The sequence below is a fragment of the Massilia sp. CCM 8734 genome, assembly GCF_011682155.1.
In the GTDB taxonomy this organism is placed as follows: Bacteria; Pseudomonadota; Gammaproteobacteria; order Burkholderiales; family Burkholderiaceae_D; genus Telluria_A; species Telluria_A rubra.
The window spans coordinates 57,672-115,342 of the sequence record NZ_WHJI01000018.1; the positions used below are offsets into that span (position 1 = coordinate 57,672).

At 65.0% G+C, this 57,671-nt stretch carries 46 protein-coding genes and 1 pseudogene (2 of these 47 cut by a window edge); 18 read left to right on the forward strand and 29 right to left on the reverse strand.

Annotation, left to right across the window (positions count from 1 at the left end):
- On the reverse strand, nt 1-182 hold the 5' portion of the coding sequence (locus tag F2P46_RS17810) for a PEP-CTERM sorting domain-containing protein (RefSeq protein ID WP_166892373.1). It extends 727 nt beyond the left edge of the window; 182 of the gene's 909 nt are visible here — the first part of the coding sequence; its start codon is at nt 180-182; the stop codon falls past the left edge of the window.
- Between the two features lie 32 nt (nt 183-214).
- Here F2P46_RS17810 and F2P46_RS17815 point away from each other — a divergent pair, with 32 nt between their 5' ends.
- Nucleotides 215-1,477: a GNAT family N-acetyltransferase gene (locus F2P46_RS17815; RefSeq protein ID WP_166892376.1), complete on the forward strand. Its 1,263-nt coding sequence runs from the start codon at nt 215-217 to the stop codon at nt 1,475-1,477.
- A 15-nt stretch (nt 1,478-1,492) separates the two neighbouring features.
- On the opposite strand, the gene F2P46_RS17820 is transcribed toward F2P46_RS17815, so the two are convergent.
- The 5 genes from F2P46_RS17820 to F2P46_RS17840 form a co-directional block, all read right to left on the reverse strand.
- The gene (locus F2P46_RS17820; RefSeq protein WP_166892379.1) at nt 1,493-2,434 is read right to left on the reverse strand and encodes a hypothetical protein; all 942 of its coding nucleotides are present in this window, start codon (nt 2,432-2,434) and stop codon (nt 1,493-1,495) included.
- A 93-nt stretch (nt 2,435-2,527) separates the two neighbouring features.
- A complete protein-coding gene (locus tag F2P46_RS17825; protein ID WP_166892382.1) occupies nt 2,528-2,875 on the reverse strand; it encodes a hypothetical protein in 348 nt (115 codons plus the stop codon).
- Nucleotides 2,876-2,883: 8 nt separating this feature from the next.
- Nucleotides 2,884-4,086, reverse strand: a complete 1,203-nt coding sequence (locus F2P46_RS17830; protein WP_208296672.1) for a ferritin-like domain-containing protein — start codon at nt 4,084-4,086, stop codon at nt 2,884-2,886.
- On the reverse strand, nt 4,064-4,918 hold the full coding sequence (locus F2P46_RS17835; RefSeq protein WP_166892388.1) for a phosphate/phosphite/phosphonate ABC transporter substrate-binding protein: 855 nt from the start codon (nt 4,916-4,918) through the stop codon (nt 4,064-4,066). The genes F2P46_RS17830 and F2P46_RS17835 overlap by 23 nt, the downstream gene beginning before the upstream one ends.
- A gap of 10 nt (nt 4,919-4,928) precedes the next feature.
- Nucleotides 4,929-6,047, reverse strand: coding sequence for an acyl-CoA dehydrogenase family protein (locus F2P46_RS17840; RefSeq protein ID WP_166892390.1), 1,119 nt, complete (start codon nt 6,045-6,047; stop codon nt 4,929-4,931).
- Between the two features lie 393 nt (nt 6,048-6,440).
- Between F2P46_RS17840 and F2P46_RS17845 the strand changes: the two genes are divergently transcribed.
- Genes F2P46_RS17845 through F2P46_RS17860 form a run of 4 tightly spaced genes read left to right on the forward strand, consistent with a single transcriptional unit; the run spans nt 6,441 to nt 8,229 of the window.
- A complete protein-coding gene (locus F2P46_RS17845) occupies nt 6,441-6,737 on the forward strand; it encodes a helix-turn-helix domain-containing protein (protein WP_166892393.1) in 297 nt (98 codons plus the stop codon).
- A gap of 9 nt (nt 6,738-6,746) precedes the next feature.
- Entirely contained in the window at nt 6,747-7,004 is a 258-nt protein-coding gene (locus F2P46_RS17850) for a hypothetical protein (RefSeq protein WP_166892396.1), read from the forward strand.
- 44 nt (nt 7,005-7,048) lie between these two features.
- The gene (locus tag F2P46_RS17855) at nt 7,049-7,792 is read left to right on the forward strand and encodes a DUF4386 domain-containing protein (RefSeq protein ID WP_166892399.1); all 744 of its coding nucleotides are present in this window, start codon (nt 7,049-7,051) and stop codon (nt 7,790-7,792) included.
- Nucleotides 7,789-8,229: a hypothetical protein gene (locus F2P46_RS17860; protein WP_166892401.1), complete on the forward strand. Its 441-nt coding sequence runs from the start codon at nt 7,789-7,791 to the stop codon at nt 8,227-8,229. The genes F2P46_RS17855 and F2P46_RS17860 overlap by 4 nt, the downstream gene beginning before the upstream one ends.
- Here the strand turns inward: F2P46_RS17860 and F2P46_RS17865 are convergent.
- The 4 genes from F2P46_RS17865 to F2P46_RS17880 form a co-directional block, all read right to left on the reverse strand.
- Nucleotides 8,201-9,082: a calcium-binding protein gene (locus tag F2P46_RS17865; protein WP_166892404.1), complete on the reverse strand. Its 882-nt coding sequence runs from the start codon at nt 9,080-9,082 to the stop codon at nt 8,201-8,203. The two genes, F2P46_RS17860 and F2P46_RS17865, sit on opposite strands and share 29 nt — an antisense overlap.
- A 145-nt stretch (nt 9,083-9,227) precedes the next feature.
- A complete protein-coding gene (locus F2P46_RS17870) occupies nt 9,228-12,557 on the reverse strand; it encodes a hypothetical protein (protein ID WP_166892407.1) in 3,330 nt (1,109 codons plus the stop codon).
- Nucleotides 12,558-12,932, reverse strand: coding sequence for a YajD family HNH nuclease (locus F2P46_RS17875; protein WP_166869897.1), 375 nt, complete (start codon nt 12,930-12,932; stop codon nt 12,558-12,560).
- Nucleotides 12,933-13,013: 81 nt separating this feature from the next.
- Nucleotides 13,014-14,027, reverse strand: a complete 1,014-nt coding sequence (locus tag F2P46_RS17880) for a DUF1963 domain-containing protein (protein WP_166892409.1) — start codon at nt 14,025-14,027, stop codon at nt 13,014-13,016.
- Between the two features lie 666 nt (nt 14,028-14,693).
- Here F2P46_RS17880 and F2P46_RS37710 point away from each other — a divergent pair.
- Complete coding sequence (locus tag F2P46_RS37710; RefSeq protein ID WP_229509337.1) at nt 14,694-16,607, forward strand: glycoside hydrolase family 64 protein; 1,914 nt, start codon at nt 14,694-14,696, stop codon at nt 16,605-16,607.
- A gap of 54 nt (nt 16,608-16,661) precedes the next feature.
- Nucleotides 16,662-17,837, forward strand: a complete 1,176-nt coding sequence (locus F2P46_RS17890) for a glycosyl hydrolase family 18 protein (RefSeq protein WP_229509338.1) — start codon at nt 16,662-16,664, stop codon at nt 17,835-17,837.
- A 17-nt stretch (nt 17,838-17,854) separates the two neighbouring features.
- On the opposite strand, the gene F2P46_RS17895 is transcribed toward F2P46_RS17890, so the two are convergent.
- Entirely contained in the window at nt 17,855-18,739 is an 885-nt protein-coding gene (locus tag F2P46_RS17895; protein WP_166892412.1) for a hypothetical protein, read from the reverse strand.
- 22 nt (nt 18,740-18,761) lie between these two features.
- The gene (locus F2P46_RS17900; RefSeq protein ID WP_166892415.1) at nt 18,762-20,825 is read right to left on the reverse strand and encodes a S9 family peptidase; all 2,064 of its coding nucleotides are present in this window, start codon (nt 20,823-20,825) and stop codon (nt 18,762-18,764) included.
- A gap of 182 nt (nt 20,826-21,007) precedes the next feature.
- On the opposite strand from F2P46_RS17900, the gene F2P46_RS37715 reads away from it, so the two are divergent.
- The gene (locus F2P46_RS37715) at nt 21,008-21,730 is read left to right on the forward strand and encodes a PEPxxWA-CTERM sorting domain-containing protein (protein WP_229509339.1); all 723 of its coding nucleotides are present in this window, start codon (nt 21,008-21,010) and stop codon (nt 21,728-21,730) included.
- Nucleotides 21,731-21,816: 86 nt separating this feature from the next.
- On the opposite strand, the gene F2P46_RS17910 is transcribed toward F2P46_RS37715, so the two are convergent.
- The 11 genes from F2P46_RS17910 to F2P46_RS17960 form a co-directional block, all read right to left on the reverse strand.
- On the reverse strand, nt 21,817-22,485 hold the full coding sequence (locus tag F2P46_RS17910; RefSeq protein ID WP_166892417.1) for a hypothetical protein: 669 nt from the start codon (nt 22,483-22,485) through the stop codon (nt 21,817-21,819).
- Nucleotides 22,486-22,610: 125 nt separating this feature from the next.
- Nucleotides 22,611-23,003, reverse strand: a complete 393-nt coding sequence (locus F2P46_RS17915; RefSeq protein WP_166892419.1) for a hypothetical protein — start codon at nt 23,001-23,003, stop codon at nt 22,611-22,613.
- Between the two features lie 164 nt (nt 23,004-23,167).
- Nucleotides 23,168-24,199, reverse strand: coding sequence for an OmpA family protein (locus tag F2P46_RS17920; protein WP_166892421.1), 1,032 nt, complete (start codon nt 24,197-24,199; stop codon nt 23,168-23,170).
- Between the two features lie 21 nt (nt 24,200-24,220).
- A complete protein-coding gene (locus F2P46_RS17925; protein WP_166892424.1) occupies nt 24,221-27,544 on the reverse strand; it encodes a hypothetical protein in 3,324 nt (1,107 codons plus the stop codon).
- A 31-nt stretch (nt 27,545-27,575) separates the two neighbouring features.
- Entirely contained in the window at nt 27,576-36,902 is a 9,327-nt protein-coding gene (locus F2P46_RS17930; RefSeq protein ID WP_166892427.1) for an SdrD B-like domain-containing protein, read from the reverse strand.
- A 611-nt stretch (nt 36,903-37,513) separates the two neighbouring features.
- A complete protein-coding gene (locus tag F2P46_RS17935; protein WP_166892430.1) occupies nt 37,514-38,176 on the reverse strand; it encodes an SCO family protein in 663 nt (220 codons plus the stop codon).
- A gap of 1 nt (nt 38,177) precedes the next feature.
- Nucleotides 38,178-39,518, reverse strand: coding sequence for a selenium-binding protein SBP56-related protein (locus tag F2P46_RS17940; protein WP_166892433.1), 1,341 nt, complete (start codon nt 39,516-39,518; stop codon nt 38,178-38,180).
- Nucleotides 39,519-39,621: 103 nt separating this feature from the next.
- Complete coding sequence (locus F2P46_RS17945) at nt 39,622-40,080, reverse strand: GNAT family N-acetyltransferase (RefSeq protein ID WP_166892436.1); 459 nt, start codon at nt 40,078-40,080, stop codon at nt 39,622-39,624.
- Between the two features lie 105 nt (nt 40,081-40,185).
- The gene (locus F2P46_RS17950) at nt 40,186-40,368 is read right to left on the reverse strand and encodes a hypothetical protein (protein ID WP_166892439.1); all 183 of its coding nucleotides are present in this window, start codon (nt 40,366-40,368) and stop codon (nt 40,186-40,188) included.
- Between the two features lie 170 nt (nt 40,369-40,538).
- Complete coding sequence (locus F2P46_RS17955) at nt 40,539-41,198, reverse strand: hypothetical protein (RefSeq protein WP_166892442.1); 660 nt, start codon at nt 41,196-41,198, stop codon at nt 40,539-40,541.
- Nucleotides 41,199-41,225: 27 nt separating this feature from the next.
- Nucleotides 41,226-43,919, reverse strand: a complete 2,694-nt coding sequence (locus F2P46_RS17960) for a phosphocholine-specific phospholipase C (protein WP_166892445.1) — start codon at nt 43,917-43,919, stop codon at nt 41,226-41,228.
- A gap of 129 nt (nt 43,920-44,048) precedes the next feature.
- Between F2P46_RS17960 and F2P46_RS17965 the strand changes: the two genes are divergently transcribed.
- On the forward strand, nt 44,049-44,315 hold the full coding sequence (locus F2P46_RS17965; RefSeq protein WP_166892267.1) for a hypothetical protein: 267 nt from the start codon (nt 44,049-44,051) through the stop codon (nt 44,313-44,315).
- A gap of 415 nt (nt 44,316-44,730) precedes the next feature.
- On the opposite strand, the gene F2P46_RS17970 is transcribed toward F2P46_RS17965, so the two are convergent.
- The gene (locus F2P46_RS17970; RefSeq protein WP_166892447.1) at nt 44,731-44,973 is read right to left on the reverse strand and encodes a hypothetical protein; all 243 of its coding nucleotides are present in this window, start codon (nt 44,971-44,973) and stop codon (nt 44,731-44,733) included.
- Nucleotides 44,974-45,047: 74 nt separating this feature from the next.
- Here F2P46_RS17970 and F2P46_RS17975 point away from each other — a divergent pair, with 74 nt between their 5' ends.
- From F2P46_RS17975 to F2P46_RS17990, 5 genes and pseudogenes are all read left to right on the forward strand, one after another.
- Nucleotides 45,048-45,377 (forward strand): hypothetical protein, encoded by a 330-nt coding sequence (locus F2P46_RS17975; protein ID WP_166892452.1) that lies wholly within the window; start codon nt 45,048-45,050, stop codon nt 45,375-45,377.
- A gap of 434 nt (nt 45,378-45,811) precedes the next feature.
- Nucleotides 45,812-46,168: a hypothetical protein gene (locus tag F2P46_RS17980; RefSeq protein ID WP_166892454.1), complete on the forward strand. Its 357-nt coding sequence runs from the start codon at nt 45,812-45,814 to the stop codon at nt 46,166-46,168.
- Nucleotides 46,169-46,171: 3 nt separating this feature from the next.
- Nucleotides 46,172-46,870, forward strand: coding sequence for a hypothetical protein (locus F2P46_RS17985; protein ID WP_166892456.1), 699 nt, complete (start codon nt 46,172-46,174; stop codon nt 46,868-46,870).
- Nucleotides 46,871-46,962: 92 nt separating this feature from the next.
- Nucleotides 46,963-47,219: pseudogene (locus F2P46_RS37720) on the forward strand (hypothetical protein); the annotation flags it as partial.
- Between the two features lie 271 nt (nt 47,220-47,490).
- On the forward strand, nt 47,491-48,114 hold the full coding sequence (locus F2P46_RS17990) for a class I SAM-dependent methyltransferase (protein ID WP_166892459.1): 624 nt from the start codon (nt 47,491-47,493) through the stop codon (nt 48,112-48,114).
- A 10-nt stretch (nt 48,115-48,124) separates the two neighbouring features.
- Here F2P46_RS17990 and F2P46_RS17995 read toward each other — a convergent pair whose 3' ends face one another.
- Entirely contained in the window at nt 48,125-48,568 is a 444-nt protein-coding gene (locus F2P46_RS17995) for a hypothetical protein (protein ID WP_166892462.1), read from the reverse strand.
- Between the two features lie 180 nt (nt 48,569-48,748).
- Between F2P46_RS17995 and F2P46_RS18000 the strand changes: the two genes are divergently transcribed.
- Nucleotides 48,749-49,009: a hypothetical protein gene (locus F2P46_RS18000; protein WP_166892465.1), complete on the forward strand. Its 261-nt coding sequence runs from the start codon at nt 48,749-48,751 to the stop codon at nt 49,007-49,009.
- An 18-nt stretch (nt 49,010-49,027) separates the two neighbouring features.
- Here F2P46_RS18000 and F2P46_RS18005 read toward each other — a convergent pair whose 3' ends face one another.
- Both F2P46_RS18005 and F2P46_RS18010 read right to left on the reverse strand, forming a co-directional pair.
- Nucleotides 49,028-50,143, reverse strand: a complete 1,116-nt coding sequence (locus F2P46_RS18005) for a PHA synthase subunit PhaC (protein ID WP_166892467.1) — start codon at nt 50,141-50,143, stop codon at nt 49,028-49,030.
- 26 nt (nt 50,144-50,169) lie between these two features.
- On the reverse strand, nt 50,170-51,657 hold the full coding sequence (locus F2P46_RS18010) for a vanadium-dependent haloperoxidase (RefSeq protein ID WP_166892470.1): 1,488 nt from the start codon (nt 51,655-51,657) through the stop codon (nt 50,170-50,172).
- A 188-nt stretch (nt 51,658-51,845) separates the two neighbouring features.
- Here F2P46_RS18010 and F2P46_RS18015 point away from each other — a divergent pair, with 188 nt between their 5' ends.
- Complete coding sequence (locus tag F2P46_RS18015; RefSeq protein WP_166892473.1) at nt 51,846-53,999, forward strand: bifunctional diguanylate cyclase/phosphodiesterase; 2,154 nt, start codon at nt 51,846-51,848, stop codon at nt 53,997-53,999.
- A gap of 4 nt (nt 54,000-54,003) precedes the next feature.
- Here F2P46_RS18015 and F2P46_RS18020 read toward each other — a convergent pair whose 3' ends face one another.
- On the reverse strand, nt 54,004-55,263 hold the full coding sequence (locus F2P46_RS18020; protein WP_166892476.1) for a hybrid sensor histidine kinase/response regulator: 1,260 nt from the start codon (nt 55,261-55,263) through the stop codon (nt 54,004-54,006).
- A 244-nt stretch (nt 55,264-55,507) separates the two neighbouring features.
- On the opposite strand from F2P46_RS18020, the gene F2P46_RS18025 reads away from it, so the two are divergent.
- Nucleotides 55,508-55,810 carry a hypothetical protein gene (locus F2P46_RS18025; protein WP_166892479.1) on the forward strand — a complete coding sequence of 101 codons (303 nt, stop codon included), beginning with the start codon at nt 55,508-55,510 and terminating at the stop codon, nt 55,808-55,810.
- A gap of 220 nt (nt 55,811-56,030) precedes the next feature.
- Nucleotides 56,031-56,501, forward strand: coding sequence for a hypothetical protein (locus tag F2P46_RS18030; RefSeq protein ID WP_166892481.1), 471 nt, complete (start codon nt 56,031-56,033; stop codon nt 56,499-56,501).
- An 821-nt stretch (nt 56,502-57,322) separates the two neighbouring features.
- On the opposite strand, the gene F2P46_RS18035 is transcribed toward F2P46_RS18030, so the two are convergent.
- Nucleotides 57,323-57,671, reverse strand: the final stretch of a protein-coding gene (locus F2P46_RS18035) for a hypothetical protein (RefSeq protein WP_166892484.1). The gene runs 818 nt beyond the window's last position; only the last 349 of its 1,167 coding nucleotides appear in the window; its start codon lies off the right edge, out of view; it ends in the stop codon at nt 57,323-57,325.

Here is a 57,671-nt window from a genome sequence, read left to right on the forward strand (position 1 = left end):
ACAAACAATTTATGAAATGACGCGTTATTCCTACGCATTCGCCATGAGGGCGATGTTCCGGCATCGAACAGACTGAACTGGCACGAAAAATACAGGCCCATCCGGGCCGGCGCACGCGGCCTCCGGATGACTGTCAGTTCCGTCATCGACAGGCGCGGGCCGTCACTGTAGACTCCGCTCAAACGATATTTCCATAAATACAATCAACAAGTCCATGAACATCCCTGAAAAACTCCGCTCGATCAAAGCCTCGCTCTCCGAACGCAGCCGCGAACGCAAGCGCCTGCGCGGCCCGGCCGACCTGAACTACGCCATCGCCGATGCCATCGAGCTGCTCGACGCCGCCGCCTGGCAGGCGCTGGCCCGGCACGCCGGCTTCTTCATGTCCTTCGACTACCTCAAGGCGCTCGAACACGTGCTGCCCCACAACCTGTCGCCGCGCTACGCCCTGATCTACAGCGGCGCCGGCCCCGAACGCATGCCGGTCGCGGCCGTGTACATGCAGATCGCCGACATCAGCCTGGCCCAGGCCCGCCCCGACAAAAGCGGCTCGGCCTCGACCCGCCCCGCTGCGCTCGACGAGCTGGCCAAGAAGACCACCCAGCGCATCCTCACCTGCGGCAACTTGCTCACCTTCGGCCAGCACGGCATCGCCATGGCGCCCGACGCCGATCCCAAGCTGGCCTGGCATGGCGTGGCCGAAGTGCTGTACCGCGTGCGCCAGGCCGACAAGCTGGTCGGCAAGACCCACTTCATCATGATCAAGGACTTGCACGCGCCCCACATCGACCACGCGGCCCACCTGGAGCACCTGAGCTACCGCTACGTGGAAACCGAGCCGAACATGGTGCTGGCCCTGCAGGACGACTGGAAGCACTACGACGACTACCTGGCCAGCCTCGCCTCCAAGTACCGCAGCGGCGTGCGCAACGCGGTGTTCAAGACGCTCGATGAAGCGGCCTGCACTGTGGAACAGTTAAGCGACCTGGACGCCGTGCGCGACCAGATCCACGGTCTCTACAAGGAAGTCCAGGTCAACGCGGGTTTCCGCCCGTTCGAGCTGCGCCCCGAGTATTTTCCGGCGCTGCAAAAGGCCGCCGGCGAGTGCTTCCGCTGCAGCGTGCTCAAGCGAGATGGGGCGATGCTGGGCTTCTTGATATCGGTGGCCGATGGCGATACATCCATCGCCTACCATATCGGCTTTAACCGCGCGGCGGCGGCCGACCTGCCGATCTATCTGCGCCTGCTGCACGCCGGCATTGCCGACGCCCTGTCGATGGGCTGCAAACAGGTTTCGTTCGGCCGCACCGCGCTGGAACCGAAGGCGGCGCTGGGCGCGAAACCGCAAACCTTCGGCATCCTGGTGCGCCACCGCCAGCCCGTGCTCAACAAGATGATCAAGCACCTGTTGCTGGGCATCGAGCACGATGACGCACCCGAGCGCAGTCCGTTCAAGAAGCCGGCCAAGGTCGCCTGAAGCCAGGCTGAACCGTCAGCGGCGCTTCGCTGTCGGGGCCGATTTGACAAGCGCATATCTGGCCCGCTTGCTGTCCCAGGTGAAGACTTGCTTCGATTTACCTTTCAGCAATCGTAACTGGAGATCCGCATAGCCGTTGCTTGTGCTCGGAAGGACGGACAGCACATTCGTGCCTTCGTACTCATCGTGGTCCCTGGTACCGTCCTTGTTCCAGTCGCCGGCGATCAGCTTGTGGAAGGAGACCGGCTCCGACAAAATATTGACCAGTTTGTTGCCGTCGATCCGGAACAGCGACAGCGCTTCAAAATCGGCGCCTCCGCCGGCATAGCCCTCGTTCCAGCCGAGACGCAGCCCGATGGCCGTTTCCGTCGGCGTGATCTTGTAGGGGGCGAAGTCGAAACGGCGATACTGTTCCGGCATCAGGCCGTTCTCCCGGCCTCCGGGCGTATCGTCGTCCTCCCCAGGACCTTCGACGTGACTAAATGCCCAGCTGGTCTTGATATCGTACGGCTTGCCGTAACTGGCGAGCAGCGTCGGCGCCGCACTGCCGGCCTGATATTCCACGACACCGAGATACACCGCCGGATCGATGGATGCGGGCGTCCCGCCGGACGGGGAAGTGCCGTCGCAGGACGGTCCCGTGCTCGACTTGCGCGACCTTTCAGCGTCCTTTTCATTGCGGCTGAAACAAGCGATCACGACGAAGCTGTTGGCGCGGTACGGCCAGGCTTTTGCGCCGACGAGCATGGCAAACGACGCGTCCCGGCCGGGCGCGACCAGGGCGATCAGCTGCTTCGCAGTCAAGCCGGCGGGAAGCACCGTCCCGAACCCGTCCGCTTTCGTTTGGACCTTGCTGTTGACAGGAGCCTGCGACTTAGCCCGATCGACCGTCTGCGCGGACGCCGGAGACGTGCATGACAGCGCCATCAGGCCGGCACAAATTACCTTGATTCGCATTTACAATCCATTCATTAACATCAGTCGACCATGCCTTCATTGCGCCGGCCGCGACGACGCTCAGCGTTTTCTACACAGGCCGCCATCATACCGTCACGTCCCGCCGGGTGGGCAAGCCAGTGTCATCGACGTGGCAACAATAAAAAATGTCAACGGATGCATGCCGGCCGAACTGTCGGCGTCGATGGCGATGACGGTGTCTTCATCATCGACGCCGACGCGCGCGCCCACTGCCAGACGTTCAGCGGCGCTGGCGACACGAAACACGGGGTGGTGGAAGACGGTCGGGCACTCGACGTAGCAGAGCCCGTGAAACGTCACCATGTGATGGGCGTAAGCGAGCGAGCTTCCCGCTGACAGGTCCAGCGCGTCGCCGTCGAACGCGCGGATGCACCAGTCCCACCCTCCGCGCCGGTTAAGTTCCTCAAGGAGCTCGTTCAAAGTCGCTCCTACATGAAATTACGCGTATGAAGCGCCGACAACTGGCGCGCCTCCGCCTTCGAAAACCCCAGCCGCTCCAGGCGCGACTGGCGCCCTTCGGCCATGTCCACCATCAGCTGCTGCACCCGCACATAGCCGGCCGCGATCGCGCTCGGGGTCAGCGCGCCCGCCGCCAGCAGGATCAGGGAATCGAACACTTCTTCGTTCAGTCCCGAGCTGGCCGCCAGCGCGTCGTTGCGCGACTGGACCGCGTTGGCCAGGCGCGTGCGAAAGGCCGGCTCGCGTTCGAGGCGCGCCGCCAGGTGCGTCATGCCGAAGGCGACATGGCGCGCTTCGTCGCGCGCGGCCAGGCGCGCGATCTGGCGCGTGACCGGGTCCGGCGCGTACGCATGCAAGAAGTGCAGCAGGCTGACGAACGTGCCCTCCCCCAGCACCGACAGCAAAAACTCGGCCACCGAAAAATCCTGCTCGTCGAGCAGCGTCTTGAGCGAGCTTTGCCCGCCCGCCGTCGACAGGCCCGGCTCCCTGCCCTTGAGCCGCACGCGCCGCGTGAACACCTCGATGTGGCGCGCTTCGTCGGCCACCTGGATCGCCAGCACCGCCTGCACTTCGCGAAAATGCGGATGCACCTGCCCCAAAAAGCGCGCCGGCACCACCAGCGCCGCCACTTCGTTTTCGATCATGTAGGTCAGCACCTGCACCACCGCGTCTTCGACCATGTCGGGCAAGCTGAAGTCGGCCTTCCAGTCGATGGCCGTCTCCGGGTCCCACTGGGCGGCGGCGGCCTGCGCGTACAGGTCGGCCGCGCGCTCGGCCCACACTTCCTCCTTCTGGTCGAGGCGAAACTGCATGGCCGGCGAGCCCGCTTCGACGGTGGCGCCGCGCGCGGCCAGGCCCCACTGGGCCTTGGCCTGGTCGGCGATGGCGCCATCGGCACGCGGGTCGGCATGGCCGCTGTGCAGCGCGGCGCGCCAGCGGCCGGCCGAGGCGCCGCCGCGCGTTACGCGCACGACCGTGCGCCCGTCCACTTCATGCGGCGCACACGGGTGCCCCTGGCTGCGGCACCAGGCGCCCAGTTGCCCGTCCCAGCCCGCGCCGCTGCCCGTGACATCGAGCTCCTCGCCCGGCGCCAGCTGCTGCAAGCCGTGCTTGACCAGCAGGTGGGCGCCGGCGTCGAAGCCGAGGTCCTCAATATCGATAGTCGGTGGCAAGGATCTTCCCTTCCGCATCGTAGAAAGCTTCGTCGTCCACCGCCCGCACCAGCGCGTCGTAGCCGCTCGTGCGTCCCGGCAGCCAGGTTTTCAGGCCTTCGAGTTCGAGCAGCGGGCGCACTTCCGGGTCGTCCCAGCTCATGGCCAGCAGCAGTTCGCCGAAGCGCGCGATTGACTCCGCCGGCGCGCCGGGGCTGACCGTGAAGTTACAGTGATCGAACGGCGCCGTGCGCGCCAGGATCGTGGTGGCGCCGGCCGGCAGCACGCCTTCGCGCGAGAAGGCCATGTGGTTACTGTCGATCATCCAGGCGGCGTCGATCTCGCCGGCGATGAGCGCCAGCGCGGCGTCGCGCTCGCCGCCGATATGGTCGCCGTGCTTGCCGCCCAAAACGTCGAAGCGGCGCGCCGTGTAATCGCGCCCGGCCAGCATGCCGTGCTGGCGCAGCAGGTCGAGCGGAATCAGGTGCGCCTGCGGCGAGTCGATGGCGCCAAAACCGATCGTCTTGCCCTTGAGTTGTTCCAGCGTGAGCAGCGGGCCGCTACGCGTGACCAGCACCGAGGTCAGGTCGCAGTCGCTGTCGCGCATGGCCAGCGCGCTCACTTCCTGGCCGCGTGCGCGCGCCATGCGGTCGGCCCGCACCCAGGCCAGCGGCGAATTCCACGCCAGCGCAATGCTGCCGTCGAACTGCGCCTGAACCTGGCGCTCGTAGTTGGAGTACAAAATGTAATCGAATTCGAAATCATGGCGGCGGAAGTACTCCTTGAAGCCTTCCCAGATCGTCACGACTTTCGGTGCGTAGGCCACGGCGCCCATCATCAATGGTGTGTTCATGGCGCGCTCCTTAACCGAACACCGGCATGCCGCAAACGGCCTTGCCGATAAAATCGAACAGCACGTCGGAGGTCGGTGCCATGACCGAGGCGGCGCGCGCGTCGCGGAAGTAACGTTCGATGCCGACATCCTTGCGGAAGGCCGCGCCGCCGCACACGCGCATGGCGGTGTCGGTCACTTCCAGCGCCGCTTCGGCCGCTGCCGCTTTGACCTGCATCACGCGCAGCATGGCGTCCGGACGGTTGGCGGCCAGCGCGGCGAGCGTATCGTCGCGCAGGGTGCGCACCATGTCGGCGTCGATGCGGGCGCGCGCCAGGTAGGCGCGGATGGTCGGCAGTTCCGACAAGGAGCTGCCCAGGTGTTCGAGTTTGCTGCCGGCCGCGTGCGCGCACGCCGCTTCCAGCACCGCCTCCATCTGGCCCAGCGAGGACGAGGCGATCAGGGTCGAGAACACCGGCAGCACCGCGCCGATCATGATGTCGAAGCCGCCGCCGTCCACGCCGAGCATGGCCGCCGGGGTGACGCGCACGCCGCTTGCGCTGATCGGCGAGGAACGGTTGCCGCGCAAGCCCATGCCGTCGAACGCTTTCGGTTCGGAGAGGCCGGCGCTCTTGCTGTCGACCAGCCACAGGGTGCTGGCGCCTTCTTTGGCCGCCGGCGCGGTCGACCAGACGTACGAATCGGCTTCGCCGGCGGCGGTGACCATCGACTTGCTGCCGTCGATGACGATGCCATCGCCATCCTGGCGCGCAGTGCCGACCGGCGCCCAGAAGTGGCTGCGCGAGCCGTTGTCGGACCAGGCCAGGGTGCTCAGGTGGCGCCCGCAAGCGACGTCGCGGCGCACGTTTTCAGTGGCGAATTTTTCCAGCACGGTGGCCGCGCACAGGTGCATGCAAACGATCATCGCGGTCGACGGGCAGGCCTTGGCCAGGCGCTCGACCAGTTGCGCAGCCTCGGGCAAACCGAGGCCCATGCCGCCCACGTCCTTGCTGCTGACAAGGCCGAGCAGGCCGGCCTGGCCCAGCGCGTCGATGGCGGCGCGCGGAAAGCGGGCCTCGCGGTCGGTGTCGGGGGCGGCTGGCAGCACGATGGTGCTGACGATAGTGTCGAGTGTGTGAAGATAAGTCATGGCATCCCTGTAAAAATGGCGGATCGATGCGACCGGCAGGTCGTCGACAGGCAAGGCAAGGACAGGGAGACTGCCGGCCGAAGCCGGGCATGGCGCGCACCTCGACAAGTTCTGCTCGACCTGCCCGGCGGCAGCGCTTGGAAACGGTACTTTGCTTGCGTGCGCACCTGGCGAGCCACACGCGGGCCGGCGGACCCGGTCCAGCATTCCATGGAAGCTGACTTCGGCGCTACGGCGGGCTGGTTCAGGGCAAACACAACAATTGCTGCAGTTTATCAGAGTCTCCCTTCCCGGCGGGACCCGCGCGGGCCAGTAATTTCGCTTGACCCGCTGTCATGTGTCAGATATTGTTTACAGGTGAAAGAAAATATACTACCAATCGACGGAGACCAGATGCTGGCGATCCTGTCGGCCCTCGCCAATCCGCACCGGCTGCGCATCATTGCAGCCCTGGCAGCGGGCGGACGCAATTACGTCAGCCAGCTTGCGCGCGACCTTGGCATCAGCCGGCCCTTGCTGCACCTGCATCTTCAAAAACTCGAACACGCCGGCCTCGTGACCAGCCGCCTCGAACTGTCGCACGACGGCAAAGCGCTTAACTACTTCGAAGCGGCCAGCTTCGCGGTGGCGCTCACGCCCGGGACGATCGCCGAGGCAGCCAGGTCACTTACCATCAACCCTGAAAAATAGAGCCCAATTATGTCCGAACACGTCTTTTTGATCACCATCGGGCTGCCGCTCGTGACCGTCCTGCTCATTTTCGGCATGAAGTATCTGGCCGCCATCGTCCAGGCCAGGGCGCGCCTGGCCAGCGACGAAGCCTACCGCCAGCTCGCGGCGCAGGCAGCAAGCGCCCAGGCGGAAACGTCGGCCGCGCTGGGCGCCATCAACGCCCATATGACGGAGGTGAAAACGCGCGTGGCCGCCGTCGAGAAAATGCTGCGCGACGTCGAGTAAGCCCGCACCGCGAATCGATTTTTGCACCTCACCAGGAGAACACCATGCCGTACCAGCAGCGGATTGAACCCGGCGGTAAAGAGGCCCTGCGCACCGCGCGCATCGCCGGCGCGCTGTACCTTGTCATCATCGTCATCGGGCTGCTGGGCGAGACACTGATCCGCAACAGCCTGGTCGTTTCCGGCAATGCCGCCGAAACCGCCCGCCGGATCCTCACCTCCGAATGGCTGTGGCGCGTCGGCGTGGCCGGCCAGCTCTTGCTGCTGCTGTGCGCGGTCGCGCTGTCGCTGGCCTGGTACGTGCTGCTGCGGCCCGTGAACAAGCACCTGACCCTGCTGGCCATGTTCTTCGCGCTGGTGTCGCTGGCGGTCGAAAGCGTCAGCGCCCTGCAACTGCAAGGCGCGCTCTCGACGCTGCTGGCCGCCGCGCGCCTCGGCATTGACCCGGGACAGGCGCAGGCCATGGCCTACCTGGCCATCGTCGGCCATTCGCATGCGTTCGCGGTGGCACTGATGTTCTTCGGGGTCGAATGCGTCATCGTCGGCCACCTGCTGCGCAGGTCCGGCTATTTTCCGGCGCCGCTCGGGGTGCTGATGCAGCTCGCCGGCCTGTGCTACCTGCTCAACACCTTCATCATGGTGCTCTCGCCCGCCCTGCATGAAGCGGTTTTTCCGGCGATCCTGGCGCCGTCGTTTATCGGCGAAAGCGCATTCTGCCTGTACCTGCTGTTCAAGGGCATCAACATCCCGGCTTGGGATCAACTGACTATTGAAGGAGTCGCATCATGAACCAGATCAGCACAGTAAGACTGTCCCTGTTACGCGCCATGTACCTGCTGCTGGTGGTGGGACTGGGCCTGACCATGTGGCCGATGATCATCGCGCCGCCCGGCGTGACGGCCAACGCCGGCACCGTGGTGCGCTCGCTGCTCGGCGCCTTGTGCCTGCTGTCGGTGCTGGGATTGCGCTATCCGCTGCGCATGCTGCCGCTGCTGCTCTTCGAGCTGGCCTGGAAGATCATCTGGGTCCTCGCCTTCGCCCTGCCGATGTGGATGGGACCGGGCCTCGACGCGTATGCCGCCGAAACCCTGTTCGCCTGCGCGATCGGCATCGTGCTGGTGCCGCTGGTGCTGCCGTGGCGGCACATCGCGCGCCAATACTGGCGCGCGCCCGGCACGCCGTGGACGGTGCCGGCGGCTACAACAGCAGGCCCAGGCCCGCGATGAAGCCGAAAGCGTCGGTCCACACGGCGGCGCTGGCGCCGGTGATCTCGATGCCGGCGGCGCTGGTGGCATAGACCACCGTCAGTTCGCCGCCGGCCGGGGCGGCGCCGTCCATGTCGGGCTGGCCGAGCCGCGCGCCCTGCTGGTCGTTGACGCCGGCGATCAGCGCCATCAGGTCGTAGAGCTGGACACCGCCCTCCCCGATCACTTGCACGCTGAGCGCTTCGGGCGCGGGGTTGTCGTACCAGCCGCTCAGCGCCATGCCTTCGGCGGCGCCGGTGTGCACGAGCAGGTCGCCGCCATTCCTGCTGACGAGCACATTCGCCGCAACGATGCCCAGGCCGAGCGAGATGGTGGCCGGGCCGAGCGCGCACAACACGACCGTGTCGAAGCCGTCGCCGGCGTTGAAGGCGAGCGTGAAGTCGGCGCCCCAGGCGGTGATGGTGTCGTCGCCGGCGCCGCCGATGTACAGGCTGCGGCCCGCGCCTTCGATGATATCGTCGCCGGCGCCGCCGTCGAACAGGTTATTGCCGCGTACGTCCTGCAGGATATCGTCGCCTTCGAGCCCGAACAGCAGGTCGGCGCCTTCGCGCCCGTGCAGGATGTCGGCGGCGTCGCTGCCGCTCACCACAGCCTCGCGCGCGCTGTCGTCGGCTACGTCGTACGGCAACGCGAACCAGTAAGGCGTGCCGCCATCATCGCCACTCAGGATCATCGCTTCGATGTCATACAACGGGAGCGCGGGCGCCCAGCCGGCGATGGCGGCGCTCGCATCCGGGTCCGTCCAGAGGGGCAGCGCGTCCGGTTCAGCGGCGAACGGGGTGTCGGACAGGCTCACTGCGATGTCGGTCGTCATAAAGTCTCCAGGAAAAGCGGTGGTGGATGCCGGGTTGGCATCCACTTACTCTATATTTACCAGTGGAAACTTTGTGAGGGCAGCGCAGGAGATGCGCGCGGTCTTATTGATTTGCGGCAAGTAATTACGTTTGCACCGCCAGGCGCTACGCTGTGGCGGCTTCGAGCAGCGCGCTGACGGTGGCACGACCTTCCTTGAACGGGGAGATCACGTCATCGTCTTCATCCTCGTAGAACAGGGCGAGCGCCTTGTCGATCAGTTTCAGGTCGGCCTTCAGGTCGTCGGCCGAACGAGCGGCGTCGGCATGCATGGTCCCCAGCCTGAAGTAGGCCGAGCGCAGGGCGGCGCGCAAGGGTTCCATGAACGCCCCGAACAGCCACAGGTCTTCATGCTGCAGGCGTTCGATGGCCTGGTGGCAGGCCGCTTCGTTCAGGTCCCATTCACCGAGCTCGCCGGCCACGAAGCGCTTCTTGTCGAGCACCTGCGCCCAGAAACAGGCGTCGCGCGAACCGGCGTCGGCCAGCATGCGCTCGCCCGCGTCCACGGCGTCCAGCGCGCGCCGGTAGTCGCCCGCCTGCGTCAGGCGGTCCAGGTCGCGCATGATGACGTCGAAGCGGCCCTTGTTGAAATCGACCGGTTCGCCCGGCTCGGTGAAGCGCACTTCCTCGTAGGCCGGCCATTCGCCGCCCGGATGCAGCCTGGCTGCCTTGGCCGACTCGCCGCGCAGGTAGTGGCCGTAGCCTTGCAGGTAGCGCGCTGTTTGCTTGTCGTCGCGCGTGAAGCCGCTGCCCGCCTTGACCGCGCGCACGGTGGCGCAATCGGTCATGGCGGCGTCGATTTCGGGCACGCCGCGGCAGAGGGCGCGTTCGGCACGCGTCAGGTACAGAAAGCCAGGCGGGAACTCGCCCGCGTGCTGCGCGATCAGGCGGTCGAACACGGCGCGGTGCACCGCTGACGGCACCGACGGCTCGACTTCCTCGCTCGCCAGCAGCGCCTCGACGCACAGGCTGGCGCTGCGCAGCGCCAGCGGCACGAGGGCCAGGTTGGCGGGGTCTTTGTTGACGGCGGCGGCGCAGATGGCTGCGCTGCGGTAAGCCACCGGAACGTGATCGAGCATGCGCGGATACATGTCGCTGAAGGCGTCGCACATGGCCTGGTGCACGAAGCGCAGCGGGATCTTGTCGAGATGGATGCGGTCGCGCTGCGCGCAGGCGTCGGCGATGGCCTGGGTGAAGCAGGCGTCCGGGATCTGCCAGGGCGACAGCCCCGACGAAGCCTGCGCAACCTGGCCGAGAATGAACGCCTCGTCCCAGAACACGCTCCAGCACACCTCGGCGCAGCCGGTGTAGGAGGCGACCTTGTAGGTCGCCGGCGCATGGCGCGCCACGATCCGGTCCCAGTCGGCGTCCTGGCCGTAGCAGTGGCGGGCGTGCTCGTACAACCCGGGACCGAAGCGGCTGCCGCTGATGGCGTCGAGCGCACACTTGTGGCGCGAGATCGCGTGTTCGAGCAGGGGCGCGCCGAGGTACATGGCCGGCATCTTGTTCTCCAGGTGCCAGGGCGTGCCGAATGCAATCGATGCCGCGATCAGGTCGTCGTCGATGAGCGCGCCCGGCACATCGTCGAGCGCTGTCGGCGTGGTCTCGATCGCGGCCAGGCACAGGGCCTTGTCGACCAGCGCCGGCGGCACCCTGGCGATCGACTCGCCGCACGCCACGGCGCGCAGGCACACCTCGTAGTCGATGATCGCCTCGGGCACGTGCGCCAGGCTGAAGCCGACCAAGCCGGGGCGCGCCTGCAGGCAGACGGCCTTGTCGACCAGCGCGCGCGGCACCCATGCGAGGTTGTACGGCGAGCGCGCCACCACTGCCCGCGCCAGCGCCGGCGTAAAGGCGCTGGCCGGAAACGACGCCAGGAAGCGCAGCCAGTCGCCCTGGCGGCCGTTCTCGTCTTCCCCGGTGCGCGCCTCGAGCATGTCTTGCAGCAGCGCCGCCGTGCGCAAGCGCGGCGGCACGCGCCTGATCTTGATGGTCTCGTTGCAGGCCATGAAATGGCGCCAGTACGCTTCGTCCTTGAGCGGCATGCTCACCGCACCGGGCTCGATCTGGTCCCAGTCGACCCGGCATGGCTCGCCGGCCAGGAAATCGGTGTCGGTTTCCTCGTCGTAGTCGACCGCCAGGTCCGGATCGATCAGGACCGCGTCGGCGTGGAACCGGCGCGATTCGGCGTGCTCGCCGCGCAGGAAGTGCACCAGTCCCATCAGCCACAGCGACACCTCGTCGGCGCGGTCGTCTTCCAGCGCCAGCGCCAGGTCGGCCTGGGCGGCATCGAGGTCGCCATCGAGCAGGTGCGCCTCTGCGCGCACGCGACAGGCGAACGCCGTGCCGCTCACCGTGACCCAGTTGCCATCGACATGGTCGAGCGCGCGCGTGGCCATCTCCCTGGCCAGCGGCAGGCGGCGCAGGAGCAGCGCGCAGCGCGCCGCCATGACGCAGGCGTCGTTCATCAGGCCGCTCTCGTCCTGCGGAAAGGTGTCGCTGGCCATGGTGTAGGCATACAGCGCCTGTTCGATGGCGCCCTCGTACCACAGGGCCTCTCCCATGCCGTTCCAGGCCGGCGAGTAGGCCGGCGAGATGGCCGCCGACTGCTTGTACAGCAGATAGGCCAGGCGCGCGTCGTCGACGCTGAGCGCTTCGTCGGCGGCGCGCTGGAGCGGGTAGCACGCCATGTCGAAGCCGGCACGGTAAATCGATTCTCCCTTGCGCAGGGCCGCTTCGATCCGATTGAAGTCCCAGCTCGCCTGATCGGAGTCGGCGGCGATGACTTCCGCCGTGAACCGCGTGGCCAGCACGTGGACGGTGTCGTGCCAGGCGACCAGCGGATTGGGCCGCTCAAGGTTGTGCGATTCGTCCCAGTCGGCCAGGATGAAGATCACCGCGTCGTCGTTCAGCTCGACCCGGTCGATCTCGTAGAACCAGCAGAACAGGAAGCGCGTCTCGATGCGGCATGCCGGGGCGATGCGCCGGGCGCCCCGGTCGTCCGAGCTGATGCAGACGCAATCGCTGGCCAGGATGCGCCCGCGCACGACGTCGGCGCGCCATTTCCACGACATCAGCACCGAATCGCAATGCAGGTCGCCGCTGACGAAGAACACCCCGCTCACCCTGCCCTCCACCTGCAAATGGCCGTCGACGGCGACGCGGCGGCTGGGATGCCGCAAGATGGCGAGGTATTGTTTTTGCGTCAGGCGCAGGTTGCCGGTGATGAGGATGACTTGCGCCGCGTCGTCATCGCCATGCGCGTCGCTGCCGCCGGCCTCGTCGCCGGCGATGGCAGGAAAACGGGCACGGAAGGCTTGCATGCTCAGGCGCGGGTAGCTGGCCCAGGCGGACAAGCGGGTAAATAGCGGCGTCATGCCATCCTTGTGATTGTGTGAGGTCGACAGCATGCGCAGCAGCGGCGTTGCCGCCTGCAATCAGTCCTTTTTCTTCATCAGCCCGGCCAGCGCCGCGAACGGGTTGTGGGTGGCGGGCGCCACCTCGGCCGACAGCAAGCCGGCGCCACGGTCCGCTTCCAGGTAACGCGAGTGCTCGTTGTCGTGGCAGTACAGGCACAACAGCTCCCAGTTGCTGCCGTCGGGCGGATTGTTGTCGTGGTTGTGGTCGCGGTGGTGCACGGTCAGCTGCGACACGTTGGCGTTGGTGAACTCGCGCATGCAGCGTCCGCAAATCCACGGGTACATCTTGAGGGACCGTGCGCGGTAACCGCTTTCGCGCGTTTCGGCCGCCTTGCGCGCCTCGGCCACGATTTTATCGAGGCGGGCGGCGTCGGGTTTTTTGCCAGGGATCATGGTGTAGCGCTTTCAATTCGTGTCTGTAGGGCGAAGGATACAGGATCGCCAGGGGCGCGGCCAGCCACGCCACGTACGCCGTCAGTGGTTGTCCCACGAGTAGACCACGTTCGAAAAATCGCGCCGCGCCAGGTCCTTGCGGCGAATGTAGAACACGGCCATGCCGCTATCGCCCCATTCGCTGTCGAAGCCGCCCTTGACGCCGCCGCCTTGCAGCTCGAACAGCACCAGCCAGTCGCCGTCGGGCTGGGCGGTCCGCACGTCGGTTTGGGTCGGATTGCTGTAACCGCCCACCTTGGCGATCGTGTATTTTTGCGAAAACGTCTCGTAGTTTTCGGAAACCGCATCCCGCTTGGCGCCGAACTGCTTGAACAGCTCCCAGGGCGGCTGGCCCAGGAAGCGCGCGAAACGATAGTCCTGCATCAACACCGGTTCGGTCCGGATCTCGAAGCTGAGCGCGGAGCTGCCCGCCATTGGCAGATTGTCGCTCTCGATGACGGTCGTGAGCTGGAGTTGCTTGCGATTCTGTATGACTTTGGGGTGATACAGCACGCGGAACCAGCGCTGCCTGTTGAGCGAGAGGAATGCACGTTCGGCATTGTACGGCTCGGTGCTCTCGCTCGATGCGCCGTAAACATGCCCCTTCGATTTACTACCGGAAATATAGAACTGCAGCATGCCGCCCGTGGGATAGCCCTCCAGCGCCGGCATCTCGGAAAAATTGAACTGCGCCAGCAAGGTCAGCGGGACGCCATCGGGGCCGGCGGGATATTCCTGTCCCTTGGGCAGGTAAGCCGCGCCACCCAGGCTGCTGTTCCACGGCGCCAGCTTGTCCGGCTGGTGCAAGTCGATGTGGATATACGGCAGCCGCGAACGGTCGATGCCCTCGGCATAGCGCGCCAGCTCCGGCGGCAGCTGGCCGTAGACGACGGGCGGCAATGTCTGTTGCGCCGGCGCGCCCTTGGCGGGCCCCGGCGCCGGCTTTTCCGGCGCGCAGGCCGCCAGCGCCAGGGCTGCAAGCATCAGGGCCGCCGCCGGCAGCAAGCGCGCATCGCGCGGCCGGAAATGCGAATCGTTCAAGTCACGGGGTGGCAATCGGGTTCCAGTCTGGTAAAGGTGTTCGCCCTGCCGCGTGCGGGCGCGCTGACAGAATGCCACGTTTGTGGCGGCGGGGAGAAATAATTTCATCTATTCAGATAGGTGCCGGCAGCATCCATCCCGGTCCAAAGCGCCATCAACGCACGCGAATTTGCCGCCAATGTCGCGCCAATGACGATCATCCCCGTGGTTAAGCGCGAATCAAGTGGTATGGGAGCAAGCCCATCGTGCCGGACCGGTCATCGCCGTGGACGAAAAATCCACGTCGCCAAGTGGTCTTGTCCGGATCTGTCACCAGGGCAATTTTACAGTGCGTCGCGGGCCACGCGCGGCAGCGCCAACAAGCGATACCGGCACGCCATTCCTCCTTTCTTTTACCCAATTTACATTACGTTTCGCCTCTGTTGACCTCGCTTTAATAGGCGGTGATACTGCGACCACTTGAGCGGCGTCTTCACCGAATCGATGCGCCGGACGAGAATCGTGCCCTCAATGCTGATCCGGGGGCCGAAAAACAGCGCATTTTGGAAGCGCTACCACCACACGCGATCGTCAGTCTCCGCGTGCCCGGCAGCGCCGACCCGTGCGCATCCAACCACAAAGGCCGCCATCGCTGCACCAGCGAGCGCAGACAACGGCCACGTTCGACAAGGTGACCGTCCCATGAAAAAACTGCTGCATTACCTCTCCCTCGGCGTGCTCGGCATTAGTTTGCTGAACGGCTGCGGCGGCTCGTCCTCGGGCGGCGATTCCGCACCGGCGCCGACCATGTCCGCCACCACCACTGTCCGCTCGGCCAACATCGGCACGCCGGACGCCATGCTGGCAACGGCCGCACGCGCCGCCAGTTCGGCTCCCTCGACCACGGAATGGACTTTCTGCGCCGACGAGAACGGCGAGTGCATCTTCACCGGCAACCAGACCGTGCGCTACGGGGCCGGTTCCAGCTTCACCAGCAAGAAGTTCGACTGGGCGGCCGGCTGCAACAACGCCACCTTCGGCAGCGATCCGGCGCCGGGCGTGGCCAAGCATTGCGAAATCACCAGCAGCTTTTCCTTCTGCGCCAACGAGAACGGCCAGTGCGGCTTCGGCGACACGCAGACCGTGCGTTTCGGCGCCGGCAGCACCTACGTAAGCCAGACCGTGACCGGCGGCGCGGCCTGCACCACCGGCGTGTTCGGCGACCCGCTGCCCGGCAGCGCCAAGCATTGCGACCGCGCTCCCACCACCTGGACCCGCTGCGCCCTTGAAAACGGCCGCTGCAATTTCAGCGGCACGCAGGTGCTGCTGTACGGCGCCAACGGCAACTTCTTCACCAAGACCCTGAGCGGCGGCGCCGACTGCAACAGCGCCGTCTTCGGCGACCCGATCGCCGGCGTGGCCAAGCGCTGCTACCTGCCGGGCGTGCCGATGCCGTCCACCGCCACCCCGCCCCCGCTTGACCCCGGCACCTGGAACCAGCTGACCACCTTCAAGATGGTCAACGGCACGCGCGGGCAATATCCCGACAGCCAGGTCTACTGGGCCATCATCGGCAAGGACTGGAGCACCGGCAAATACGTCCACGTCGATGCCGGCGGGCGCTTCATTCCCATGGCGCTGGGCGACAACGGTGCGCTCAACAAGAACGGCAAGCCGTACACCAACTACTTCCACAACCTGGCCCAGCTCAAGTCGATCACCATCGCGCCGCTCAATTCGGCGCGCCTGTTCCTGAGCGTGGGCAGTCCGATGTACCTGCAGGTCAATGCCGACGTCAACGGCAACCTCGGCTACGCCGGCGCGAATATCGAAAATCCGTCCGATCCGAACATCGACGTCTACTTCGACTTCATCGAAATGTCGATCGGGGCCAAGGACGGCTTCTTCGGCAATACGACCCGGGTCGACCACTTCGGTTTCCCCCTGACCCTGCGCCTGCAGGGCCTGGGCGGCTACGACCAGACCGTGGGCGAGACCGAAACGCGCGCCTCGCTGATCTCGCAATTCGTCGCCAGCGTGCCGGCCCAGTTCAAGGGCCTGGCCCAGGCGCCGTACGCGCCCTACCGCATCATCGCCCCGGCCCACGCCAGCTTCCAGGGCAACGGCGCCAACGCCACCTACCTGGACGGCTACATCAACCATATCTGGAACAAGTACAGCAGCCAGAAACTGGTCTTCACCAACGCGCAAGGCACGTTTTCCGGCCAGGTGGTGGGCGGCGTGTTCCAGTTCACCGACGGCGCCGGCACCTACAAGGTGCGCAAACCGACCACCGCCATGGCGCTGCTCGGCAACGGCGCGCTGGACGACCCGAGCGGCACCGTCGGCGGCACGCCCGCCTACCACAAGCAGTTGCAGATCCAGGCGCAACTGTGCGCGGCCCTGAACCGCCATGTGGTGGAAGACCCGGCGCGCTGGAGCGACGCGGCCTGGTTTTACCCGGCCGGCCAGCCGGCCAACTGGTACGCCAAATTCTGGCATGACCACAGCATCAACAAGCTGGCCTACGGCTTCGCCTACGACGACGTGTGGAATTACAGCTCGTCGGTACACTCCACCGCGCCGACCACGGCCACGGTGACCATCGGCTGGTAGGGCCGCCCGGACCGCCACTGGCGGTCCCTTCTCATTTTTCCAACCGGAGTCGATATGAAGAAACTACTGAAATACCTGGGCATGGCGGCCATCGGCGGCGCCATCCTGAGCGGCTGCGGGGGTGCATCGTCCGGTGACGCGCCGCCTGCCGTCTCGGCGGCGCCGCTGGCGGCGGCCGTCGCGCCGGGCGCTGGCAAGGGCGCAATCGAGGGAGTCGGCACGGATGCGGGATCATCGGCCGCGCTGGCGCCTTGCGCCGCCGTCACCTGGCAAGCCGGCGTCAATTACCCGCTCGGGACGGTGGTGCTGTATGCGCCGAACGGCCTTTACTACAAGGTGGTGCAGGTCGCCGGCAACGGCAGCGACGGCACCACCCCGACCATCAGCACCTGGTACTGGGCGCAGACCACCTGCGCCACGCCGGCGGCGAAAAAGATCGTGGGCGGCTACTATCCGAACTGGACGCCATCCCCGATACGCATCCGCGACATCCATCCGCGCTACAACCTGATCTACCTGTTCCACGCGGTTCCCGTGGGCGGCTCGCCCGGCACCACCGGCGCGGTCACCTTCAGCGCGCCGGGCGACGGGCGCGGCGCGGCGACCAACCTGAAAGCCGACATCGCATATGCGCGCACGACGCAAGGCCGCAAGATCATCCTGTCGGTGGGCGGCGCCGGCAATGGCATGAGTTTTCCGAACCGGACCAAATCGCAGGCGTTTGTCAACAGCATTGCCGCCATCCACACGCAGTTGGGCGGGATCGACGGCATGGACTGGAATACCTTCGAGGCGGACCAGAAGCCCGATACCGCTGAAATGATCTGGATCAGCCTGGAACTGAAAAAACGCTACCCAGGCTTCATCATCTCCGCGCCGCCGGCGCCGTGGAACGCCATCGACAAGGAGTTCTGCCGCGCGATGGTGGCCGCCGGGGCGATGGATTACGCCGCGCCGCAGTACTACGACGGGCCGGGCCTGAACGATCCGGCGTATGTGGCCGACAATGTCAGGCAGTGGGTCAATTTGCTGGGGGCGAACCGGGTGGTGGTGGGCTTCGGGATCAGTAACGCGGCCAATTACATGAGCCGCGAGCAGGCGGTGAGCGCGTGGAACCAGGTCAAGGCCAACCATCCGGATATCCGCGGCGGCTTTAACTGGCAGATCCACACCGATGAAGAACAGGGCTGGGTGTTCGCCAACAGCGTGGGGCCGCTGATTAATCCGTAACAGGCAAGCCTGCCGGCCTAGCGTTGACGGACCGGTGGGCGCCGCATATCGACACGCGTCAGCCACCACAAGCCGCCCTGGAAGGTGTAGTCGAACGGGCCGCTGCGTATCACGCTGCCCTCGCCCGGCGCCTTGCCTGCCCGCTTCGCGCGCGCGGGTACGCCGGGTGCTACGGTGCCCTTATCGAAATAACTGAGGCTGAGAAGCCTCACCAGGGCTGGCAGGCGCGCGTCGTTCCGCTGGTACGACAGGCAAACGCCCTTGGTCTCGCACACGGCCAGCGGAAACGCGGCAAAGCGCGCAAACGATTCCACCGCCTCGCTTTGGATAAAACCGTTCACCCAAAGCGCCGTCTCGGCCACGTCGAGCGCGCTGGCGTTGGCCTGCCTGTTTTCGTCCGCAATATGGCGGCGCAAGCCGTTGCGGGGCGAATACGCGCCCTTCTCTTCATCGATCACATCGTCGACGCGCCACTGGCCGTTTTCGCGCACCAGCACATAGCGCAGCGCGCGCTCGTACTGCGGATCGTCCGGAAACACCCGAAAGCGCACGTCCACCGCATTGACGCCGGCCGGCTTGGCCGCGAAGCCGGACGAGGCCAGGGTCAGCGCCGGATCGCTCTCCTGCGTGTGCAGGAATTCGTCGCCGTCGACATCCCAGCCGCATTTGCTGTCCTGGCGTTCGGTCCTGGCGCAGGCGGCGCGGTTGGCGGCCATCAGCGCACGCAGGCCGCTCGAATAGAACGCCCCGCTGTCCACATGGCGCTTCCTGGCCGCTGCCGGATCGGCAAAATAATCGCGGTAGAACGCGCCGATGAAGGCCGCCGGCGTGCCGGCCTGCGCCCGCACGACCGGCGCGGCGGCGCATGGCGCGAGCGCGGCGCCCAGCACAGCCATCAACATCAAACCGTACCGGGCGCCCATCTCAGCGCGCCAGGTGACGGTCGAGCCAATCCTTGACCGTGTGATGCCACAGCACCGAATTGGCCGGTTTCAGGACCCAGTGATTCTCGTCCGGGAACACCAGCAGCTTGCTTTCCACGCCCTGGCGCTGCAGCGCGGTGAAGGTGCCGAGCGCCTGCGAGGTCGGAATGCGGAAGTCCAGGTCGCCCTGCACCACCAGCATCGGCGTCTTCCAGTTCTTGACGAAATGGACCGGGTTGAACTTTTCGTACAGCGCCGCGTTGTCCACGTAGGTGCCCTTGTTTTCCCACTCGGTGAACCAGAGTTCCTCGGTGGCGTAGGCCATGCCGCGCGCGTCGAACACGCCGTCGTGGTTGACCAGGCAGCGGAAGCCCTCCGGCCAGTTACCGGCGATCCAGTTCATCATGTAGCCGCCGTACGACGCGCCCAGCGCGCAGCTGCGCTCGCGGTCGAGCCACGCATATTTTTTGACGGCTGCGTCCAGGCCCTTTTTCAGGTCTTCCAGCGGTGCGCCGCCCCAGTCGCCGCTGATCGAATCGGTGAAGCCCTGGCCGTAGCCGGTCGAGCCGTGGAAGTCGATGAACACGGTCGCGTAACCGGCGCCGGCGTAGGTCTGCGGATTCCAGCGGTAGCTCCACGCGTTGCCGAAGCTGCCCTGCGGGCCGCCGTGCACCAGAAACGCCACCGGATACTTCACGCCCGGCTTGGCGTCCCACGGTTTCATCACGTGGCCGTAGACGGTTTCGCCCTTGGCGCCGGTGAAGGAAAACTGTTCGGACTCGCCGAAGCGCACGTCCGCCAGCAGTTCGCTGTTCAACTGGGTCAGCTGGACCGGGGCGCCGCCGTTGACGCTCTTGAACAGCTGCGCGCCCGATTGCAGGTTGGCCTGGGCCATGACCACGGTCTTGCCGCGCGCATCGAAGGCGCTGACGTAGCCCTTCTCGCTCAGCGGCGCGACCTTGCCGCTGGCGGCGTCGATCGAGAACAGGCGGTGCTGGCCCAGGTCGTCGGCGGTGGCGAGCAGGGATTTACCGTCGTCGCGCCATTTGTAGTCGGCGATCGAGCGGTCCCAGCTTTCTGCCACGACGCGCTTCTTGCCGCTGGCGACATCCATCAGCACCAGGCGGAAGCGGTCGGCCTCGAAGCCGGGGCGGCTCATGGCCAGCCAGGCCAGCGTTTTTCCATCCGGCGAAAAGGCTGGTTTGCTGTCCCAGGCCGGATTGTCGGCGGTCAGGTTGCGCGGCGCGCCGCCGGTGGCAGCGGTTTGATAAATATCGAAATTGGTCGACCAGGCTTCAGTCTTGCCGGCCACGCGCACGTTGAACACGACGCTCTTGCCGTCCGGGCTGAAGCGGTATTCCTCACGGTCGCCGAACGGTTTCGAGGGCACGTCGCCGTCGATGCTGCCCGACAGGCTGCTTGGTGCGGCAGTGACCCTGCCGGCGGGGTCGAGCGGCGCCGAGTACAGCACGTTGTTGCGGCCGTCCGACCAGGTATCCCAGTGGCGCACGAACAGGCGGTCGTAGACCTTGCCGCTCGCTTTGTTTTTGGTCTTCTCGTCGAGGCGCGTCCTGGTGCAGGCCAGGTCGGTGCAATCGCGGAACACGGCCAGGCTCAGGGCAAGGCGGTCGCCGGCAGGCGAGAGGCGAAAGTTATCGACGTCGAGCGGCAGGTCGGTGACCTTGACGGCCTCGCCACCCGTGCCGCTGCTTGAGACCGGCTGGCGCCACACCTGCGACGAGCCCGAGCGGGCCGACAGGAAATAGATGGCGTCGCCCTTGGGCGACCATTCGGGATCGGTGCTGTTCGACTCGCCCTCGGTCAGCCTGACCGGGGTCGGCTTGGCGCTGCGCAGGTCGATCATCCACAGCTGGGTGTTGCCGCGGTTCTTTTCCATATTGGTGCTGCGCACCGTGTAGACCACGCGCGAGGCGTCGGGCGAGAGCGCCGGCGAACCGACCCGCTCCATCTTCACCAGGTCTTCGATGGTGAAACCACGCGGCGCGGCCAGCGCGCTACCGGCGGCCAGCGTGGCCGCTCCCAATATGAACAAACGTCCCATCATTGCAATGTCCCCAAGAGTCATGAAAGTGCCATCGGATACAGAATGGCCCCGGCATCATACCAAGTTCGTATCGCGAGAGCAGCCGAAAGATGGGGCTTGGGATATGTAGCAAGGCCAATGCCTGTATTGATTGCAAAAATGAAATGTACTATAGTGCAACAATAAATGACTATTGGAATACTATGAAATACATCGCAGCGGCATTTTCGGTATGGGCATTGACCACCCCGGCGCAAGCCGAGATTCAGGTTTACGAGTTTTCCGCGACGATCGGATCGCTGGTCAGCAGCGAGGGCGCCTCCTACACCACGACCGAAGGCGCTGCCGCCGGTAGCGTGATTTCCTTGTATGACCGCGTGGTCGGTCGATTCTCCTACGATACCGAGCTCGCGGCGCTGCCCAATGCTGCCGAGCCGGTCGGCACGCCAGCCAGTTCCACGGCGCCAGGTTATCAACAATACGGCTCGCGCATGAAGAACGCCAACGAGTTCGCGTTCACCATATTGCCAAGTGGACAGCAGATGGTGGTGGCTGCGGATCAGTGGAAGTCGGTCACTGTCACCAATTACCTGCCGGACGGCATGTTCAGCGGGCCGGACAGGCTGGCCATTTACACCGGTGAGAGCCTGAGCACGACTGGAACCATCGAATTCACCGACTGGACAGCGAACTGGCTGTCGAATCGCCAGCTGCCGGGCAGCCTGCCGTCGCTCTCCTCGGGCATTTCGGCAACGGTGTCCCAATACTGGTTCCTGCCAGCGGAAGGCTCCTTCAGGAAGATGACGGCGTACATGGATACATTGACGCGCGTCGATGTCTCGCCGGTTCCTGAGCCAGGCACCTGGGCCATGCTGCTGGCCGGCCTGGGCATCCTGGGCTTGAGCTCCCGCCGCAAGCGCGCTTGAGAGGCCCTGACAAAACCGCTCGACTTACTTCCGACAGATGAGTGAGCAGGCGACCGGCCCGCGCGGCAGGTCGCTCGTCAATTGGCTCACCAAAATTTCCACCACGGAGCTTGCCCCGAGGCCGCGAGTGCCGCTTCTGCGGTCGCAATGGACAATGTGGCCTCCAACTGCGCCATCCGGTGGCGCACTTTGGAGAGCGGATGATCCGGGAACATCTGGTCATATTGGCTGTTGTCGGAGGGGAATACCTGCAGCGGCTGCGCGCGCATATGGGCAAACATGTCTTCGACGCTGTCCATCAGCACGGGCTCGCTTGGCGACGCACTAGTCGGGCTTTCCCCTGTCATCACGCACACAGTCGCTTCACGCACGCCAGTTGTGCCTTGCTCGACGGACTCAACATTGATTTGTGCCGTCGCATTGCCCAGACGAATCCACAGAATGCTTACGAACATCATTCCCATACTGTCCGGAAGCGGCGAGCGGTACTTGAACAACCCGCGCAGCGCGGTATGACCACCGGCGCTGACGACGTCCATTTCCAGTAATGCGCCGCCGTTGCTGGCGCTCTGTTGAGAAAAATAGCGCGTGGCGGCGTCGATGTCGTGCGGGTCAAAGGACCAATTCGTCGGATTCTTCGGTACACGTAACACGATATAGACGCCGTTCGCGTTACTCCAGCCGAAATGATCTTCGGACTGCTCCCGCAGCGTGCAATCGGCAACGTCGAACTTCACTGAGATGTTGTTGGACATCGGATTCCTTGTAGCCTGAAAATGGGGTGTCAGTTGTCGGAAAATATTGCGACTTGTGTTCGAGCGCCGATGGCATTCGCCATGCCGGCGGGGCCGAATGCGGTGCCAGGATGCCGGGCGTCCCTTTATTGACTGTCTGGAGAAGGTCGCTTCATGCCCCGGAATGATTTCCTCACCGCTTCAATATCATCCCTTTCCTTCTGAATCGCCTCGATCGTCAACCTCGTGTCAAAATTTCCGATATTCCAACAGCCTTTCACCGCTTGACGAATTGTCTCGTCCTTGCTGACATTGTTCGCGTAATCATTCACGCAGTTAATCAAAAACCTGAGGTCGGATCGCCGGGGCGCAATATTGCCATCTTTGTTGATGCTTTTTGCAATGGATTCGATCACAGCGACGCGCTCTTCTGGCGAAGCCTGGCCCCAGTGCGCAAGGGGATCGTCCTCGACAATCGCGAACGCCAGTGGTGCAATCACGAGCGTCGACATAACTAAAAGCACTTTAAGAGTTTTCATGGAATATCCAAAAAGGCGATCCACCGAAGGCAGCGGACAACCGGGGTCAGAGCTTTAATTAGCAACAAAAATGTTGCTAATTAAAGCTCTGACCCCGGTTGTAGGTGGTTTCTGATTTTGATGGCTCAATCAAGCGCCATCGCAAACATGACTCCGTTTCGCTGTTACCGCTTGATGCCGGTCACTTCGACTTCGACCCGGCGGTTCGGTTGCAGGCAGCCGATCAGCGCGGCGCGTGGCGCAACGCCCGTGCAGGCTTCGACCTGGTCCGCTTCGCCCTTGCCTTCGCTGACGATCTCGCCCGCAAAACCTTTGCTCACCAGGTAAGCGCGCACCGTCGCCGCGCGCTTTTCCGACAGCGGCTGGTTGTACGCTTCCGTGCCCAGGCGATCGGTGTAGCCGGTCAGCTTGATGCTGGAGACCTGCGCAAACACGCCGTCGAGCTTGATCATCATGCTGTCGATGCGCGCGCGGCCCGCAGGCAGCAGGTCCGCCACGCCCGATTTGTCGAAGCGGAACAGCGCATCGGCCGCCAGGGTCAGCTTCTCGACAGACACCACCGGCGCCGCACCCGGCAATGGCGTTACCGCAGCCGCCACCGGCGCGCCGCCGCACGCCGCCGCCGAGGCTTGCGCCGCCTGCAACTGGTCTTCGGCGATCTGGATGTACGGATTCGCATGGCGCCAGCCCTGCTGCTTGAATTCATTCCCGGCATGCACCAGCTCGACTTCACCGCAAGCGACCTTCTGCGCCGCGCAGGCAAAGCCCGCGCCAGCCTTGACGCCGCCGAAGCGTGCCCACAGGTCGTCGCGCAGCTTGGCCGCATCGTTCACCAGCGGCGTCTGGTCGCCCGGATTGGGCGTGGCGCCCGTCTCCAGCGCGCCGACAATCGCCGCACCCTGCTCCAGGGCCTGCTGCGGGAACGCCGAGCGGTCGTTGCGCGTGTACTCGTGCAGCGACACGTCGAGCCAGCATTGCGCCTTCGACAGGTAGTAATTATTCACCGGTACGCCCTTGTCGTTGAGCGCTTTCACGCGCTGCTGCAAGGCCTTGTAGCCAGCCTGGTCGGCCACGATCGCCTGGTCGGAGATGCGCTGCGCCGGCGCGCTCAAGGTTTGCGCAAAGGCGCCTTGCACGGCCACGGCCATCGCGGCAAACAGCACTGCGCGCGGGCGGGAAATAATGGTTGGTTTCATCGTCATTCTCATTTCAGGAAATTAGCGGGCCAGCGTGCGGTTCGTTTCTGGGTCCTTGCCTTTGAATACATTCTCGTCAAACTTGAAGCGCAGGCGCACGAACCATCCCTTGGAGGTGTAGTCCGCGCTGCTTAAGTCGCGCTCACGGAAGCCGCTGACGTTGAAGCCCGCCGACAACCACAGGTTCTGCTTGACCAGGTAGCCCACTTCGACCCCGCGCGCATATTGGCTGCTGCCTTTGTTCTGCGGGCTGTGCAGGTAGGCGGCGAGCACGCCGACGTCCCAGTTTTCGGTAATGTCGTACACCACGCGGCCCGACGCCATCCACGCGCTGTAGGTCTGCTGGCCCTGCGGCAGGTTGCGCTCGCGGCTGGTCTTGGCGGCCAGGCGGCCGGTGCTCCACCACGGACGGCTCGGGTGGTAGTCCAGGTGCGTCGAGACGATGTGCGCGGCGTAATTGTCGCCATCGGCGCGCGCACCATCGCGCACGTTCTTGTACTCGTAGCGCGCCAGGCCGTTGAACTGGTTATGGTCCACCGGACGCCAGGCAAAGCCGAGCTGCGCGCGTTCTTGCAGGCTGTTGGCCAGGGGCTTGCCGCTGATGTCGTCGTTGTTGCGCGTCAGCAGGGCGTAGTTGCGGGCCAGCACGGTCCAGTCGCGGTCGAGCTTGCGCACGAAGGACAAGGTATTTAACCATTGGTCCTGCGACTGGTTGCCGATCTCGCCCGGGCTGTCGAACAGGCGACGCCATTCGAGCTTGGCCGAGGCTTTCCACAGCGGATTGGCGGTGTAGTCGAGCGCCGTGGCCAGGGCCACGCCCTTTTGCTGGCGGCCGTCGAACACGTGCAGGTATTCGGCGTTGGTGCTGAGCGCCAGGCCTTCCGAGACGTTCCAGGTATTGCGCGCGCCGCTGGCCAGTTGCAGGTCGCGCCCGTCGGCCAGTTCGGCGTCGAGCGCATCGCGCAGGCGGTATTCGGAGAAAATGCTGGCGCCCGGCAGGTAGGTCGATTCGACCCCGGCCACGAAGGCGTTGCTCTTCTCGGCCGGATTCAAGGCGTAGCGCGAGGCCAGGCCGGTCTGGTTTTCATAGCGGGCATACGCACGGCTGCGCTCGGACAATTGATACTGCGCACCGAGTTCGTAGCGCTTCTGGTTACCATCCGACACGCCATGTTCGACCACCGCCGTCAGGCTGAGCAAGTCGGTGGCCTTGTACTGGGCGCCGATGGCGACCGTATTGGCGTCCAGGGTGCCGCGCGTGCCCGGCGTGGTGGTCGCGCCCACCGGGGCGAAGGTGGTGATGGCGCCGCCGTTGACCGGGCTGATCGCGCTGTTGGTGTTGCCGAAGCCGAAGAAGCCGCCGCTCGGATTGAGTCCGTTGGCGTTCGAGACCACGCCGGTATTGCTGGCCATGCCGACCTGGTTGCGCAGCTCGCCTTCTTCCTTCATGTGTTGCAGGGAGAAGTCGAGCGTCAGGCGCGGATCGGCTTTCCACAGCATGCCGACGCGCACGGCGTCGCGCTGGGCGACCACTTGCTGGTCGCGGCTTTGCAGCGCGCTGGCGTAGGCGGTGGTGGTGGACGTGAACCTGGCGCTGACATTGACGCCGGCGTCGCTGTGACCGGGGCTGATGCCGGCCGCGGTGTTGTTGAATTCGTCGTCGGCACGCTGCCACCAGGCCCGCGCCTCGACCGTCTCGCCCTTGTGCGACAGGGCCACGCGCGCGGCCTGGCCCGTCGCCGAACTCGACAACTCGCCCGCCTGCCCGCTCGGCGTGGTAAACACCTGGCCGTTGGCGCTGTAGGTGGTCGATTCGCTCTGGGCGAATTCGGCCACGAAACTGGTGCCTGGCGCCAGTTTTACGGTCGCGTTTACGCTGTGCAGGCGGTACGGCGACTGCGGATTCTTGTCGTCGACCGAGGCCATGCCGACGCTGATGCTGTCGTTCAGGCGATACTCGCCGTCGATGCCCATCACCCAGAAATCGTCGCCGCCCTGCTCCACCTCGTAGGTCACGCGGATCGATTGCGGATCGCCTTCGGGCGTGACCGACGGGACGGCCTGCTTGAACAGGATGCGGCCCGAAAACGGCTCGAAGCTGTAGTCTTCCAGGCGGCGCATGGGCGTGACTTGCTTGACCAGGTCGGTCTGGTTCTTGTCGCGCACGATCAGTTCGACGCGCTCGGAATTGGTCAGCGCGCCATTGTTGCGCACGGCGAAAGGACCGGAGCTGCCATTGGCGCGGTATTCTTCGATCACTTGCTTGGCGTTGTCGTGGAAGGCAAAGCCGCCCAGCTTGCCGCGTGCGCCATCCCAGTTGCCGCGTAGGCCGGTGGCGGTGCGCTGGTACTGGCCGAGCTTACGCGCTTCCATGCCGACGTTCGGACCCGGCACCGACGACATGCTGCCTTCGCTGGTCGAAAAGTCGCCGTACAGCACGTAGCTTTTCTTGTCGTCCACGCGCACGTACAGGCGGCCGGCCGAGCGCGCGTCGAACGCGGTCGTGGCGCTGTCGCCGTAGACCGGGTAGAACTCGTTCGGGTTGATGTCGCGTTGAAGCTTTTCGCGGGTCTGCTGGTCCGAATCGTAGGCGGCCGTCAACAGCTTGCTGCCGAGGATGGTGCCTTTGACAAAGAACGCGGAACGGGCGCTGGCATTCGCCTTGCCGCTGTTGAACTGGCGGCTCCAGCGCGTGATGTCTTGTTCGAAGCCATCGTTAAAGCGTGCCGGTGCGAGGTCGCCGGCGTTCAGCTTACGCTTGGAAATCACGCCTTCGATCAGGCCCACGGCCAGCATCTGGCGCAGTTCCGGAACAAAGCTGATTACACCCTGGGTGCTGATCTTGCCACCGTCTACGCGCAGCAAGACTTCCTGCGCGGCGGCCGGGGCCAGCAGGCGGAACTGCGCCTTGCCGCCCTTCACGCGCAGCTGCATGCCGGGCGTTACCTTGTTGGCGTCGCCGTTTTGCGGCCCCAGGGCGTCGGTGGCGGCGCCGTCGAGCAAGATGCGGCCGGCCGACGCTTCCAGGGTCAGCAGCACGTCATCCTTGAGCGGCTGGCCGTCTTCGCCCAGCACCTGCACGCTCACGCGCACTGGCGATTGGCCATCGGCTGGCACGCCGTCGCGGTCGGTTTCGACCAGGATGCGCGCCACCTTGGCGCTGGCATCCAGACGCCCGCTCCAGAGTTGCGGCGCCGCCATCTGGGCGCGCAGGCCGGCATCGGCCGGGGCCGATGGCAGCACTTGGGCGCCGGCGTTCGGGAAAGCGCAGGCGACTGCCAGCGCGCCCGCCAGCAGGCGACCGGTGCCGCTGCGTTGAATTAGAAGAAGTTTTTTGTTCGTCATGATGTTCATCTGTGCCAGGCGGGATGGTTGCTTATTGCGCACGGGCTTCTCCCGCGCCGGCAGGGATTGCTCCCTGGCGTGGCTTGACCAGTTCCTGGTTGGCGCTGTCGGTCGCCTGCCGCGGCGCGGCAGGGGCTTTGCTGTCGAACTTCAGGCCCGGCAGGCGCGCAGCTTCCGTTTCCGGGGCTCGCGTTCCACCCTGGCTGCGACGGGCTTTCAACTGCTCGATGACCGGCGCCGAGCACGAACCTTCGGCAAAGTCGGCGCGCAGCAGCTCGCCATTCTTCGCGTCCAGCCAGATGCTGTTGGCGTCGCCCAGGTTGCGGTTGCTGGTCGTCGTCAAACGGCTGCCGCGTGGCAAGGTCAGGCTGTCGGCCTTGATCACGTGCGATTTCGGGCTCAAGCCGCAGAAGCTGTACTTGCCTTCCACATCGGTGGTGAACGAGGTGCCGTCTTCCATGTACAAACGCACGCCTGGAATGCCCAGCTCTTCGCTGTCCTGCACCGAGTTACCGTTGCAGTCCACAAATACCTTGCCGGCAACGCAAGCCTGTTCGGTGAACACACCACCGGTCAGGCGCACCTTGTACTCGGCGCGGTTGGACGGGTAAGCGCTTGGTACCGGCTGGTACGAGCCCGGCGTGACGCAGCCGCTGGCCACGTTGCAGGCATACGCAATCGCGCGGTTGATGCCGTCGCCCTGCAGGCTGCCGACGCCGGCGCGCAGGCGGTAGGTCAGTACCGCTTGCTTGTTGCTGGCCAAAGGACCCAGATTGAAGGCCAGTACGGGACCCGCCACCACGGCCGGATCGGCCACCGGCTTGCCATCGACCTTGACGGTGCCAGGCACCAGCGAGAAGCCGGCCGGCAGGCTGTCGCGCACCGTTGCCTGTGCTACCGCGGTGCCGCTGGTCTGGCGCACGGTCAGGGTGTAGAGCAGGCTTTCGCCGAACTCGAGTTGCTGCTTGTCGCCGGTTTTGGTCAGCGCCAGGCCAGCCGCTTCGACCTTGTCGATCGGCAGGTGGTTGTTGACCACCGGTGCGCCGTTCGGACCAACCGTGAACGTGTAGTAATACTGGGTCGTGTCCGCCCCGCCCGGCACCAGGCCAACGCAGGCGCCCGGTTTGTGCAGGTTGACACCGGTTGCCGGAGCACCGTTGGACTTCTGGACCAGCGCCACATTGGCATTGGCCGCGACCGACAGCGCACCCTGGCACGACGCAATCTTCGCCGATTCGGCCGGCACGTAGCCAATCGGATAGGTGCTGATCGCCAGCTTGTAGGTACCGGCCGGCGCGCCGTTTTGCAGGAAGAACTGGTACACGCCATCGCTACCGGTGGTCTGGTTGACTGCCGCCAGGCCGCCCAGCAAGTGACGCGCCGGATCGAAGCCGGCCGGACCGATGACGGTCACGACCGCGCCACGCACCGGTTGACGGGTGACGCTGTCGTACACCACGCCCGACGGGTTCAGCGGCAAGTTCTGCTCGGTAATGTCGCTGTTGTCGGTCAAGGTGATGTCGCGGATCACGCCAGCGGCCGGCTTGCCTGCGTTACCGGCCGAAGTCGGAACGTTCGGCATGCCGTTGCCATCCTTGGTGAAGCTGATGTCGAAGCCGGGACCGGTCGGCAGGCCCGTGCCTTCGTAGCCAGGGCAACGCAGGTTGTCGAACTGGTAGAAACCGTTCGCATCGCTCTTGACCGTGCAGATCGGTTTGCCGTTCTGGGTCAGGGTCACGGTCCAATCCTTCACGCCTTCATGGTCGTTCGGACGGGTGCGGGTATGGCCGCGGTCCATCCAGACATAGCCGCTGATGATCGGGGCCTTGACTTCAGGACCCGGACGCACGCGCTCGCCGAACAGGTTGCCACCGATCACGCCGTTGTTGGCCGCCAGCTTGTCGCTGGTGACGTCGATCTGCGCGATCGTGTTTTGCGACGGCGCGGTGCCGAAGCTGCTGTTGTCCACCGTGCCGCCTGCGACGCCGGCGGTTTCCTTGCCATCCATGTACTTCGAGGTCGGCAGGTCGGTTTGCGACTCGACCAGGGTGTAGCGGCCGGGAACCAGGTTCTCGAACACATACTTGCCGTCGGCGCCGGTGACTGCCACGCATCCTTGCGCGCAGTTCTCGCCGCCCGTCATGGTCACATGTACGCCCGGCAACGGGGTTTCGCCCGCGTCCATCTGGCCGTTGTTGTTGGCGTCCACATACACATAGCCTTCCAGGCGTGCGCGGCGTTCGCCGAACAGGTAATCCACGCCGTTTTGCGCCACGCCGAGCTTGATGGCGCCGATGGTGTTCTTCGGCGCGCTCGCGTCGAAGCCGCTGTTGTCGACCGTGCCTGCAACGGCGCCGTCGATCTTGCCGGCGGTTTCCTTGCCGTCGATATAGGCGGCCGGATGGGTTTCCACCAGGCTGTAGGTGTCCGCTGGCAAGCCAACGATCACGAAGCGGCCATCGTCGCCGGTGGTGGCGCGCCCTGCTTCGCCCTTGCTGCCAACGGCGCTGACCGGCACGCCGGCAATGCCAGGCTCGCCCGCGTCTTGCACGCCATTATGGTTGTCGTCGCGATACACCACGCCCGCCAGGCTGGCGCCCACTTCGCGGAAATTGTAGTCTTGCGCATCGGTGCCGCTGGCGATCACGATGGCCGTGGTCTTGTTCGGACCCGCGTCCAGGGTGCCTCCGGCGGTGCCGATGGCGCTGCCGGTGTTGGTCGGGAATTCGCCATAAGCGGCTGGCTGGGTTTCGACCACGGTGTAAGTGCCCGGAACCAGGTTCTCGAACAGATAGCTGCCGTCGGCGCCCGTCTGGGTGGTGCGTGCGGGAATCGGCACGCCTTTGGCGTCGACACCGGTCAGGGTGACGGTCACGCCGGCCAGGGCTTCGCCCGGCTCGCGCTTGGCATTCTTGTTGCCATCGACGTACACATGACCGCCGAGCTTGGCCGGACCGACGACCACGTTCGGATCGAACTCGCGGAAGTCGTAACCGGTTGCCGCGCCGCCGGCGGCGGGAATCAGGATCGCGGTGACTGCGTTCAAGCCGGCCGCGCCGCCGCCCAAGGTACCGATTTTGGTGCCGGTGGCGGCCTCGAAGTCGGACCACTTGGCTGGCTGGGTTTCGACCAGGTTGTAGTTGCCAGGGATCAGGAACGGGAACAGGTAGTTACCGTTGCTGTCCGTCTGCGCGGTCAAGGTGACCGGGGCGCCTTTGGCATCGACGCCGGTGAGGGTCAGGGTGACGCCGGCCAGCAATTGCTCGCCGCTGTCGCGCTTGCCATCCTTATTGGCGTCCACATACACGGTACCGGCCAGCGAACCGTTGGCGCCAGGCGCATTGCGTTCGCCAAACAGATAGTTCACGCCTGCCGCGCCTGGCGTCAGATTAATGCCGCCGATGCTGTTTTTCGGGGCGTTGATGGTGCCGCCGAGCGAGCCGGCCGTATCGCGGCCATCGTCCACGCCGTTCGGCTGGGTTTCGACGATGCTGTAGTTGCCCGCCATCAGGCCGGTGAACAGGAAGCTGCCATCGGCGCCGGTGACCACGGTACGCGGGGTCGGGCCGACCAGGCGCACGGTGACGCCAGGGAATGGCGGCTCACCGCTGTCGCGCACGCCGTTGTTGTTGACGTCGAAGTACACCGCGCCGGCAATGCTGGCGCCGATTTCGCGGAAGTTATAGTTCACGGCGGCGTCGCCCTGCACCAGTTGCAAGCCACTGATGCTGTTCGGTACGGCTACGCCGGCCGCGACGGCGCCAATGGTGCCCGGCAGCGAGCCGGTATTGCCTGGAAAATCGTTAAAGCCGGCCGGATGGGTTTCGGTGACGGTGTAACCGGCGCCGCTGCTCGGACGCAGCTTGTCGAAACGGTAGCTGCCATCGGCCGCGGTGGTCGTGGTCAGGCTGACGGCCGCGCCGCGGTCGTCAAGGCCGGTCAGGGTGACGGTCACGCCGGCAATCTGTTCGTCCTTGTCGAGCGACGCATTCTGGTTGCTGTCCGCGTAGACAACACCGCTCACGCTGGCCGGCAGCAGTTCGCCGAAGTTAAAGTCGCTGTGGGTCTTTTCCACCGCATAGGCGATGGTGCCGATCACGTTGGCCACATTGTCGACGCAAGCCGCGCACGGCGCGGCGCCGACCTTACCCTTGCGGGTGATGCCGTCCAGGTAAGCGACAGGCTGGGTTTCGGTGACGGTGTAACCGGCGCCGTTGGCGTTGCGCAGGAAGCTGAAGGCGTACGAACCGTCGGGGTTGGTGGTGGCCGTGCAGGTCGGCGCGCCGCAGGCGTTGCCGCCGCTGGCCGCCGTGCCGGTCAGGGCCAGGGACACGCCGCCGATGCCGGTTTCGCCGGCGTCCATGACGCCGTTGTTGTTCTTGTCGGCATACACAAAGCCGCTCAGTTTGCCGGTGGCTTCACCAAACAGGTAGTTGATGCCCTTCTGGCCGGCGGTGAGCACCACGCCATTGAAGGCGCTGTCGCCAATCACGCCCAGGCTGCCGGGCACGGCGGCGCCGGTGCCGAGCGTATTGGTCGCGTCAATGAAGTCGACCGGCTGGGTTTCGACGACGGTATAGCCGGCGCCATTGCTGGCTGGCAGGCCGGTGAAGCTGTAGTTACCGTTGGCGTCGGTCTTGCCGACGCAGGTGCTGATGATGGTGCAGACATTCGCACCGGTCGCGGTGGTGCCCGACAGGGTCACAGTGACGTTCGGCAACGGGGTGTCGGCGCCATTGAAGGTGTCGCTGCGGTCGGCGTCCAGATAGACCTTGCCCGACAGGGCGGCCGTCGATTCGCCGAAGTTGTAGTTGCTGCCGAACTGGCCGGTGCCGATCACGATGCCGCTGAACTTGTCATTCGTCATGCTGCCGCGCGGCATGCCATTGACGGTGCCGACCGCGTCGATGCCGTCGGCGTAGTTCGACAGTGGCGCCGTTGCCTGGCTTTGCTCGGCCAGCACGTAGCCGGTGGCGTCGCTCGATGGCAGGCCGGTGAAGCTGTAGCTGCCGTTGCTGTCGGTGACGATGGTGCACGGGTTCGGCGAAATCGCCACGCACACGCTGGTGCCGGTCGAGGTATTGCCCGACAGGGTCACTTGCACGCCCGGAATGCCGGGTTCGCCCGCATCCTTGACGCCATTGTTGTTCAGGTCGGCATATACGGCGCCGCCCAGGCCCTGGCCGGTTTCACCGAAGTTGTTGTTGATCGCATTGTCGCCCGAAGCGAGCAGCACGTTGCCGATGGTGCGCTTGGTCAGGCCGAGTACCGGGGTATTCGCGGCCAGCACGGTGGCGCCGTCGTTGCCGCCCTTGCTGCCGATGGTCATGCCGGTGTGGGTCACGCCCGACAGGGTTTGCTGCACCACCTGGTAGGTACCCGGGCGCAGGTTGGCGAAGCTGTACGAACCGTTGGCGCCGGTCTGCACGATGGCGTTCACCGGGCCGAAGTCGTCGTTGCCCGAGAGGGTCATGGTCACGCTGGTCACGCCGGCGCTCTCATCGGTTGCCGGAACGCCGGTCACGTCGCGCACGGCGTCTTTGTCGAGGTCGACGAAGACGAAGCCCGACAGAGACGCCGGTTTCAGTTCGCCGAACAGGTAGCCGGTGGCGTTGGTGCTGGCCGGCAGCACGATGTTGCTGATCTCGTCGGCCGTGGCGTCGCTGGCGGTACCAGCGGCGGTGCCGGCGGCATCCTTGCCGTCGAGGTAGGTCGCCGGCTGGACTTCGGTGACCTTGTAGGTACCTGGCGAGAGGTTATTGAATACATAAGCGCCGCCGGCGGTGGTGATGGTGGTGACGTTGGCCACGGCATTGCCGTAGATATCGGTACCGTCCAGGCGCAGGGTGGCGCCGGCAATGCCGGTTTCGCCCGCTGCCTTGGCGGCGTCGTTGTTGTTGTCTTCGTACACGAAGCCGGCGATCGAAGAAGGCTGCACGGCCACCGTGGCGCAGCCGCGGTTGTCGACGGCGGTGCGTTCGACGTCACTGGTGGTGGCGGTGCCGCAGTTTTCCAGCGCCGGGTTGGCGACGGTGGCAATCACCGGAATGCGCACGGTGGCCGACTTGTTCGCTTCGAGCAAGCCGAGGTTGCAGTTGATCGTGGCGCCGGCGCCAGCGCAGGTGCCGCTGGTCGGCGCTGCGTTGTTGGTGCTCCAGGTCAGGCCCGCGTTGTATGGCGCCGCGTTGTACGGCGCGGCCGCGCCGCCGGTGTAGACCGTCAGGCCGGCCGGCAGCACGTCATTGATCACGGTGCCGTTGCTGTTGCCCGGACCGGTATTGTTCAGGGTCAAAACCCAGAAGAATGGCTGGCGCAGCTGCACTGCCGTGGCGCTCACGTTGGCGGCGCCGTTCCAGGCGAAGGCGGCCTTGGACATCTTCAGGTCGACCCGCATCTTGATGGTGGTGCTCTGGTCGGCCGAGTTGTTCGGCGTCAGCGCTTCCGGTTCGCGCGAGGAGACCGTGACCGTCGACTGGTAAGTGTCGCCCGAGCCGGTCGGCTGGCTGTCGACGCGGAAGTCGAGGTACAGGTCGGTGCTGGCATTGTTGCCCATCAGGATATCGGAAGTCGGGAAATTACACGTCACCGTCATCTGCGCCGGTCCCGTTACCTGGGTGTTCACCTGGTTACAGTAATTGGTATACGCCTGTCCATCCGGCAGCAGTTTGCCGCCCAGGAAGGTCATGGTCTTGCCGGCAGGCGGCTTCATGACATAGCTCAGCTTGAGGTGGGTGGCGACCGACGGACCGCGGTTGGTGATGGCGTTGCGGTAGGTGACCACGTTGTCCGGGAAGACAGCGGCGCCAGGCACGAAGCCCATCGGATCGACGTTGTCGGTATTGTTGACCAGCAGGTCGAGCGTGGCCGGGGTGACTGCCAGCGTGTTCGACGAGGTGTTGTTGCCCATGTCGCTGTCGTTGCTGCTCGTTGCGACCGTGGCGGTGCTGCCGATGGTGCGCGGATTCGGCTGGTTGTCCATGTAGTCGGGACGCGTCACGACCGTGATGGTGCGGGTCGCGCCGGAGTCCATGTTGCCCATGGCGCAGCTGATGGTCCGGGTGGCCGGATCGTAAGGCTGGCATACGCCGCCGTTGCTGGCACTGACCGACAGCACGGTCATCGAGCCTTCGGGGATCGTGAACACATCGGTGACGGTCACGCCGTTCGCGCTCGATGGGCCGTTGTTATTGATCGTCATCACATAGGTGGCGTTGGTGCCGGCCGGTACCGAGCCAGGAGTCACGGTGTTGACGACGCTCACGTCGGCGACCGGGTCGACTTGCACGTCGGCGGTAGCGACGTTATTCGCCGGGACCGGGTCGCCCTGCGCGTTGGAACGTACGCTGGCCGCGTTCACCCATTTGTTGCCGGGCTGGCCACTACTGTCGAGCAGGGGACGCGTGACCGTCACGGTGATTTCCACGTTGGAGCCGACCGCCATCGTGCCGCTGCTGAGGAAACAGGTCACCATCGCACCCGGGGTGCAGGTGAAGCCCGCCGGACTGGTGCCGCCGCTCTTGGCTGCGTTCACCACGGTTTTGTTGGGAATGTAGCCAGGAATCGGGTCGGACAGCACCACGTTGGTCGATTCGCCCGGACCGGCATTGGTGATGGTCAGCGTGTAGGTAATGGTCGGCGCGTTCCAGTTGAGGGTGCCCGGGGCGGCCGCCTTGCCCAGTTGCAAATCGGCGGCGTTGGGGGTCTGGGTCGATTGCGAGGTCGCGCTGACGCAGTTGTTCGCCACGATCGGGTCGATCTTAGCGCCGTTGCTGTCGGTGTAGGCCGCGCAGGCGGTATTGGTCAGGGTGCCGGCGAGGGTCGCGGTGGTGGTCAGGACCAGGTTCGAGGTCTGCGCATTGAGTGCCAGCGGCAGGTTGTAGGTACAGGTGATGTCCTGGCCGGCTTGCGGCGCGCAGGTCCAGTTGGCGCCGCTGGCGCCGACGAAGGTTTCGCCCACCGGCAAGGTGTCGACGATCTTGACTTCACCGGCAAGCGCCGCGCCCGGACCCTGGTTGGTCACGCGCATGGTGCTGACCATACTGCCGCCCTGGGCAACCGGGTTCGGGGTCTTGGTCTTGGTGATCGACAGGTCGATGCCGTCCGGCACGATGCTGACATTGACCGAGCCGCTGTTGTTGCTGGTGTCGCCATCCGGCGTGTCGCTGCCGATGGTAGTGGTATTGGTGGCGTTGGTTTGCGCCTGCACGCTCGGCGCGGTGGCGCTGATGACGATGTCCTGTGCGGCGCCGACGGCATAGGTCGGGCGGGTGCAGCTGACGTTCTGGCCGTTCACGGTGCAGGTCCAGCCGGTGCCGGTGGCGCCGATCACGACAAAGCCGGCGGGCACGCTGTCGCTGACCACCACGTTCGTGGCCAGCATCGGGCCCAGGTTGCGTGGCGCCAGGGTGAAGCTGACTGGCTGGCCGCTGCCGACCAGGCCTTGCGAAACGGTCTTGGTCACTGCCAGGTCGGTGCCGACGGTGATGATGGTGTTGACCGAGGACGCGTCGTTGCTGTTATTGAAGTCGGTCGCGCTGCCGCTGATGGTGACCACGCCGGTGGTGGTGATGGTGCCGGTGGTGGTGCCGGTCGCCTTGGTGTTGATGGTAATGAGCGGCAAGGCGCCCTTGACCGCGCCCGGCGTGGTACACGTCACCACCTGCCCCGCCGCGCCGCACGACCAGCCGGAACCGGCCGCGCTCTGGTAAGTCAGGTTCGGGCTCAGGGTGAAGGTGGCCTTGGTGGCGCCGGCCGTATCCGGACCGTTATTGGTCAGGTTGGCGGTGTACACCAGGGTGCCGCTGGCCATCAGGCTGCCGGGCGAGCCACTCAGGACCAGCGCCAGGTCGGCGCCGTTGTCGATGGTGGTCAGCTGCGACAGCGAATTGTTGCCGGCGTTGCTGTCCGGATCGGTCGTGCTCACCGCCGCCAGCATGCTGACCGTCTGGCCGGCGCCGGCCAGGGTGCGCACGGTCAGGTCGATCTCCTTGAGGTCGGCGGTTCCCGCGCCGGCGCCATCGCCCGCCACCGTGGCGTAACTACAGGTGACCTTGTTGGTCCCGGCAGCGTACACGCAGGCGTTATCGCTCACCGACACGAAGCTGGTCTGCGCATCGAGCGTGAATACGATCTTGACGTCGTTGGCGATGTCGCTGGTGTTGTTGGTCACCGAGGCGGAATACACAATCGTGCCGCCGCGCACGGCCGGATCGGGCGTGTCGGTCAGGCGCGACACCAGCATATCGACCGCGGCGGCCTGCAATGGCAGGCCGAGCAAGGCAATCGCCGCCAGCCGGAGCAGGCCGGCAAACACGGACGATGATCGGGACTTCAACATGGGCAAGGCACTTTTAAACATGATTGGCTTCATCAATTGAGAATGCGGGCAATAAATCGCCCGCAATGCACGCGGCATCGCTGACTGCGATTGGGAATCGAACGGGAACTACTGCGCGGTGGGAAAGGCGGACTGTGGAGCGACGACATGGATGCAAAGACAACACTTTTCTTGCGCGACGACATTATATTCATACAAACAACATCTTACAAAGTGCTTAATGGAAATGAGACAAAAATGCAACACCGACAAGTCCGTGCGCATAGAGTCAACATTCTAGATATTTCTACATGGAAATTTGTGCGGGGATGCGGCTTGCTCACATGAGTATCAGCACGGTGCCGGCCTACCCACCCTGCATGCGCGACGACGTGGGTTGCGCTATGAGAGCCCATCTCTGGCGTCGGTCCCTTGCAGGGATAACAAGAGAGGGCGGCGTATTGGAATTTCCTATTGAAAACTAGGCGACATGCGAAATTCGGTGCTTTTCATCATCTTCCATGTGTTTTTGGAAATTGACAAAGCGTCCTGATTGTCATATGTAAGCACAGTGCCAAAGCTTGAGCGGCCTGCCAGTCGCCGCTCATCGATGCGCGGCTCGCGGCGCCCATCGATGCCCGATCCGGCCAGGGTCAAGGCTTGCTTTTGCTTTCAAGCAGCAGCGTACGGATGTCGTTCAGCACCACGCCGGGCTGAAGAAAGGAAGTGGAATAGATTTCGCGCACGGTGCCGCTGGCATCGATCAGATACACCTTGAGCAGGTGCGACAGGGTCGGCGCGCGCTGCCCGGGCGCGCGCTCGGCGGCCACCGACACATCCTGGCCGAAGCCGTCCAGGATCGGCGCCAGCTCGGCGTTCGAGCGGCTGGTCAGAAAGCGCCAGTCGACCCCGCCGCGCTCGCGCGCATCAAGCCCGCCATAGCTGCGCATGGCCGGCGGCGTATCGTAGGTGGGATCGAAACTCATGCTCACAAAGCGCACCTTGTCGCGCGTGCGCGGGTCCTGGCCCAGGGTTTTCTTCAGGCTGTGCAAGGTTTCGTACGCCAGCGGGCAACCCTTGGCGTCGGTGCAGTAGGTATAGATCAGGGAAAACAGCGTGACTTTACCGGTGGTAAATTCCGACAGCCGATGGCGGCTGCCATCGCTGTCGAGCACGATGCCATCGGGCGCCTTGTGGATGCGTTCGAGCTTGTAGGCGCCCGGCGCCGGCAGCGCGAACTGCGCCGGCGCCGCGCTGGCCAACGGCGTCAGCGGCGTGAGCGCCGCCAGCGCCAGCGCCCATGCCGGCAGGCCCAAGTCAGCGGCCCGCCACGCGCACGACGGGCTGCGACGCGCCCTGCCCCGCATCGGCGCTGCTGCGGCCGGGAGCGGCGCCGAACTTCATGTGGTGCGCGCGGCCCAGTTTCAGCTTGGCGAAGTCGACCTTGAAGGTTTCTTTCAGTTCCTTGCCATCCCAGGCGAACAGCTTGACGAACTGCTCGTCGTCGGCGCCCTTCTTGTCCCAGTTGGCCAGCAGCGAACTGCTGATGTACAGGCGCTTGCCGTCCCAGCTTTGCGACACCATGTTCACCTGCGAACCGGTGCGCTTGGAATAGGTTTCTTTCGGGGCTTCCGGATTGCTGATGTCAAAATAGTGCGTGGTGCCATCCATGAAGGTGTTGACCCACAAGCCCTTGCCATCGGCCGTGATCGACAGGTCGACCGGCAACGGCACCTTGGCCGGGTCGCCGATCGTGGCCACTTCCTTGGCCTGCCAGGCGCCGGCCGCATCTTTCTTGACCAGCCAGATCTTCGAGGTCAGCGCGGTGGCGGTGATGGCCCACTCATCGCCTTCCTTGAGCGACCAGCGGATTTCGAGCGGCGCGCCGGGTACGTTGAGCACCTTTTCGGGCTGCATCGATTTCAGGTTCCACATCACCATGGTGTTGCCGAACTGCTTCATCGCCGCCGGATCCTTGATCAGCTTGCCGAGATCGGTCATGTAATTGACCGCGCCCGTGAAACTCGAGCTCAGCATCACGTTCTTGCCCGGGCTGATCGCGATATCGTAGCCGTAGCCATCGCCGCCGTTCGTGGTCGGCATGGCGTGCCTGGCGATGAAGTCGCCCTTGCTGTTATAGACCGCCATGCCGGTCACGCCGCCACGGTCCTTGTCGTTCGACAGTGCGCCGATCAGCATGCGGCCCGGCAGCGCGTAGAACGTGTGCGGGCCGACATAGCCCGAGCGCTTGGCGAAGTCGTCGATCGTTTTCACCAGCTTCGGCTTGGCCGGATCGGTGTGCACGTCGAACACGTAGATCTTGCTGTCGTCCAGCCCGCCCGCCCAGAGAAAGCGACGGTCATCCGTAAAGCCCATGTGATGGGCCTCGCCGCGCTTGCCGACGGATACCTGGGCGATCACCTGGCCGAATTTTTTCGAGGCTGGATTGACGTCCATGGTGACCATCTTGTCGAAACCGTCGCCCACGCCCTTCACGCCCAGGGTCCAGACGTACAGATAATCTTCCTGCCCCTTGATCAGGCCCGACATGTAGGGCGAATTGCAGGTTTCGTCGGCGCGCGCCGCCACGGGAACGGCGGCCACGCCGAGGGCGACAGCGGCGAGCAAACTCAAACGTAAAAATTTACTGGAACCCATTGCTGATCTCCTGATCAAGCTTATGAAGACGCTAATGTACGCCTGTTTGACCTTGCTCCGCAATGGGTGAAAAATTGTTCGCCTGACCTTGTGCCAGATCAAACTACGCAGCCAGGGTTTTGCTGTATGCGTAGAAGATATCGTCGCGTTTCCAGCCGAGCCCGCTGTACAGGCCCTGGGCCGCCAGGTTGGTCTTGGCGGTGGTCAGGTCGAGCCGCACGGCGCCGTTGCGCAGGGCGTGCGCTTCGGCGGCCAGCATCAGGGCGCGGCCGGCGCCGAGATGGCGCGCCTCGGGCAGCACGAACAGGTCGTACAGCGCGTAGATGGGCGCGGCGGCCAGCGAACAGAAAGTCGGGTACATCTGGCAAAAGCCGGCGGCCGTGCCCGTTTCATCTTCGGCGATGAGCAGCACCGATTCGTTGCCCAGCATGCGGTCGAGGATGAAATGGCGCGCCAGGGCCGGGTCCGGGGCCAGCGCATAAAACTGGCGGTAAGCGTCGAACAAAGTGGCGAGCGAGTCGATGTCGTCCAGCGTCGCCAGCCGGGTGGTGATTTTTTTCATTTGTTGGTCTTGTTAAGGGTTGATGCGAAGTTGGAGCAACGCTCCGCCGCCATCATACCCACCAACGCGCCGGCCGTGTTTTTGTTGACACCTCTCCTCGCCGCCTCAGTCCAGCGCGCGCAGGCGCCAGCCCGCCGCGCTCCACGCCAGGCTGTGCGTGAGCCCCAGGACATCATCGAGCAACAGGCGCTCGGGCGAGAACGCAAGCGAGACGCGCCGCAGGGAAATGGAAGCGGCAATGGAAACGGAAATGGAAACGGCGCACGCCGCATTGGAATGCATGGCCAAAATGAAGCTCCTGCCAGTATCCATGTGACGCAACACCAAGCCGGCGCGCGAAGGCTGCCAGGGCGGGTGCTGCGAACGAAGACGAAGGAACTTACCTGGTCATTTGGGGGAGGTGCTCCAGGTGGACTGGTTTGAAAAGCATGGCCGCGTACCGCTGCGGCCCTGCGGGTTTAATGGAAAAGCGGCGTGCCTGTAAAGCCGCGCACCCTTCCCAGCAGCAGACCCAGCCCGATCAGCAGCAAGCCCATGGCGCCCGGTTCCGGCAGCGCCGTGCGCGCGTCGCCCAGCGCCACGTTGGTGATGCCGGCCAGGTAGCCCTCGCCCATGCTGCGCAGCGCGAAGCCGGTAAAATACTCGCCCCCGGTGGCCTGGAAACCGAGGAAGTCCAGCCCCGCCAGCCCGTCTTGCAGCAGGAGGCCGTCGAACAGGTAGCTGCCCAGATTGGTCGCCACGATGACGTCGACGCTGCCGCCCGTCACCGCCGCGTCGAAGCCGAACAGGGTGTAAGGTACGTCGCCGCCGATGCTGCCTTCGATCGGTGACCAGTATTCGTTCGACATCACCGGCCGCGACTGGCCGATGGAAAACCCGGTGCCGCCGCCCACGACCAGGTTTTCAGCCGAGTTGTAGCGCACCCCGCCGCGCGTGAAAGCGCTGCCGGGGAAGTGATAGCCGGCCCCGAAGTCGTCAAAATTGCTGGACTGCAGAATCTGGCCGGCCTGCGCCAGTGCGCCGCGCTGCTCGAGCCGCAGCACGCCCGCCGTGGCGCCGGCGGTGCAGGCGGCCAGCAAGGCGACGGCCAGGGCCGTCTGTTTGAATCGCTTGAACATGGTTGCTCTTCCGGTGAAGTAAATAGATCAGGCGACGTTGATCGTCAGCGGCCCGCCCAGCGCGGCGTAGCCGTCGTTGTACAGCAGCCAGGCGCTGTAGGCGCCCGGCGTGAGGCTGTTGCTGTCGAAGGTGACGCTGGCGCCGGCCTGCGCGGCGTACTGCCAGATGGCCGAGCTGCCCGCCCCCGGCGAGGTGCCGGCGCGGTAGATGCCGATCCAGTTCCTGGCGGCGACCCGGCTGGCGGGAATGGCGAACGTGAACCCGATCGGCGCGCCGCGTTTGATGGCCGGCGTGCTCGTGGCAAACTGGGTCACGCTCAGCGTGAGCGCCTCGCCCAGCGCCACGTAGCCGCCCTGATGGAAATACCAGACCATGTAGTCGCCCACCGCCAGCCTGGCCGTATCGAAGGCATGCGTGCCGTTCGCCGCCGCCACAGTCGCCCATTGCAGTGCAGGCTGGCCGGTGCCCGGCGTGGCGTTGGCCGGATACAGTCCGATCCAGTTTTTCGGATCGCGCTTGCCGGCCGGCGCGGCGTAGGTCACGCTCACGCTGGCCCCGCGCGCCACCACCGAGGCGCTGGCCGTCAGCACCACGCGGCGGCGGTTGGCGCCGATGGCCGGATCGGTGCGGCCCGGCGCGCCGTTGTCCACGTGGCCGGCCACGCGGCGCAGATACTCCGGATCGGCATCGCAGCCGATGCTGTAGTCGTACCAGCCGAAGCTGCCGGCCAGCAGGCACTGCACCAATTGCTGCCGCCCGGCCGCCACCACGTAGGTCGAGACGGCGGCGCCGTAGGCGTTGTCGGTCATGGTGAAGGTGCAGGCGGCCGCGCCGCCCACGTTCGACAGCAGCAGGTGCACATTGGCGCCGGCCAGGTCGTAGTTGACCTGCACTTCCGGCCTGGCCGCGCCCGGCGCCGTGCCGCCGGCCAGTTCGCGCAGGAAGCCGTTCGGGCCGGTCACGCTCAGGTGATAGCGCGCCCCGCTCCAGTTCCACGTTTCCCGGTCGATGCGCTTGCCCGCTTCGACCGTGTAGTACCACGGTCCGTCGCCGCGCGCGTTCGAGTACACGATGAAGGCCGCCCCGGCCTTGCCGCTGTTGACGAACGACAGTTCGACCTGCTTGCCGGCGCCCGCCGTCGCGTGCGCGCCCAGCACATACGGCAGCGCGCAGGCATGGCGCGTGCCGGTGACGGTCTTGCAGGGTTCCTGCAGCGGCAGGGTTTGCCGGGCCGGCGGGGCCGGGTACGGCTTGCCGGACACCAGCGCATACGCGGTCGACTTGGGCACGCTGGCCGGCCAGGCGCTGTTGGGCGACTTGAAATCGAAGGCCGACGTCAGGTCGCCGCACACCACGCGCCGCCACGGCGAAATATTTTCCAGCGTAACGCCGGCGCGGTTCTTCTTCAGCCCGAGCGTGAGCCACTCTTCCAGGAAGCGCAGCTTGGACGTGTGGTCGAACACTTGCGAGCAAACGCGCCCGCCACGGCTCCACGGCGAAATGACCAGCATCGGCACGCGCGGCCCGAGGCCCACCGGCACGCCAGCCAGGTTTTCGTCGGCGCCGACGTCAGCGAGCGTGGTGCGGCCCATGCTCGGGTCGAGCGGCGGAATGTTCGGTGGCACGTGGTCGAAGAAACCGTCGTTTTCATCGTACGTGAGCAGGAACACGGTCTTGGACCACACCACCGGATTGGCCACCAGCGCCGCCAGCAGGCGCGCCGTCAGGTTTTCGCCGGCGTTGGGCGAGTTCGGCGAGTGCTCGGTGTAGTCGTTGGGCGCGACGATCCACGAGACCTTGGGCAGGCGGTTGTAGCGCACGTCGGCGGCGAAGTCGGCCACCATCGAGTCGCCCTTGGTGCCGCGCGCATTGGCTTCGGTCGAACCGGGCGCGAGCGTGCGGCCCTTTTGGTACAGGGCGCTGTCGGGCGACAGGCGGCTGCCGTCGGGGTTGACCCGGAACTGCCTGAAGTACGCCAGGTAGTTGTCGCCGTAATTATCCCATTCCTGGTACACCTTCCAGCTGACGTCGTTCGCTTCGAGCACCTCGGCGTAGGTGCGCCAGGTCGGCGCGCTGGCCGTGGTGGCGGCCGACACGTTGTCGTAGCGGGGATCGTTGTTGTAGTAGCCGGCCGCGTTGACGTTGTACAGGCTGCCCAGGGAACTCATGCGCCCACGGCTGGTGCCCGACAGCGAATAGAAGCGGTTCGGATCGGTGGGGCCGAAAATCGAACAGTGGTAGGCGTCGCAGATGCTGAAGGCGTCCGCCAGCGCGTAGTAGAACGGCAGGTCGCCGCGATCGAAGTAACCCATGCTCTGCGGCGACTTTTTCTTGACCCAGGCGTCCCAGCCCTGCCAGGTGGCTTGCGCGCCCTTCCACGAATGGTCGGTGCCGAGCGAGAGCGCGCTGGTGTTTTTGGCGTCGAAGTGGAACGGCAGCACGTGGCTGCCGGCCGCGTCCGGCTGGTACCACACCGGTTTGCCGCTCGGCAGCGTGATGGCGCGCGGATCGTCGAAGCCGCGCACGCCCGGAAAGCTGCCGAAATAGTGATCGAAGGACCGGTTTTCCTGCATGAAGATGACCACGTGCTCGACGTCGGCGATGGTGCCGGTGACGTTATTGGCCGGCACGGCCAGCGCCTCGCGGATCAGGTCGGGGAACAAGGTACTGGCGGCGCCGGCCGAAGCCAGGCTGAGAAAGGTGCGTCTGCTGGTGGACATGCGTGGCTCCGTGGATGCGCTGGAAAGTTGTCGATCATATATGTCGAATATGACCGCAGCATGTCGGCAAGGCGGCATGAAATCGTTGTCATCGGCTTGTCATGCTGAGCGGCTATTTCCCCGGCTCCGATGCAAGCTGACCGACCCGACCATGCTTGTTCACACCGCCCTGCACCGCCGCCTCCCCTCGCCATCGCCATCGGAACGGCGCTCGCCCTGGGCGCATGCGGCAGCCACGACGACCACGAAAGCCAAGCCGAGGCGCCGCTGGCGATCCCGGCCGCGCCGCCCGACCAGGGCGCGCCCGACAGCGTGCCGCTGCCGGACGCGCTTGCCATTGTCGACACGGCCGCCACCAACCAGCGCGGCGACGCCCGCCGCTACTTTTCGGAATAGATGCGATGTTCTGGTAATTGCTGCGACAACGAAGCCCAGCCGCGCACACCCGCACCGCTCTGCTGATACGCCGCCGCCTCGGCGGACAGGATGCCAGGCGCGCGCGGCTCGCCGGCAGCAATGCCTGGCGTGAGTGTGTCATGTCTCGATTGGAAAATCCAAGGACGACATTGATACTCGTTGTGACGATGATGGATCGCTGCGTGAATCTTTTATATGCGGAAATTGACTTGAAACAGGGACGGAAAATATGGTTCGCGCTCCGATTGCAAGCGCCACATCACGGGGGTATAAAAGTCTTGACCGGGCGCATGGCCAGTTCGCGTGCGACCAGCTATTTCATCAATTTCTGGAGAAGATAATGCTACGTAATAAAAAGAATCTACTTGGTGTTTGTCTATCGTGTATCGCCACGCTAGGCTTCGCCGCCAGCACGCTGACCCCCAATGAATTTCTTGTGCGCGGCCAGTACCTCCAGTCGCCGCAGGGGGCCTATACGCTCAACATGCAGTCCGACGGTAGCCTGGTGATGTACCGCAATGATGGATTGGTACGCTATCGCATGAGCAAGAACGGGGAGTTCGCCGTGATGCAAGGCGATGGCAATTTCGTCGAATACAGCAAGTTCGCCGTACCGCTGTGGAATACCGGCACCCATGGCAATCCGGGCGAGTGGCTTAGCGTCCAGGACGACGGCAACCTGGTGGTCTATAGCCGCCTCAACACCCCACTGTGGACATCGGCGTCGATAATGGCGAGAATGACCCGCGTCAAAAGGGCGATGTGGTCGGGCGCGAACTCGACACCCACAGCGTTCCGCTCTTCTTCATCGGCCATATCGGCCTGTGGAACGGCGACCAGGTCGTCGAGGACAGCGAGGGCGGAACAAACGCGATCAAGCTTGTCAACCTCACTGATTTCAAGAGCATCGCGCGCTATTGGGGAACGGCCAGACCGAATATACCCGACGGCGTGATCGAGCCGACCTGCTACGACACCGATTGCCCGACCAACGGCGAAAAGCATATCTCGCTACTGGCACGGGAAGCCATCGTCCGCTAGCAGCCTGTCGGACTTGGGGAGTCGAAGCGAAAAAATAGCTGGGCGACGCCAGATTTTGACGATTTCGCAGTGCCAATAGCGAGCTATTGGCCGAGAAAGCGGCGAAATATGGACCGTCCCAGGTATTTTTGCAGCCGACGATCCCAAGTCCGACAGGCTGCTAGGCCAAACAGCAGCAACTGATCGGCGTCGACTACACGCTCCTGCCGGATTACCGGACCGCCCAGTTTTCCGACAAATACCACGACGCCAAGCGCGGCTCGTTTCGCTGCGACACGTTCGTCAGCGTCATGTTGAGGCAGGGAACGCGATACGTCCAGCCGTGGACGAGGGCGCAATCGTTGTGGAGCGATCGCGTCGATACGCTGTTCAAGCCGCCAGTCCTGCCCACGACCATGTTTGACAGATTAAAGTCGTTTAACTAGGAGCCTCGCATGAAAACATCTTCATTGATATTGCTCGCATCCATGGCGTTATTCTCGGATGCGGTGAACGCGCAAGGCGGGCCGCCAAGTGCGCCGCAACGCGCATTCCAGGGTGCGCAAGGCGGGCAAGGTGCCCAGGTTGGCCAGGGCGCTCAGAGTGCCCAGGCCGCGCTGCAGGCGTATGCCGCAGCCGGGAGCGCGGCGGCGCGCACAAACGCAATCGAACGGTTACGTATAACGCCGCCAGCCCCCACCGCGGCCAACATCGCCCTGCTACGCGCCGGGCTCGGCGGGCCCGCGCCGGTCGAGGAAAAAGTGGGCTTGATACGCGTTCTGGGTGGGCTGTACGCGGACACACGCGACTAAGGCATGCGCGACAAGATTGGCGCCGACCTGAAAAAGCAGGCCTTTTCTCCCCAGCGCGACATCGCGCTGGCGGCCATCTATGCCGTCTCGCGCGGCCCCAGCACGTTAGAGGACTTGCAGGCCGTGCTTGAGCATGGGCGCAAGACCGACGTGCTGGACGCCGATGCCTACGTCGGTGAGCTGGCGCACAATCTGCGCTCCGTGCCGCAGGATCGTCAGGCCGGGTTCATTAAACTGATCGTCGGACAAAAATCCGCCTACGGGGCGGAGGTGCTGGCCATGGTCCTGGGCGACCGGGAAATGGTGAGTAAAATGAGTCCCGACAGCGTCGCAGCGTTACAGTCGTACCTGCGGACTACCGAACCGCAGTTTCCTATGGCGATCGGCAGGTTCGGCTATGGGGACGCGATTGAATACGAGTCATGGCTTCATGCTTACGCCAATTTGCATGAGCGCCTGCGTGCCGGGGGCTATCGTGCAACCATCTTCGAGCAATTGAACGCGCAGAACACCGACCCGCGCAAAATTATCGCCTTCCTCTCCTCGCCAAAAGGGCAGGCTTTCATGCAAGCAGTCGGTCAGCGCGCGCCCTTTGAAAAATCCTTTGCTCGCGCAACAACCTATGCCGAGTCCTTTCCGGGCAACATGAACATCACGCCCATGTATGGTGTGGCGGCCGCCTCGCTGGCAGCACTGAAGTAGGTCGAAGCGCCGCGATGCACCTTGCATCGCGGCCCACCCACACCAGGCTGTAACCACGCTCGCGGATCATCGTGCCGAACGACGGCGGGCCAGACGGCGTCGTGCGCAACGCCGCCATCCACAACGCCAACATCAACGACGTGATGCAGGCGACGTTGAAGCGCGCGCCGGCGCAGGCGCTGGCGCGCCTACCTGGACGACCGCCTCGGCAAGGGCTACAGCATGACCGAGGGCTTGGGGGCGCGCAGCGGCGCGCCAGGGCACCAGCATCACCGGCATCGCCCCCGATGCCACCACGGTCGCGTACAACGACAGCGGCAACAACCGGGGCGTGGGCGGCAGCGCCAATCCGGCCTCCGGCTACCCGGTGATGGACGATCCGGAAGGCTGGGCCGCCTGAACCTGTTCGACGCCGCCGACGGTTACGGCGCCTTGAGCGGCAGTTCAGCACCATCACCGTGGACGGCATGACAGCCACGCCGACCTACACCGGGTCCGCGCTGGCGCTGCGCGTCGGCTGACCGCCTTGCTGTATTTTTTGCAATATTTCAGGCTGACCAACGCAGCGGCGCGGAAAGATGGGATAATTTCCTGATTATCAACCAGTCGGGATTGTCAATATGAACACGGCAATGCAAGCACTGCTGCGCGAGATCGAACACTTCGGGCAAGCCAACGACGCCGCCCACGACGAGCGCGCTCGGCGCATGCTCAACATCACGCGCGGCACCGGCCAATTCCTGGCCCACGTCATCGACTCGCTGGGCGCGCGCGCGATCCTCGAAGTGGGCACCTCGAACGGCTATTCGACGCTCTGGCTGGCCGACGCCGTGGCCGCCAGGGGCGGCAAGGTCACCACCATCGAAATGGCGCCCGACAAGCTGGCCATGGCGCGCAAGAATTTTGTCGCCTCGGGCCTGGACGCCGCCATCACCCAGCGCGAAGGCGAAGCCGGCCAGGTGCTGGCGGAAGCGCCCGACAGCGCCTACGACCTGGTGTTCCTCGATTCGGAGCGTGCCGCTTATCCGGGCTGGTGGGCCGACCTCAAGCGCGTCCTGCGCCCGCACGGCCTGCTCATCGTCGACAACGCCACCTCGCACGAAGCCGAGATGGCGCCCTTCGTCCAGGTCATCAAGGCCGACGCCGCCTTCAGCACCAGCCTGGTCCAGGTCGGCACGGGCGAACTGGTCGCCGGGCGCGACGCGGACCTGGCGCGTCACTGGGCAAGCTGGCGCGAAAGCTGAGCCGGACCGTTTACTGGTGTGAACCGTGCTTGCCGGAGCGCAGGCCCGCGCTGCGGTGATTGCGCAGGAACGCGTCGACGATCTGGCGCACGATCTGCTGGGTCGACTCCGGCAGGAACACGATATCCTTGAGCAGGGCCAGATCGGCGGTCGAGAGCAACGCCTCCGGAATCGTGGACAAGGACTGGTCGGCGTTTTCGGCGTCGCCGTAGCGCAGCCAGGCGGCATGCACGCCCAGCCAGCTGGCCAGGATCAGGATTCGTTCATGGGTGGGAAGGGATTCTCCGGCGAGCCATTTGCGCGCCGCATGGATCGTCACGGCGGCACCATCGGCGCGCAGGTTGAAGGCGCGCACGAACGCCGCAGGCTTGAGCGGCAGGCCGGCGGCCAGCAAGGCCGTCTTGAGCCGGTCGCTGAAGTTAATGCGTTCCTCATCCGCTATTTTCGAGTCCATTTCCGCATCATACCGATCATGTTCCCGGACAGGGCGCACGGTTCGCCCTGCGGCACATCGCGGGAACACGGAAAGCGCGGCACGGTCCAACGTGATAAGGTCATCGTCATGGGATGGTGGCCCGGCTTGCATTGCCGACGATGATCCAGAACCGCTGTCGACCCGGCCCGGGGGGCTACCATGACACCAGTGCCGCCGCACCTGCCGCGCCTTTACAGCTATGCGGCAATCACCACCCATTGCGCGACCCAGATTGCGCAATTCATGGCCGAGGCGCGGCGCAAGAGCGGGGCCGAGGCTTGCTACCGGCGCGAGCGTGCCTATGGCGTCTACATCGGCTGGCGCGCCCTGGTCGGCGGTCATGCCGACCAGGCCATGTTCCACCGCGACGACCTGCGTCTCGAAGCCTTGCTGAGCGACCCACTGACGCCCTCGCCGTAGACAGTGGGCCAGCCCACGCTACACCAGCATGGGCAAGCCGCCCAGCGCTGGCGGACGGGTGCCCTCGCTCACCGCCGCCGTCCCGCCAGGCCGGTCGAGCCAGTCGAATACGCGTGGCCACACCAGCTGGTGCGCGCCGGCGCCCACCAGCGCGCCGACATCCTGCAGCGCCACCCCCACATCGCCCAGGTAGGGCAGCAGCACCTTGTGGGCGCTGCCGGCGGCCTCGTGAAAGCCGAGCACGGTCCCGGGCGGCGCCAGCGCGCTCAGCGGCCGATACAAACTGAGCAGCGGCGCGCGCACCTGGCCCCGATCGAGCCGCTTCCCGTGCAATACCAGGTCGCCATGCATGAAGCTGTTGTGCGCGAACAGCAGCGCGAGCGCGGCGTCGAACAGCGCGCGCGAAATCGACAGTTCATCGAGCGTCCAGCGCCGCACGCGCAGGTGGGTCGCGAGCAGGTCGGGAAACGGCGCGCTGGCCAGGAAATCGATGGCCGGGCCGGCGTAGAACGCGGCGGGCGCGGCGTTGGCGAAGATCGCGCTCAGGAGCGACCCGGGCAGCGGGCGGCCGCGGTCGGACGGCAAGCTGGCCAGCAAGGCCGTGCCGGTGACGAGCCGCACGAGCGGCGCCAGGCCATCGAAGTTGATGGGCGCCTCGAACAGGGCCAGCGCCGCCACGTGCCCGGGCCGCCAGGCGCTGTGCAGCGCGGCCAGGATGCCGCCCAGCGAATGGCCGAACAGCGCCACCTGCACGCAGGCGTTGCGCCGCTGGATGACCTTGACGCAGGCGTCGATCAGCGGCCCGGCGTAATCGGCCAGCCCGGGCATGCCGGCGCCGGCGGGGAGCTCGGTCCATTCGATCAGGTACACCCCGAAGCCGCGCGCGAGCGCCTGGCGCACCACGCTGTGCCCAGGCGCCAGGTCCCAGACATACCAGCGCTTGATCGGCGCCGGCACGATCAGCAGCGGCGGGTGGCGCCGCGTGCCGGTACCGTAGCAGCGCAACCGCAGGCCGGGCGCGCTGAACACGATGCGCGAGGGCGTCTCGCGCGGGCCGAAGCCGAGCAGTTCCAGAGCCTTGCCCTGGCGCCGGCGCAGGCGGTCGATGCGCTCGAACAGGTCCAGGGTCGTCATGGGCGCCCTCCTTTCCGGCAAGCGCGTCACGGCGCCGGACGCATCAGGCCGCGTTCGAAGACGTAGTCGGCCACGCGGCGCCCGACCTGCTGCCCGGCGCGGCGATCAAAATCCCAGTGCACGCCGAGGTAGATGCGGCTGCGGCCGTTGTCGTATTCGGCCTGCGAGAGCGACCCGAAGCCGCGCACCAGGCGCGGACGCACGCGGTCGTCGTTGTCGCGCGTAACACCGTTGAACTCGTCGGAAACGAAGGAAAACGCGATCGCATCGGTCCCATAAAAGCGCCGCAGGATCTGGAACAGCGCGCTGCCGAAGCTGGCGTGGCCTGACGGATAGGAGGGAAACGGCGGCGTAAAGTCCGGCTCGCTGGTGTTGCTGGCCTGCGCGCCCAGCGGGGTCCAGGACGGATCGGCGTGGGTGGCGGGGTTGCCGTCGCCCAGGCCGGTCGGGCTGGTGCCGGGCGAGGCTTCGCGAATGCCCGTCACCGGGCGCCAGAATTGCTCGGCGTATTTGGTTTTCCACACCACCAGGCAGGTGTCGGCCATCGCCACGTTGACCAGCGCCAGCATGCGCGCCATCTGCATGCCGGATAGATTGCGGCGCGAACCGATGTGCAGCGCGATCTGGTTGTACAGGCGCGGCGCGGCGCCGATCAGCGGCGTGCCCTCGTACGACCAGTAAATGCCCGACACGGTCTGGGACGGCGTGCGCACGGTGGGCGTGCGCACGCCGTCGCCGCCGAGCCGGCGCACTTCCTCGAAGGCGGCGGCATAGGCCGCGCTGGCGAGGGCCGGCGGAGGCGGCGGGCGGAACGGGTAAACCGAGGGCAGCACGAACGGCGTCGCATCTTGCCACAATGCACCGAGCGCGCGCGGATCGCGGCTCACTGGATCGGGTCGCCATTTACCCGGTGCATTGCTCGGGAAAAAGCTGACGCCGACCACGAGGTCGTCCGGGCCAGCGCGCGGGCCGTGCATGGCCAGCACGGCGGCGGCGGCGCGGCGGCCCGTCTCGACGCCGTTATCGCGGGCGCGGCCGGGACCGACCCGCAGCATGTCGCGCTGGTAGGTTTGCTCGATGGCGCGCGCTTGCCCGGGATACAGCGCTTGCAGCGTGGCGCGCGCCGCCGTGGCCAGCGCGGCGTCGGGCGAGCTGTCCGAGGGCGCCTGCGCCATGCCGGTGTAGCTGGGATAGCTGCGCAGCACGGCGTTGAGCGCTTCGAACAGGGCCAGGTGGTGGATCGCCAGCGCGCGGCTGGAACGGGCCGGCCCGAACTGCTCGTGATAGGGGCGCGCCGAACCGGGCGGCGGTGGAGTATGGTCGAGCGCGTTGGCGCGCAAGGCCGCTTCGCTCCAGTAGCGCACGGCGAGCATCAGGCTGGCCGGCGCGCGCGCCACCGCTTGCGCGGGCGGCGTCGCGGCCAGCGCGGCGGTCTGGGCCTGTGCGGGCAGGAAATGGCAGCCGAGCACGCTTGCGAGCAATGCCAACCGGGCCTTCTTGATCAGCGGATTCATGTTTTTCTCCTCGGGATCGGGCGCGCCGGACAGCGCCACGATTCCGACGATAGCGCCGCACGGCCGGTCCGTCCCACGATCCCGTCAATGGGATGAGATCGCCATTCCCATCGAAATTATTACGTTTTCGCGGAACTTTTTTGCAGCCTGCCCGTCAAAACCGGAAGGATTAACGTGCGACCGAAACCATGAACCAGCCACCTGAGAATGACAATGACACGGCGCGCATCGCGCGTTTTATCCGCAACAACTTGCCTGCCATCCTGCAGCACTGGGATGAGTTTGCGCGCGGCATTCCGGCGGCGCGCCATATGTCGGCCGACCGCCTGCGCGACCATGCGGCCGGCATGCTGGCCGCCATCGCGGCCGACCTCGACCAGCCGCAGACGCCGTCCGAACAGGCCGACAAGGCGCGCGGGCGCGCGCCGCCCCATGCCGCCGACACCCAGGCCGAGCTGCACGGCTCCGGCCGCATGAGCGCCGGCTTCACCGTCAGCGACACGGTGGCCGAATTCCGCGCCCTGCGCGCCAGCGTGATGCGCTTGTGGGCCGACCACGACGGCGACGGCAACGACCTGGCCAACGACGACCTGATCCGCTTCAACGAAGCCGTGGACCAGGCGCTGACGGAGTCGCTGGAAGCGTATTTCGTCGAAAAAGATGAAGTCACGCACCGTTTCGACACCCTGCTCTCGGCCACCCCCGACCTGCACTACATTGTCGACACCGACGGCCACATACTGTACGCCAACCGGGCGCTGGCGCGCCTGTTCGGCACGCCCGGCAAAAGTCCCTGCGAGCACCGGCTGACCGATTTCTGCCCCGCCTTCGCCGCCCAGATCGAGCGCGACCTGCGCGCCGTGGGCCAGACGCGCGCCATCGGGCGCGGCGAGCTGCAATGCACGGCGGGCGATGGCGCCGCGCACACCTACCGCTATGTCCTGATGCCGGTGATTAACAAGGACGGCGAGGTCGATTCGATTACCGGCACCGCGCGCAATATTTCCGAACTCAAGGCGTCGGAAGCGAAGATCTTGCGCAACGCCTATTACGACAGCCTGACCAGCCTGCCGAACCGCACCCTGTTCCGCGAGCGCCTCGAGCACGACGTGCGGCACGCCGCGCGCACGGGCTTCGCGCTGGCCCTGCTGTTCATCGACCTGGACGGCTTCAAGGAAGTGAACGACCGCTTTGGCCACGATGCCGGCGACCAGCTGCTGCAACACTGCGCCCAGCGCCTGCAGGGCTGCGTGCGCGCCACCGACACCGTGGCGCGCATCGGCGGCGACGAATTCACGATCATCCTCAACGAAGTGAGCAAGCTGGCCTTTGTCGAGGTGCTGGTGGGCGAAATCCTGACCGAACTGGCGCGCCCGTTTTCCATCGGCGGCAAGCTGGTGCATGTCTCGGGCAGCATCGGCATCAGCTTGTTCCCGCAAGATGCGCGGCAACCCGACGACCTGCTGCGCAACGCCGACCAGGCCATGTTCGTGGCCAAGCACGGCGGGCGCAACCGCTTCAGCTATTTCACGCCCGACATCCGCGATTCGGCCTGGGCGCGCCTGAAAGTGATCGACGAATTGCGCCAGGCGCTGGCGCGCTGCGAACTGCTGGTGTATTACCAGCCCATCGTCGAGCTGGCCACCGAAGCCATCGTCAAGGCCGAGGCGCTGGTGCGCTGGCGCCATCCGGACGGCTCGCTGGTGCTGCCGGAGCGCTTCATCGGCATCGCCGAGGAAGCCGGCCTGATCGGCGAGATCGACGCCTGGGTACTGTCGCAGGCGGTGCCGTGCGCGGTGCGCCTGGCCGAGCTGACCGGCACGCCGTTCCAGATCAGCGTGAACAAGTCGCCGGTCGAATTCATGAGCCGGCTCGTAAAAAATACCTGGGATGACGACCTGGCCCTGCTGGGCCGCGCCGGGCCGCGCATCGCGGTCGAAATCACCGAAGGCGTGCTGCTCGACGATTCCCCCGGCGTACGCGACAAGCTGGCCCGGCTGCAACAGGCGGGCGTGCAGCTGACCATCGACGACTTCGGCATCGGTTACTCGTCGATGGCTTACCTGAACAAATTCAAGGTCGACTTCCTGAAAATCGACCAGTCATTTGTCAAAGACATGCTCACCACCAACCCGAACAGCCAGATCTTCGCCGAGACCATCATTGCGATGGCGCACAAGCTGGGCTTGAAAGTGATCGCCGAGGGGGTCGAAACGGCGGCGCAGCGCGACTGGCTGCGCCAGGCCGGCTGCGACTACGCCCAGGGCTTCCTGTTTTCGCAAGCGACCAGCGAGGAATGCTTCGCGCAGTTGCTACGCGCGGCGCCTGGATGCCGCGCCTGAGCTGTTAGCGGGTATTGCCGGCGGCGGCGATAAAGCGCGTGACCGCCTCCGACGCCACCAGTGCCAGCAAGGCGTCGATGTCGATCGGCTTGACCACGTACTGGCCAAAGCCGGCGCCGATGGCGCGCGTGCTCTCTTCCGGCCGGCCATAGCCCGAGATGGCGATGGCGAACGGAATGTGCGCACCGGCCGTGCGCCGCAGTTGGGTGATCAGCTCGTAGCCGTTCAAACCAGGCAGGTTGATGTCGCAGATCAGCACGTCGAACACTTGGGTGCGCGCCAGCGCCAGCCCGGCGATGCCGTCGTAGGCGGCCGTGACGCTGTGGCCTTCGCCCAGCAGCAATTGGCCGAGGGTGTCGTTGGCGTCCAGATTGTCTTCGACCAGCAGGATGCGCCGGCTTGGCGGCATGGCGCCCGGCGCCAGCGCGGCGTGGGCGCTGTCGCTGGCCAGCAGCGGCAGCGAGACGGTGAACACGCTGCCACGGCCGGGGCCGTCGCTGGCGCCGATCACCTTGCCGTCATGCAGCTCGACGATATTGCGCACCACGTTCAGACCCACCCCCAGCCCGCCTTCGACCCGGACCGCGGCACGGGCGCCGCGCGTGAACAGGTCGAACATGCCGGCCAGTTCAGCCTGGTCCATGCCGGCGCCGTTGTCGGCCATCGTGACCACCGCCATCCCCTCATGGGCGCGCGCCGCCACCCGGATGACGCCGCCGTCGCCGGTGTACCGGGAAGCGTTGATCAGCAGGTTGGCGAACACCTGCGCCAGGCGTTGCGGGTCGCCATGCACCTGCAGCTCTTCCGGCAGGTCCATGTGCAGTTGCTGGTGACGCTCCAGGATGCGCACCTGCACCGTCTGCAGGGCGCGGCGCAACACGGCGCCCAGTTCCAGCGGCGCGCGCGCGAGCACCAGCTTGCCGCTGTCGATGCTGGCCGCGTCGAGCAGTTCGTCGAGCAGGCGGGTCAGGTGCTGGAGCTGGCGATGGATGACGGAGTGCAGGTTGAGCAGTCCGGACGAGGGCTCGGGCAGCTTGGCCAGCATGGTGTTGGCCAGGCTGATCGGCGCCAGCGGATTGCGCAGTTCGTGCGCCAGCATGCCGAGGAAGTCGCTGCGGCGCTCCTTGACCTGTCCCGCTTCGACGCGCAGGCGCGCCAGTTCGGCGTCGCGCTCGGCCAGCAAGAGGCGCAGGCCGGCCACCTCGCCGGCAAGGTCGTGGTCGGTGGGTGGGGACGATCCTGTGTTGCTGTCCTGGTTCGCCATGGCGTCCTTTCGTCGGGCCGAAGCTGGCTCCCCGAAGTATGGCGGCAAAACGCCATGTGTGTTGACTTAATTCAACAGAAAACCGTCATGCGGATCGACTATCCGGTGAAAATGTGGTGTGCAGCACGAAGGCGTAGCGCTCCGGGCGGATGTAAAACACCGAACAATTGCAGCAGCGTCCGCCGGGAAAACTGGCGCGGCGTATGGTATAAGGAGCGCACACAAAAACGGACAAGGAACCCACATGGGATGGGCGGCACATTACATTGCAGCACTCAAGAGCGGCCAGAGCGTGCAATTCCGGCCGCGCGGGGCCTCGATGGTCGGGCGCATCGCGTCGGGCCAGCTGGTCGCCGTCGAACCGCTGGGCGCGGTGCCGCCGGTGAAGGACGAGATCGTCCTGTGCAAGGTCAACGGCAACGAATACCTGCATCTGGTCAAGGCGGTCAACGGCAATCGCTTTCAGATCGGTAACAACCGCGGCGGCATCAACGGCTGGACCACCCTGGTGCAGGTGTTCGGGCGCTGCGTCAAGGTCGAGCTGTAAGCGCGGCATCAGCGAGCCATCAGCGCCTCGGCACGCCTGACAAAACCTCTCGACCTACCGCCAACAGTCGAGTGGGCAAGCGCCTGTCGGGAATGCCCATGTAGCGGACGATGAGTCTAAGGTTCCAAGCGCCCGACAACAAAGCGAATCGAGCAAAGAATGCCTGGACGCTTCCGGCCGAAGGTGCCCAAGGGGCCGGTTTCGGGCCAAAAGCGGACGAATGGAGATCCAAGCAACGTGGCGGGCAATGCTAATTTATGACAATGGCGGCAACATGAAATGTCTCAACTGCGGGAATTCCAGCTTTGATAGACCGGTGGACAAATCGAGCCTGGAAATTTGGCACTGCAAAGAGTGTGGAAATGAGTGCGCCGTACACTGCAACTACATCCCGGATCTGTCGGGGATGCAAATAAGTGATCTCTTCATTGGAACAGCTTCTATCGGTTCTGGACCTGACGCATTGAAGTCTCTGATGAAGTTAAAGAGGGTCCTTGCGTTTGCCGAGCGATTTGAGCCTGCTCAACTCGAGGCCCAGTACAGGGCAGGCAAGCATGAATGGGATCTGGGCTACTTCTTGGGTTTCGAGGTCGAGCAAGCGTCCGTGATGTGCCAGGGTGCCGGCATTTCAGTAAGGTTTGAAATCGTTCGCACACCACCGTATGCGCCTTCTGCTGGCCAAGTGCAATGATCAGTCGTCTGAGATTGTACGCGAGGACGTGCAGGCTCATCTCGGTCTTCACGCGCTCGATTCACATGTTCTCATCGAGCCCACGAAGACAGCACCTGGGCTATTGACGGCGCGAAGACGACCTGAAGAAATTATTGCATACCCAGTTGCGCGAGCTAAAACAGCGCGATAGCCGGGCAGCAGCGAAAATGACTGCGGCTTAACCGGACCTCGACGAAAGTGGCCGTGAAAAAGCATTGCCATTGACCGTGGGCGGTGGCGAGGCCCTATGGTCCCAAAGCCAGTAAAGGAATCGGGAAATCGAGGATGTCCCTTACCAACATACTTCACACCGACGCGCCGTTGAAAAAGCGTTTGCAATGCGTACGACTGAGAATCTTCGCGCCAGATACGAGGATCCTCAAATGACTTTTTGCTGACAAGCAGCCAGATTCCGAAACGCCTATGCTGCATATATACTCCCTTTGTGGCGAAGTTGTGACCGTGCGGAAGCTCATAAGACGGCGCAGGCGCGGTCAGACGAACGTGCGTGGCAAAAGTGTCTTCCAGCTTGAAATACACCGGGCCTTTGTCCCAACCGACGGCTTCTGGCCGACTGCCGCCCACTACATATCAACCTGACTGCTGTTCGATTGCGCTGCTTCTTTCATTATCCCGGGCACTTCCGAGGTTGATCAGTGCGCCGATGTTGACGAGCCGCCAGGCGGCTATCGTGCCGTGGCATGGACTGGCACCATCAAGATACCACGGCGCATGGTACGCATTCAGGCGCAGCCGCCATAAGGCAGGATGGCGCACTCAGGAGTGGGCAATGCCCGGCCTTAGTAGCAGATGGCCGCCCCTCGGATCTCGCAGAAATTGTGCGCCTCATCAAAATGTTTGCGCACCCTGGCCAGCAGCCTCTTGCGGTAGCCACCCCTGACCGTCAGTGCGATATCGAATACCGCAGTGCGATCATCTTCACCAAGCAGAGGAAGGATGAACAGCAGCAGCCCGTATTTCTGCTGGTTGTACAAATCGCTCTGGGTGTCGTCCAGGCGCGCGATCAGGTCCAGTGCCAGTTGAATCACTTCGCCCCGCCCCAGGTTCTCCATGACCGCGCCAAACTGGATCAGATTGTGAATCATCGCCGACGATGGCGCATGCTTCCTGACATCGTCCATGAATCGA

Bases quoted from the DNA above. Each gene is read 5' to 3' on its own strand.
- F2P46_RS18005 (WP_166892467.1), bottom strand. From the start codon at position 50,143: ATGACGACCCTGGACCTGTTCGAGCGCATCGACCGCCTGCGCCGGCGC.
- F2P46_RS17860 (WP_166892401.1), top strand. From the start codon at position 7,789: ATGAACCAGATCAGCACAGTAAGACTGTCCCTGTTACGCGCCATGTAC.
- F2P46_RS18000 (WP_166892465.1), top strand. From the start codon at position 48,749: ATGACACCAGTGCCGCCGCACCTGCCGCGCCTTTACAGCTATGCGGCA.
- F2P46_RS17915 (WP_166892419.1), bottom strand. From the start codon at position 23,003: ATGAAAACTCTTAAAGTGCTTTTAGTTATGTCGACGCTCGTGATTGCA.
- F2P46_RS17845 (WP_166892393.1), top strand. From the start codon at position 6,441: ATGCTGGCGATCCTGTCGGCCCTCGCCAATCCGCACCGGCTGCGCATC.
- F2P46_RS18030 (WP_166892481.1), top strand. From the start codon at position 56,031: ATGGAGATCCAAGCAACGTGGCGGGCAATGCTAATTTATGACAATGGC.
- F2P46_RS17875 (WP_166869897.1), bottom strand. From the start codon at position 12,932: ATGATCCCTGGCAAAAAACCCGACGCCGCCCGCCTCGATAAAATCGTG.
- F2P46_RS17955 (WP_166892442.1), bottom strand. From the start codon at position 41,198: ATGTTCAAGCGATTCAAACAGACGGCCCTGGCCGTCGCCTTGCTGGCC.
- F2P46_RS17990 (WP_166892459.1), top strand. From the start codon at position 47,491: ATGAACACGGCAATGCAAGCACTGCTGCGCGAGATCGAACACTTCGGG.
- F2P46_RS37710 (WP_229509337.1), top strand. From the start codon at position 14,694: ATGAAAAAACTGCTGCATTACCTCTCCCTCGGCGTGCTCGGCATTAGT.
- F2P46_RS17850 (WP_166892396.1), top strand. From the start codon at position 6,747: ATGTCCGAACACGTCTTTTTGATCACCATCGGGCTGCCGCTCGTGACC.
- F2P46_RS18020 (WP_166892476.1), bottom strand. From the start codon at position 55,263: ATGGCGAACCAGGACAGCAACACAGGATCGTCCCCACCCACCGACCAC.
- F2P46_RS17970 (WP_166892447.1), bottom strand. From the start codon at position 44,973: ATGGGTGCCGGTATTCCACAGCGGTACGGCGAACTTGCTGTATTCGAC.
- F2P46_RS17855 (WP_166892399.1), top strand. From the start codon at position 7,049: ATGCCGTACCAGCAGCGGATTGAACCCGGCGGTAAAGAGGCCCTGCGC.
- F2P46_RS17985 (WP_166892456.1), top strand. From the start codon at position 46,172: ATGCGCGACAAGATTGGCGCCGACCTGAAAAAGCAGGCCTTTTCTCCC.
- F2P46_RS18025 (WP_166892479.1), top strand. From the start codon at position 55,508: ATGGGATGGGCGGCACATTACATTGCAGCACTCAAGAGCGGCCAGAGC.
- F2P46_RS18010 (WP_166892470.1), bottom strand. From the start codon at position 51,657: ATGAATCCGCTGATCAAGAAGGCCCGGTTGGCATTGCTCGCAAGCGTG.
- F2P46_RS18015 (WP_166892473.1), top strand. From the start codon at position 51,846: ATGAACCAGCCACCTGAGAATGACAATGACACGGCGCGCATCGCGCGT.
- F2P46_RS17965 (WP_166892267.1), top strand. From the start codon at position 44,049: ATGCAAGCTGACCGACCCGACCATGCTTGTTCACACCGCCCTGCACCG.
- F2P46_RS17995 (WP_166892462.1), bottom strand. From the start codon at position 48,568: ATGGACTCGAAAATAGCGGATGAGGAACGCATTAACTTCAGCGACCGG.
- F2P46_RS17815 (WP_166892376.1), top strand. From the start codon at position 215: ATGAACATCCCTGAAAAACTCCGCTCGATCAAAGCCTCGCTCTCCGAA.
- F2P46_RS17940 (WP_166892433.1), bottom strand. From the start codon at position 39,518: ATGGGTTCCAGTAAATTTTTACGTTTGAGTTTGCTCGCCGCTGTCGCC.
- F2P46_RS17840 (WP_166892390.1), bottom strand. From the start codon at position 6,047: ATGACTTATCTTCACACACTCGACACTATCGTCAGCACCATCGTGCTG.
- F2P46_RS17945 (WP_166892436.1), bottom strand. From the start codon at position 40,080: ATGAAAAAAATCACCACCCGGCTGGCGACGCTGGACGACATCGACTCG.
- F2P46_RS17910 (WP_166892417.1), bottom strand. From the start codon at position 22,485: ATGTCCAACAACATCTCAGTGAAGTTCGACGTTGCCGATTGCACGCTG.
- F2P46_RS17900 (WP_166892415.1), bottom strand. From the start codon at position 20,825: ATGATGGGACGTTTGTTCATATTGGGAGCGGCCACGCTGGCCGCCGGT.
- F2P46_RS17865 (WP_166892404.1), bottom strand. From the start codon at position 9,082: ATGACGACCGACATCGCAGTGAGCCTGTCCGACACCCCGTTCGCCGCT.
- F2P46_RS37715 (WP_229509339.1), top strand. From the start codon at position 21,008: ATGAAATACATCGCAGCGGCATTTTCGGTATGGGCATTGACCACCCCG.
- F2P46_RS17930 (WP_166892427.1), bottom strand. From the start codon at position 36,902: ATGTTTAAAAGTGCCTTGCCCATGTTGAAGTCCCGATCATCGTCCGTG.
- F2P46_RS17820 (WP_166892379.1), bottom strand. From the start codon at position 2,434: ATGCGAATCAAGGTAATTTGTGCCGGCCTGATGGCGCTGTCATGCACG.
- F2P46_RS17980 (WP_166892454.1), top strand. From the start codon at position 45,812: ATGAAAACATCTTCATTGATATTGCTCGCATCCATGGCGTTATTCTCG.
- F2P46_RS17960 (WP_166892445.1), bottom strand. From the start codon at position 43,919: ATGTCCACCAGCAGACGCACCTTTCTCAGCCTGGCTTCGGCCGGCGCC.
- F2P46_RS17920 (WP_166892421.1), bottom strand. From the start codon at position 24,199: ATGAAACCAACCATTATTTCCCGCCCGCGCGCAGTGCTGTTTGCCGCG.
- F2P46_RS17925 (WP_166892424.1), bottom strand. From the start codon at position 27,544: ATGACGAACAAAAAACTTCTTCTAATTCAACGCAGCGGCACCGGTCGC.
- F2P46_RS17890 (WP_229509338.1), top strand. From the start codon at position 16,662: ATGAAGAAACTACTGAAATACCTGGGCATGGCGGCCATCGGCGGCGCC.
- F2P46_RS17895 (WP_166892412.1), bottom strand. From the start codon at position 18,739: ATGTTGATGGCTGTGCTGGGCGCCGCGCTCGCGCCATGCGCCGCCGCG.
- F2P46_RS17835 (WP_166892388.1), bottom strand. From the start codon at position 4,918: ATGAACACACCATTGATGATGGGCGCCGTGGCCTACGCACCGAAAGTC.